Source organism: Massilia sp. CMS3.1 (genome assembly GCF_051262535.1).
Taxonomy (GTDB): domain Bacteria; phylum Pseudomonadota; class Gammaproteobacteria; order Burkholderiales; family Burkholderiaceae_D; genus Telluria.
In genome coordinates, this window is record NZ_JBIMES010000001.1 from 746,043 (window position 1) to 800,058 (window position 54,016).

General features: G+C 64.1%; 57 protein-coding genes, 1 tRNA gene and 2 pseudogenes (2 of these 60 only partly in view). 19 read left to right on the forward strand and 41 right to left on the reverse strand.

Annotated features, from left to right (window positions below; all coding sequences use genetic code 11):
* The 6 genes from ACHAC9_RS03295 to ACHAC9_RS03320 form a co-directional block, all read right to left on the reverse strand.
* Positions 1-1,099, reverse strand: the 5' portion of a protein-coding gene (locus ACHAC9_RS03295; RefSeq protein WP_435757096.1) for a PilW family protein. It extends 59 nt beyond the left edge of the window; only the first 1,099 of its 1,158 coding nucleotides appear in the window; the start codon lies at positions 1,097-1,099; its stop codon lies off the left edge, out of view.
* A 9-nt stretch (positions 1,100-1,108) separates the two neighbouring features.
* Complete coding sequence (locus ACHAC9_RS03300; RefSeq protein ID WP_435757098.1) at positions 1,109-1,528, reverse strand: hypothetical protein; 420 nt, start codon at positions 1,526-1,528, stop codon at positions 1,109-1,111.
* Positions 1,525-2,151 (reverse strand): pilus assembly FimT family protein, encoded by a 627-nt coding sequence (locus ACHAC9_RS03305; protein WP_435757100.1) that lies wholly within the window; start codon positions 2,149-2,151, stop codon positions 1,525-1,527. Before ACHAC9_RS03305 ends, ACHAC9_RS03300 begins: the two co-directional genes overlap by 4 nt.
* A gap of 5 nt (positions 2,152-2,156) precedes the next feature.
* Positions 2,157-2,570, reverse strand: a complete 414-nt coding sequence (locus ACHAC9_RS03310) for a type IV pilin protein (protein WP_435757101.1) — start codon at positions 2,568-2,570, stop codon at positions 2,157-2,159.
* Positions 2,571-2,694: 124 nt separating this feature from the next.
* On the reverse strand, positions 2,695-4,020 hold the full coding sequence (locus ACHAC9_RS03315; protein ID WP_435757103.1) for an ATP-binding protein: 1,326 nt from the start codon (positions 4,018-4,020) through the stop codon (positions 2,695-2,697).
* Positions 4,017-4,688, reverse strand: a complete 672-nt coding sequence (locus ACHAC9_RS03320) for a response regulator transcription factor (protein ID WP_435757105.1) — start codon at positions 4,686-4,688, stop codon at positions 4,017-4,019. Before ACHAC9_RS03320 ends, ACHAC9_RS03315 begins: the two co-directional genes overlap by 4 nt.
* Positions 4,689-4,966: 278 nt before the next feature.
* Here ACHAC9_RS03320 and ACHAC9_RS03325 point away from each other — a divergent pair, with 278 nt between their 5' ends.
* A complete protein-coding gene (locus tag ACHAC9_RS03325; protein ID WP_435757107.1) occupies positions 4,967-5,776 on the forward strand; it encodes a Crp/Fnr family transcriptional regulator in 810 nt (269 codons plus the stop codon).
* Positions 5,777-5,835: 59 nt separating this feature from the next.
* Here ACHAC9_RS03325 and ACHAC9_RS03330 read toward each other — a convergent pair whose 3' ends face one another.
* The 11 genes from ACHAC9_RS03330 to ACHAC9_RS03380 all read right to left on the reverse strand — a co-directional run bounded on the left by ACHAC9_RS03330 (position 5,836) and on the right by ACHAC9_RS03380 (position 16,477).
* On the reverse strand, positions 5,836-7,305 hold the full coding sequence (locus tag ACHAC9_RS03330) for a CHASE3 domain-containing protein (RefSeq protein WP_435757109.1): 1,470 nt from the start codon (positions 7,303-7,305) through the stop codon (positions 5,836-5,838).
* Between the two features lie 251 nt (positions 7,306-7,556).
* Positions 7,557-8,189, reverse strand: coding sequence for a response regulator (locus ACHAC9_RS03335; protein WP_056334485.1), 633 nt, complete (start codon positions 8,187-8,189; stop codon positions 7,557-7,559).
* A 143-nt stretch (positions 8,190-8,332) separates the two neighbouring features.
* Positions 8,333-8,737 carry a MerR family transcriptional regulator gene (locus tag ACHAC9_RS03340; RefSeq protein ID WP_435757111.1) on the reverse strand — a complete coding sequence of 135 codons (405 nt, stop codon included), beginning with the start codon at positions 8,735-8,737 and terminating at the stop codon, positions 8,333-8,335.
* Between the two features lie 17 nt (positions 8,738-8,754).
* Entirely contained in the window at positions 8,755-9,108 is a 354-nt protein-coding gene (locus ACHAC9_RS03345) for an integration host factor subunit alpha (protein ID WP_435757113.1), read from the reverse strand.
* A gap of 114 nt (positions 9,109-9,222) precedes the next feature.
* Positions 9,223-11,649 carry a phenylalanine--tRNA ligase subunit beta gene (gene pheT / locus ACHAC9_RS03350; protein WP_435757115.1) on the reverse strand — a complete coding sequence of 809 codons (2,427 nt, stop codon included), beginning with the start codon at positions 11,647-11,649 and terminating at the stop codon, positions 9,223-9,225.
* Between the two features lie 30 nt (positions 11,650-11,679).
* Positions 11,680-12,696, reverse strand: coding sequence for a phenylalanine--tRNA ligase subunit alpha (gene pheS / locus ACHAC9_RS03355; RefSeq protein WP_435757117.1), 1,017 nt, complete (start codon positions 12,694-12,696; stop codon positions 11,680-11,682).
* A gap of 154 nt (positions 12,697-12,850) precedes the next feature.
* On the reverse strand, positions 12,851-13,210 hold the full coding sequence (gene rplT, locus ACHAC9_RS03360) for a 50S ribosomal protein L20 (RefSeq protein WP_435757119.1): 360 nt from the start codon (positions 13,208-13,210) through the stop codon (positions 12,851-12,853).
* A gap of 20 nt (positions 13,211-13,230) precedes the next feature.
* Positions 13,231-13,428 carry a 50S ribosomal protein L35 gene (rpmI, locus tag ACHAC9_RS03365; protein WP_435757121.1) on the reverse strand — a complete coding sequence of 66 codons (198 nt, stop codon included), beginning with the start codon at positions 13,426-13,428 and terminating at the stop codon, positions 13,231-13,233.
* 291 nt (positions 13,429-13,719) lie between these two features.
* Positions 13,720-14,268 (reverse strand): translation initiation factor IF-3, encoded by a 549-nt coding sequence (gene infC / locus ACHAC9_RS03370; protein WP_435757243.1) that lies wholly within the window; start codon positions 14,266-14,268, stop codon positions 13,720-13,722.
* A 12-nt stretch (positions 14,269-14,280) separates the two neighbouring features.
* Positions 14,281-16,191, reverse strand: a complete 1,911-nt coding sequence (gene thrS, locus ACHAC9_RS03375) for a threonine--tRNA ligase (RefSeq protein WP_435757245.1) — start codon at positions 16,189-16,191, stop codon at positions 14,281-14,283.
* Between the two features lie 209 nt (positions 16,192-16,400).
* Positions 16,401-16,477 (reverse strand) — tRNA-Val (locus ACHAC9_RS03380).
* Positions 16,478-16,624: 147 nt separating this feature from the next.
* Here ACHAC9_RS03380 and ACHAC9_RS03385 point away from each other — a divergent pair.
* On the forward strand, positions 16,625-17,605 hold the full coding sequence (locus ACHAC9_RS03385; RefSeq protein ID WP_435757123.1) for a cation diffusion facilitator family transporter: 981 nt from the start codon (positions 16,625-16,627) through the stop codon (positions 17,603-17,605).
* A gap of 32 nt (positions 17,606-17,637) precedes the next feature.
* Positions 17,638-18,585 carry an NAD(P)/FAD-dependent oxidoreductase gene (locus ACHAC9_RS03390; RefSeq protein ID WP_435757125.1) on the forward strand — a complete coding sequence of 316 codons (948 nt, stop codon included), beginning with the start codon at positions 17,638-17,640 and terminating at the stop codon, positions 18,583-18,585.
* A 60-nt stretch (positions 18,586-18,645) separates the two neighbouring features.
* Here the strand turns inward: ACHAC9_RS03390 and ACHAC9_RS03395 are convergent, their stop codons facing one another.
* Genes ACHAC9_RS03395 through ACHAC9_RS03420 form a run of 6 tightly spaced genes read right to left on the reverse strand, consistent with a single transcriptional unit; the run spans position 18,646 to position 24,539 of the window.
* Entirely contained in the window at positions 18,646-19,278 is a 633-nt protein-coding gene (locus tag ACHAC9_RS03395) for a hypothetical protein (protein ID WP_435757127.1), read from the reverse strand.
* Positions 19,275-20,204 (reverse strand): MlaD family protein, encoded by a 930-nt coding sequence (locus tag ACHAC9_RS03400; RefSeq protein ID WP_435757129.1) that lies wholly within the window; start codon positions 20,202-20,204, stop codon positions 19,275-19,277. The genes ACHAC9_RS03395 and ACHAC9_RS03400 overlap by 4 nt, the downstream gene beginning before the upstream one ends.
* Positions 20,205-20,213: 9 nt before the next feature.
* Positions 20,214-21,032, reverse strand: coding sequence for an MlaE family ABC transporter permease (locus tag ACHAC9_RS03405; RefSeq protein WP_435757131.1), 819 nt, complete (start codon positions 21,030-21,032; stop codon positions 20,214-20,216).
* A gap of 13 nt (positions 21,033-21,045) precedes the next feature.
* Positions 21,046-23,283 (reverse strand): RelA/SpoT family protein, encoded by a 2,238-nt coding sequence (locus ACHAC9_RS03410; protein ID WP_435757133.1) that lies wholly within the window; start codon positions 23,281-23,283, stop codon positions 21,046-21,048.
* 3 nt (positions 23,284-23,286) lie between these two features.
* A complete protein-coding gene (locus tag ACHAC9_RS03415) occupies positions 23,287-23,637 on the reverse strand; it encodes a RidA family protein (RefSeq protein ID WP_435757135.1) in 351 nt (116 codons plus the stop codon).
* 26 nt (positions 23,638-23,663) lie between these two features.
* Positions 23,664-24,539: an alpha/beta fold hydrolase gene (locus ACHAC9_RS03420; RefSeq protein ID WP_435757137.1), complete on the reverse strand. Its 876-nt coding sequence runs from the start codon at positions 24,537-24,539 to the stop codon at positions 23,664-23,666.
* Between the two features lie 124 nt (positions 24,540-24,663).
* Here ACHAC9_RS03420 and ACHAC9_RS03425 point away from each other — a divergent pair, with 124 nt between their 5' ends.
* A complete protein-coding gene (locus tag ACHAC9_RS03425) occupies positions 24,664-25,458 on the forward strand; it encodes a 3-hydroxybutyrate dehydrogenase (protein ID WP_435757139.1) in 795 nt (264 codons plus the stop codon).
* Between the two features lie 59 nt (positions 25,459-25,517).
* Positions 25,518-26,156, forward strand: a complete 639-nt coding sequence (locus tag ACHAC9_RS03430; RefSeq protein ID WP_435757141.1) for a CatA-like O-acetyltransferase — start codon at positions 25,518-25,520, stop codon at positions 26,154-26,156.
* Between the two features lie 18 nt (positions 26,157-26,174).
* Here the strand turns inward: ACHAC9_RS03430 and ACHAC9_RS03435 are convergent, their stop codons facing one another.
* From ACHAC9_RS03435 to ACHAC9_RS03445, 3 genes are all read right to left on the reverse strand, one after another.
* Entirely contained in the window at positions 26,175-27,251 is a 1,077-nt protein-coding gene (locus ACHAC9_RS03435; protein ID WP_435757143.1) for a DUF5694 domain-containing protein, read from the reverse strand.
* 131 nt (positions 27,252-27,382) lie between these two features.
* Positions 27,383-27,622 (reverse strand): helix-turn-helix transcriptional regulator, encoded by a 240-nt coding sequence (locus tag ACHAC9_RS03440; protein WP_435757145.1) that lies wholly within the window; start codon positions 27,620-27,622, stop codon positions 27,383-27,385.
* Entirely contained in the window at positions 27,615-28,202 is a 588-nt protein-coding gene (locus ACHAC9_RS03445; RefSeq protein WP_435757147.1) for a hypothetical protein, read from the reverse strand. Before ACHAC9_RS03445 ends, ACHAC9_RS03440 begins: the two co-directional genes overlap by 8 nt.
* A gap of 142 nt (positions 28,203-28,344) precedes the next feature.
* Here ACHAC9_RS03445 and ACHAC9_RS03450 point away from each other — a divergent pair, with 142 nt between their 5' ends.
* Positions 28,345-28,923, forward strand: a complete 579-nt coding sequence (locus ACHAC9_RS03450; protein ID WP_435757149.1) for a TetR/AcrR family transcriptional regulator — start codon at positions 28,345-28,347, stop codon at positions 28,921-28,923.
* A 93-nt stretch (positions 28,924-29,016) separates the two neighbouring features.
* Positions 29,017-30,420: an MFS transporter gene (locus tag ACHAC9_RS03455; protein WP_435757151.1), complete on the forward strand. Its 1,404-nt coding sequence runs from the start codon at positions 29,017-29,019 to the stop codon at positions 30,418-30,420.
* A gap of 173 nt (positions 30,421-30,593) precedes the next feature.
* Here the strand turns inward: ACHAC9_RS03455 and ACHAC9_RS03460 are convergent, their stop codons facing one another.
* On the reverse strand, positions 30,594-32,126 hold the full coding sequence (locus ACHAC9_RS03460; protein ID WP_435757153.1) for a tetratricopeptide repeat protein: 1,533 nt from the start codon (positions 32,124-32,126) through the stop codon (positions 30,594-30,596).
* A gap of 91 nt (positions 32,127-32,217) precedes the next feature.
* Between ACHAC9_RS03460 and ACHAC9_RS03465 the strand changes: the two genes are divergently transcribed.
* The 3 genes from ACHAC9_RS03465 (at position 32,218) to ACHAC9_RS03475 (ending at position 35,534) form a co-directional block, all read left to right on the forward strand.
* Complete coding sequence (locus tag ACHAC9_RS03465) at positions 32,218-33,507, forward strand: amidohydrolase family protein (RefSeq protein WP_435757155.1); 1,290 nt, start codon at positions 32,218-32,220, stop codon at positions 33,505-33,507.
* Positions 33,508-33,631: 124 nt separating this feature from the next.
* Positions 33,632-34,933: a dicarboxylate/amino acid:cation symporter gene (locus tag ACHAC9_RS03470; protein WP_435757157.1), complete on the forward strand. Its 1,302-nt coding sequence runs from the start codon at positions 33,632-33,634 to the stop codon at positions 34,931-34,933.
* A gap of 148 nt (positions 34,934-35,081) precedes the next feature.
* Positions 35,082-35,534, forward strand: a complete 453-nt coding sequence (locus ACHAC9_RS03475) for a YciI family protein (RefSeq protein ID WP_435757159.1) — start codon at positions 35,082-35,084, stop codon at positions 35,532-35,534.
* 82 nt (positions 35,535-35,616) lie between these two features.
* Here ACHAC9_RS03475 and ACHAC9_RS03480 read toward each other — a convergent pair whose 3' ends face one another.
* Positions 35,617-35,784, reverse strand: coding sequence for a hypothetical protein (locus ACHAC9_RS03480; protein WP_435757161.1), 168 nt, complete (start codon positions 35,782-35,784; stop codon positions 35,617-35,619).
* Positions 35,785-35,914: 130 nt separating this feature from the next.
* On the opposite strand from ACHAC9_RS03480, the gene ACHAC9_RS03485 reads away from it, so the two are divergent.
* The 3 genes from ACHAC9_RS03485 (at position 35,915) to trhA (ending at position 38,295) form a co-directional block, all read left to right on the forward strand.
* On the forward strand, positions 35,915-36,298 hold the full coding sequence (locus ACHAC9_RS03485; RefSeq protein ID WP_435757163.1) for a BlaI/MecI/CopY family transcriptional regulator: 384 nt from the start codon (positions 35,915-35,917) through the stop codon (positions 36,296-36,298).
* Positions 36,295-37,566, forward strand: coding sequence for a TonB family protein (locus ACHAC9_RS03490; protein WP_435757164.1), 1,272 nt, complete (start codon positions 36,295-36,297; stop codon positions 37,564-37,566). The genes ACHAC9_RS03485 and ACHAC9_RS03490 overlap by 4 nt, the downstream gene beginning before the upstream one ends.
* A gap of 111 nt (positions 37,567-37,677) precedes the next feature.
* Positions 37,678-38,295, forward strand: coding sequence for a PAQR family membrane homeostasis protein TrhA (gene trhA / locus ACHAC9_RS03495; RefSeq protein ID WP_435757166.1), 618 nt, complete (start codon positions 37,678-37,680; stop codon positions 38,293-38,295).
* Positions 38,296-38,351: 56 nt separating this feature from the next.
* Here the strand turns inward: trhA and ACHAC9_RS03500 are convergent, their stop codons facing one another.
* Both ACHAC9_RS03500 and ACHAC9_RS03505 read right to left on the reverse strand, forming a co-directional pair.
* Positions 38,352-39,002, reverse strand: a complete 651-nt coding sequence (locus tag ACHAC9_RS03500; protein WP_435757168.1) for a 3-oxoacid CoA-transferase subunit B — start codon at positions 39,000-39,002, stop codon at positions 38,352-38,354.
* 28 nt (positions 39,003-39,030) lie between these two features.
* Positions 39,031-39,729: a CoA transferase subunit A gene (locus ACHAC9_RS03505; RefSeq protein WP_435757170.1), complete on the reverse strand. Its 699-nt coding sequence runs from the start codon at positions 39,727-39,729 to the stop codon at positions 39,031-39,033.
* A 144-nt stretch (positions 39,730-39,873) separates the two neighbouring features.
* Between ACHAC9_RS03505 and ACHAC9_RS03510 the strand changes: the two genes are divergently transcribed.
* Positions 39,874-40,473 carry a LuxR C-terminal-related transcriptional regulator gene (locus tag ACHAC9_RS03510; protein ID WP_435757172.1) on the forward strand — a complete coding sequence of 200 codons (600 nt, stop codon included), beginning with the start codon at positions 39,874-39,876 and terminating at the stop codon, positions 40,471-40,473.
* A 4-nt stretch (positions 40,474-40,477) separates the two neighbouring features.
* Here ACHAC9_RS03510 and ACHAC9_RS03515 read toward each other — a convergent pair whose 3' ends face one another.
* Both ACHAC9_RS03515 and ACHAC9_RS03520 read right to left on the reverse strand, forming a co-directional pair.
* On the reverse strand, positions 40,478-40,897 hold the full coding sequence (locus tag ACHAC9_RS03515) for an acyl-CoA thioesterase (protein ID WP_435757174.1): 420 nt from the start codon (positions 40,895-40,897) through the stop codon (positions 40,478-40,480).
* 75 nt (positions 40,898-40,972) lie between these two features.
* On the reverse strand, positions 40,973-41,749 hold the full coding sequence (locus ACHAC9_RS03520) for an SDR family oxidoreductase (RefSeq protein WP_435757175.1): 777 nt from the start codon (positions 41,747-41,749) through the stop codon (positions 40,973-40,975).
* A gap of 186 nt (positions 41,750-41,935) precedes the next feature.
* Here ACHAC9_RS03520 and ACHAC9_RS03525 point away from each other — a divergent pair, with 186 nt between their 5' ends.
* Together ACHAC9_RS03525 and ACHAC9_RS03530 are read left to right on the forward strand one after the other, a co-directional pair.
* Positions 41,936-43,612 carry an electron transfer flavoprotein-ubiquinone oxidoreductase gene (locus tag ACHAC9_RS03525; RefSeq protein ID WP_435757177.1) on the forward strand — a complete coding sequence of 559 codons (1,677 nt, stop codon included), beginning with the start codon at positions 41,936-41,938 and terminating at the stop codon, positions 43,610-43,612.
* Positions 43,613-43,696: 84 nt separating this feature from the next.
* On the forward strand, positions 43,697-44,905 hold the full coding sequence (locus tag ACHAC9_RS03530; protein ID WP_435757178.1) for a porin: 1,209 nt from the start codon (positions 43,697-43,699) through the stop codon (positions 44,903-44,905).
* A 14-nt stretch (positions 44,906-44,919) separates the two neighbouring features.
* Here the strand turns inward: ACHAC9_RS03530 and ACHAC9_RS03535 are convergent.
* The 8 genes and pseudogenes from ACHAC9_RS03535 to ACHAC9_RS03570 all read right to left on the reverse strand — a co-directional run.
* Positions 44,920-45,498, reverse strand: a pseudogene (locus tag ACHAC9_RS03535) (enolase C-terminal domain-like protein); the annotation flags it as partial.
* A 114-nt stretch (positions 45,499-45,612) separates the two neighbouring features.
* A pseudogene (locus tag ACHAC9_RS03540) lies at positions 45,613-46,120 on the reverse strand (amino acid ABC transporter permease).
* Between the two features lie 4 nt (positions 46,121-46,124).
* Positions 46,125-46,934: a cystine ABC transporter substrate-binding protein gene (locus ACHAC9_RS03545; RefSeq protein ID WP_435757180.1), complete on the reverse strand. Its 810-nt coding sequence runs from the start codon at positions 46,932-46,934 to the stop codon at positions 46,125-46,127.
* Positions 46,935-47,010: 76 nt separating this feature from the next.
* The gene (locus ACHAC9_RS03550) at positions 47,011-47,418 is read right to left on the reverse strand and encodes a hypothetical protein (RefSeq protein WP_435757182.1); all 408 of its coding nucleotides are present in this window, start codon (positions 47,416-47,418) and stop codon (positions 47,011-47,013) included.
* A 127-nt stretch (positions 47,419-47,545) separates the two neighbouring features.
* Complete coding sequence (locus ACHAC9_RS03555) at positions 47,546-47,764, reverse strand: metallophosphoesterase family protein (protein WP_435757184.1); 219 nt, start codon at positions 47,762-47,764, stop codon at positions 47,546-47,548.
* A gap of 72 nt (positions 47,765-47,836) precedes the next feature.
* Complete coding sequence (locus ACHAC9_RS03560) at positions 47,837-48,127, reverse strand: DUF378 domain-containing protein (protein ID WP_435757186.1); 291 nt, start codon at positions 48,125-48,127, stop codon at positions 47,837-47,839.
* 100 nt (positions 48,128-48,227) lie between these two features.
* Positions 48,228-48,869: a YcbK family protein gene (locus tag ACHAC9_RS03565; protein WP_435757188.1), complete on the reverse strand. Its 642-nt coding sequence runs from the start codon at positions 48,867-48,869 to the stop codon at positions 48,228-48,230.
* Positions 48,870-48,953: 84 nt separating this feature from the next.
* Positions 48,954-49,478: a GNAT family N-acetyltransferase gene (locus tag ACHAC9_RS03570; RefSeq protein ID WP_435757190.1), complete on the reverse strand. Its 525-nt coding sequence runs from the start codon at positions 49,476-49,478 to the stop codon at positions 48,954-48,956.
* Positions 49,479-49,702: 224 nt separating this feature from the next.
* On the opposite strand from ACHAC9_RS03570, the gene ACHAC9_RS03575 reads away from it, so the two are divergent.
* The 3 genes from ACHAC9_RS03575 to ACHAC9_RS03585 all read left to right on the forward strand — a co-directional run bounded on the left by ACHAC9_RS03575 (position 49,703) and on the right by ACHAC9_RS03585 (position 52,341).
* Positions 49,703-50,719 (forward strand): sulfate ABC transporter substrate-binding protein, encoded by a 1,017-nt coding sequence (locus tag ACHAC9_RS03575; RefSeq protein ID WP_435757192.1) that lies wholly within the window; start codon positions 49,703-49,705, stop codon positions 50,717-50,719.
* 220 nt (positions 50,720-50,939) lie between these two features.
* Positions 50,940-51,938 carry a serine hydrolase gene (locus ACHAC9_RS03580; RefSeq protein WP_435757193.1) on the forward strand — a complete coding sequence of 333 codons (999 nt, stop codon included), beginning with the start codon at positions 50,940-50,942 and terminating at the stop codon, positions 51,936-51,938.
* A 139-nt stretch (positions 51,939-52,077) separates the two neighbouring features.
* Positions 52,078-52,341 (forward strand): hypothetical protein, encoded by a 264-nt coding sequence (locus ACHAC9_RS03585; RefSeq protein WP_435757195.1) that lies wholly within the window; start codon positions 52,078-52,080, stop codon positions 52,339-52,341.
* A 58-nt stretch (positions 52,342-52,399) separates the two neighbouring features.
* Here ACHAC9_RS03585 and recD read toward each other — a convergent pair whose 3' ends face one another.
* A protein-coding gene (recD, locus tag ACHAC9_RS03590) for an exodeoxyribonuclease V subunit alpha (RefSeq protein ID WP_435757197.1) crosses the window boundary here: on the reverse strand, positions 52,400-54,016 show its 3' portion. The gene runs 333 nt beyond the window's last position; the window shows 1,617 of its 1,950 coding nt (coding positions 334-1,950); its start codon lies beyond the right edge, outside the window; it ends in the stop codon at positions 52,400-52,402.

Consider the following 54,016-nt stretch of genomic DNA (forward strand, 5'->3'; position numbering starts at 1 on the left):
AGCAGCGCCAGTCGACGCCGTCCCCAGGCACGGCCACGTCGACCTTGATCGGCTCGGGCTTGACCTCGAATGGCTCGGCGCTGGCGAAGACGGTCGGCGCGATGGCCGTTGCGCTGCAGGCGCCGCCTGCGCCCGGCCGCTCGCGCGTCTTGCTGCGCGCGACGACGGCAATGCGCAGCGCCGCCATGTGCTCGTAGTCGCCGGCACCACCCAGCACGGTGTCGCCGTCGGCGTCGATCATCGTCGCCGACCACTGGCCGACGCGCAGGCCGTCCTTCGGTGTGAAGGCGGCCCCGCTGCGCGTGTCGAAGCCATACTGCGCCTTGATCGAGACGATATTGTCGGCCACCGTTGCGGGCGCCCCGCTCGATCCGGCCATGTCGGTCGAGCGCAGTTGCAGGAAACCGTTCGCGACCGACCAGGTGTGCAGCGACAGCGACGCCGCCGGCCCGAGGTTGAAGACGCGCGTCGTGGCGCCGCTGAAATTGCCGCCGAGAGAACCGCTGGCGTAACGAAAGCCCCTGCCGCCGGCTATGGCCAGCTTCGGCGTGCCATCCGGAGCGCCTGTTACCTGCGTCAGCGCGCACTGGCCGCCCTTGTTTTCCGGCGCCACGACGACGACGTCGCCCGTGGCGAAACCGAAGGGTTCGCGGTCGAGGTCGAGGTTGGTGCCGCCGATGTAGTTGGTCACCATGCGCACCGTGCCGGTGCCGCTCATCGAACTGCCCGAGTACAGGCTGATGCGGTCCGACCCGGTGCCGCCGGACTCGATGATGGCCGCCGCCAGCGGCCTGACCGTGGCCGCGCCGCGCGGAGCGCCGGCGAGCACGAAGCCGTCGGCGTCGGTGAACCGGGTATCGCACCCGAGCAGGATCGGGTCGTTCAGGCCGAAGCCGGCCTGCTGGGCATCGCCGCTGATCGAGAACATTGCCAGCATCCCGTTCTGCATCGAGTCCGAGCTGCCCAGGGCCGATGACTTGGCCTGCTCCGAGCCGGTGATCAGGCGCGTGGCGAACACCAGCGCCAAGAGGCCGATAGCGACGCTGACCAGCAGTTCGACGACGGAAAAGCCGCGGGCGCGCACAAGGGTCGATGGCATCGCGTCCCCCTAGATCCAGGCGCGCACGGCGTGCCGGTTGGCCGGGGCGTCGGCTTTCCTCTGCCAGCCGATCGTGATCGCCACTTCGCTCGGTGCCTTGGCGCCGGTGCCGGCGGTCACCGTCACGGTGACGGTCGCGCCGGGAATGCTTTTCCGGGTCGCGGTGTACCACGCCAGCAGCCGCTCGCCGGGCTGGCCACCGGCGGCCAGCGCGTAGTCGTCCAGGTGGCCGGTGTCGGTGGTCATCACGCCAATCAGGCGCTCGGCGGCAATGGTCGCCTCGGAGCGCATGCCGGCATCCGACAGGGCCGAGTAGGCGCGCGCCTGCAGGCCGATGGTGCCGAGCAGGCCGATCGCCAGCAGCAAGGCGGCGATCAAGGCTTCGAGCAGGGCGACACCCTGCTGGCGACGGAGAGGCAATGGGGTCATGGCGGGCACCTCTGTGGGTCGGTTGCGGCAACACCGGGTTTGCAGCGGGTGGCGATGCCGGCCAGCGTCAGCACGACCGCGGTCGCGGGGGCCTGGCCGGTCATCTTCGTGGTGGGTGTCAGGTCGACGCGTTCGAGGCGCGGTGCGATGGCGGGATTGACCCAGCCGAGCGGCGTGAAATACACCGCGCGCGCGTCCGCGGGACCTGGAACCAGCGCCAGTTCGGCGCCTGGAGGCAGCGCGTCGGCGCGGCGCAGCACCGATTTGAAGCCCACGGTGCCTGCCGGGTCTGCGCTCGCGGCCTCCGTGGGCGTCGACCAGTTGCCGCTCTCCTCGTCGCAAGGCGTCTCCTGGCGCGGGAAGCAGATGTCGACCTGCCAGTCGAACTGGCCGTTGCCCGCATTCGCGAGCAGTACCAGGCGGCTGGCGCCGTTGTGGGTGAGCGCCTGGTTGCGCGCCAGGGAGAAGCCTTCGGCATAGAACTGGCCGGCGGCCGCCACCTTGCCGGCGTAGATCCAGGCATTCATGCGCGGCATGCCGATCGACAGCACGACGCCCAGGATCGCGAGCGCGACCAGGGCTTCAAGCAGGGTGAAGCCGCGAACGGCTGCTGGGCGCATCATGTGCCCTACTGGCTGCACTTGCCGCTCTTGTCGCGCACCCAGCATGCGGCGCTCGTGGTCCATCCGCCCGGCACGCCGGTGGTGGCGCGCTGGCCATTCTGGTCGATCGTGAAGACGAAGCCGAGGGTGGCGTTCTTGCCGGTGGCCGTGATCAGGTAGGCGGTCTCGGTCGCGCTGGCGACGGCAAACGTGAAGTTGTCGGAATTGGCCGGCAAGCCAGTGAAGCCGGCGTAGGAATTCGTGTTCGACCAGTGCTGCTCGGCCGCCGGCTGCACGCCCGCCAGGCCGGAATAGGCATCCGTGAGGCGCGAGCGCAGCACGTAGTTTCCGTAATTCGGAATGGCGATCGCGGACAGGATGCCGATGATGGCGACCGTGATCATGAGCTCGATGAGCGTGAAGCCAGCCTGTGGTTTCATGTGGTTTCCCGAAGGTTGGACGCGCCGCTGGGGAGCGTCACGCCGGAAAGAAAAGTTTCCTTGGGAGAATAATAGCGCAGCAAGCTTGCATTTCCCTGAGGAAATGCTGACGGGAGGCTGACAGTTACGGAATTGCTGCCGAGGGAAATGCGACCGTAAACACGGCGCCGCCGTCCTGGGCATCCGACAGCGTCAATTCGGCGCCGTGCAGGTTGGCGATGTCGCGCACGATCGCCAAGCCGAGGCCGCTACCGGTGGTGCCCTCATCGAGCCGCACGAAGCGTTCGAACACCTGTTTGCGCAGGTGCGCGGGGATACCGGGCCCGTTATCCTCGACCCGCAGCATGTTGCCTCGAGCGCCCTGCGGCCTGCAGCTGACGGTAACGCGCCCGCCCGGCGGCGTATAGCGCAGCGCATTGTCGACCAGGTTGTCGACCAGGTCGCGCAAGAGAAAAGCGTCACCCTGCACGATTGCCTTCTCCAGCTCGAAGCCGAGGTCGATGTCGCGCCTGGCTGCCTGCTCGACGAGCCCCTGGATGCTTTGCGCTACCAGATCCCGCAGATCAAGCGGCGCCAGGCGTGCGCGGGCAAACCGGTTCGGTTCGGCGCGCTCGAGCGACAGCAACTGGTTGGTCTGGCGGATCATGCGCTCGTTCGCCCCCAGCATGAGTTCGACCGAACGGCGCGTGTCGGGATCGTGCGGGTGGCGCGCGGCCAGCCATTCGAGCTGGAGGCGCAGGCCGGCCAGGGGCGTGCGCAGCTGGTGCGCCACGTTCGCCCGGAACTCGTCTTGCGCGCGCGCGCCCAGGTCGATCCGTCCCAGCAAGGCATTGAAGGCGTCGACCACGGGAACCAGTTCGCGCGGCATGCCGCTATCGTCGAGCGGGGCCAGGTCGGCACTCCCCCGAGCATCGAGCCGCGCGCGCAGGCGGGCCAGGGGCGCCAGGCCGTTTCCGACCGAAAACCAGACCAGGCCGACCAGCGCCAGGCTGAACAGCACTTCGAGCAGGACCAGGGAGCGCACGATGGCCGCGCGCACCTCTTGCCGCGCGCGGGTGGTGCGCGCCAGGCTGACGCGCTGTCCGTTCGAGCCGGCGACCTCGGCCACGGCAACGCGCACCGGCTCGCCGTACAGGCGCGCGTCGAGCATGGTGTTGCGTGGTGTCGCCGGCAGCCGTGGCGAACCGGCAAGCAGTCGCCCCCTCGCATCGTGCAAGGCGGCCCAGCTGGCCTCTCCCGCGCCGTTGTCAGCCTGAACCGATGCGAGCGCGGGCACTCCTCCGGCATGCACGCGGGCGGCGAGCGCAGCGGCGTCGAGGCGCAAACTTTCGTCGAACGCGAGCTGGGCGGGGGTCCAGGCCAGCAAGTAGGTGAGCGCTGCGGCGCCCAGGTTGACGACCAGAATCGGGCCGACCAGCCACTTCAGCAGCCGGACCCGGATGCTGGTCATGCCGCAGCGGCCGCTTCCAGCAGGTAGCCGAAACCGCGGATGGTGCGCAAGGCCAGGCCGGCGCCATCGAGTTTGATGCGCAGGCGCGAGACATAGACTTCGACGGCGTTCAGGGTCAGGTCCTCGCCCCAGGGTGCGATGGTGTCGATGATCTGCTGTTTCGACACCACCCTGCCCGCCTGCTGCAACAGGTATTCGAGCACCGCCCATTCGCGTGCCGACAATTCCAGGGGCCGCTCGGCTATGCGCGCGCGCCGCGCCCCCGAATCGAAGACCAGGTTGCCAAGGGTGAGGATGCCCGTCTTCGGGGCGTTGCGGCGGGCCAGGGCGCGAATGCGCGCGACCAGTTCGGGCGTGGCGAACGGTTTCACCAGGTAGTCGTCGGCACCCAGCTCGAGGCCGCGCACGCGGTCTTCGATGGCATCGCGCGCGGTCAATAACAGGACCGGGGTACTGTCGCCGCGCGCACGCAGGCGGCGCACCACGTCGAAGCCGTCGATGCCGGGCAAGCCGATATCGAGGACCGCCACTTGTGGAGGATTGCGCTGCAATTGGGCGTCGGCCTGGAGGCCGTCGACCGCCAGTTCGACCTGCATGCCGTGGCCCTGCAGGGTGCGGGTCAGGCCATCGGCCAGGACGGCGTCGTCTTCGACGAGTAGGACATGCATGCGCGGACAGTAGGATAAATGGTGGCGAACCTGACCATTATGGAGCAAATGTTTGCGCTACTTAAAGAAAAGACCTGATCTACATCATCTTTCCCAGTAGGACTGGACTGACACGACACCATGCATACTGCCTACACGGGGGCAACCCCGAGTCTTATGTTCGCCAACAGACGGAAGCCGTATCGTACACACATCGCGATTGAGTTCTTGTCAACACAGTGTCAACAAGGTCTCTGGTAGTCGCACTTCATGCAGTACGTTAGATTAGAGGACAGAAAATGAACAACGCTCAACTCGGTGGTGTCACGCAAAAAGCACAATCGGCCAACCAGCTTCTTTCGGCCAAAGAGGATATTAAAGCGGCGTCCCGTCCAGTTGTCAGTTTCAGCGGCACCCAGCAGAACGAACTGCTGGCAGCCCTTCCCCGTCATGATCTGGAGACCCTGTTCGAGCACCTGGAACTGGTTCCTATGCCATTCGGTAAGGAACTGTTCGAGTATGGCAGCAAATTGGAATACGTGTATTTCCCTACAACCTCAATCGTCTCGCTGCTGTATGTCATGGAAGACGGCGCCACCACCGAGATCGCCGTGATCGGCCACGAAGGTGTGGTTGGTGTGTCGCTCTTCATGGGCGAGCGCGCCATGTGCAGCGCCGTGGTCCAGAGCGCCGGCTACGGTTACCGCCTGAAAACCCAATACCTGCGTGACGCCTTCAACCGCGGCGGCGCCCTGCCCCAGCTGTTGATGCGCTACACCAACGCCCTGTTCGCCCAGATGGCCCAGAACGCCGTCGGCGGTCGCCACAGCTCGATCGAACAGAAGCTGTGCCGCTGGCTGCTGGACCGCCTGGACCGTTCACCAGGCAACGAGCTGAAAGTGACCCAGGAACTGATTTCGATCATGCTGGGTGTGCGCCGCGAAAGTATCACGGCAGCGGCCGGCAAGCTGCAGGATGAAGGCCTGATTCAGTACCGCCGCGGCAACATCACGGTGCTCGACCGCGCCGGCCTGGAAGAGTATGCCGGCGAATGCTACAAGGTCGCCAAGACCGAATACGACCGTCTGCTGGAAGACGTCGCCCGCTAATCAAGTATCCCCTCGCAAAAAGGGCGCCAAGACGGCGCCCTTTTGTTTTATGGACAGGTTCAAGCTGCAAATCTTCCCAGGTCATCATTCCCGATGGGCGGCGAGACCTGCGATGGGGCCGCCGGCACCAAGGCGACGGCGCCCGCTCCATTGCCCAGTATCGGAATCCGGGCCAGCACGCAGGTCCCTACCCCATTGATCCCACGGTCGACATCAAGTTTCCCGCCTAGCAGCAAGGCGCGCTCACGCATCCCCAATAAACCGTGCGACTTCGACCGCGTCAGCGCGTCGGGCGCGATACCGACGCCGTCGTCGCTGACCTCGAGCGCGAGGCTGTCGCCTTCGCGCGCCAGGTGGACGATCACGCTGCGCGCCTGGGCATACTTGGCGATGTTGTTGAGCGACTCCTGCACGATGCGGAACAAGGCAATCGCATGCATCGGCCCGGCACTGTCGACGTCGCCGTCGATCAACACGTCGCAGTTAAGTCCGGTGATCCGCGCATAATCCTCGCAATAACTCTGGAGTGCGGCGGCCAGGCCGAGATTATCGAGCAGGCTCGGGCGCAAGTCTTCGACAATGCGGCGCTTCAATTGCACCGTGTCGACCAGGGTTGCGCGCGCGCGCGCCAGCATGGCTGCCAGATCGGGCCGGCCCGTGCGCAGTTGTTCGCCGACGGTGGCCAGGTCCATGCCGATCGCCGTCAGGTTGGCGCCCATTTCATCGTGCAGCTCGCGCGCCAGGCGCGACCTTTCTTCTTCCGACACATGGATCAGGTGGCGCGACAGGTCCGACAACTGCTCGGTACGGCGCGAGACGGTCGACTCGAGTTGCTCGTTCGCCAGTTGCAAGGCCTCTTCGGCACGGGAACGCGCGGCAAAACTGCGCTGCACCAGCTGGTAGAACAACAGGAGCACGATGATCGCGGCGGTGTTGATGCCCAGGCCCAGGATCACCGCGTGACGGTATTCGTCGTAAAAGGCGGCGCTGCGCGCGTCCAGCAATTCGTTCTGTTCGCTCAGCATGACCACGACCTGAAAACGGATCTCGTCGGTGTCGCCGTCGGTTGCCGCACCGGTAATGATCAGGATTTCCTTCAGTCCGCCGTCGCGGTAGATCGTCAGGGCTTCGTCCATCATGCGCAACTGGTGCTCGACCAGCATACGCAGCTGGGCCAGGTTCTTTTGCTGCGATGGATTGTCGGCCAGCAGCAAGCTGAGTTTGCGTAATTGGGTGTCGATCCTGGCTGGGGCGCCCTGCACGGTACCGAGATAGCTGGGCGAATTCGAAAGGAAATAACCCCTCAGATTGCTTTCCGCATCGGTGACGAGCAGGTTCAGGTGCTGCAGTTCATCGGTCACCTTCGCCGTTTGGTCTTGCAGCGAATTGGCGGCCTTCATGCCATCGAGGTTGCGCAACAGGCTGATGCCGTTCGCCAGCAAGATTCCCACGACAGCAAAGCACAGCAGGGTCTTGTAGAGCGGCAGCGAGCGGGCGCGTTTCGGGAGGGGATCGGTGGAGAAATACATCTGCTGGGTTCCTTTTACGCAACTTTCCGGACCGGGCTGATTATAGTCCCTGTGAGGCTTGAGTGCAGCCCGGCAATCTTGTTGTGGAGAAGGGATAAGACAGATGTGCGGCTGCGGCCGGGACCGTGGACCGTCACATGATGACGGTATGGCACGGGCGGACGTTGCGCGATGACGCACGTGCGGCCAGGGCCGCGGCGCCGGCCATTGTTGGCCGACAAGGGCGAGCGCCGGAAGCGCTCGCAAACCTGTCAGTCGAGCAGGTTGTTTTTCATGGCGTAGTAGGTCAGGTCGCTATTCGACTGCAGGCCCATCTTTTCCATGATGCGGGTACGGTAGGTGGACACGGTCTTGATTGACAGCGACAACGCATTTCCGATATCGGACACCGTGGCGCCCTTGGCCAGGCGCAGGAATACCTGGAATTCGCGGTCCGACAGCTCGGTGTGCAGGGCCGTGTTCGGATCGCGATCGAAGCTTTGCGCGAGCAATTCGCCGACGGTCGAGCTCACATAGCGGCGGCCCTGGAACACGGTGCGCACGGCCGTCTTCAGCTCGTCGGCATCGCATTCCTTGTTCAGGTAACCGTTGGCCCCCATCTTGAACAGGTTCAGCGCGTACTGCTGCGCCGGATAGCCGGAGAGAATCAGCACCGGCAGGTTCGGCTGGCCCTGGCGAATGGTACGCAAAATGTCGATACCACTCTGGTCGGGCATGGCGATGTCGAGCAGCAGCACGTCGCAAATCTCGCGACGTGCAATGTCCAGCGCCTCGCGGCCGGTGGCGCCTTCAGCGACGACTTCGAAATCGCCGGACGAGGAGAAAATCTGTTTGAAACCTGCTCGAACTATCTGGTGATCGTCACAAATGGCAACGCGTATCATTGTCTTCCCTTATATTTTCCTGGCACAGGAAAGTGCCGGGGAAAGCTCACCCGGCTGTCTTGCGTTGGTATCCAAGCCGCATGTAACATTTTAGCACTCATGCGCCCTTCTACAACAGGTGCACCTGCAGCGTTAACACTACATTAAGTCGGTGGGACGGCCTGCTTCACGAGGGCCAGGATGTCGAGCAGTTCCAGGCGCAGCTTGGCCGTATCGACGACGGGCGCTTCTTCGACCTGCACTTCCTCGATGCCGCCGGCCAGGTTGCTGCCTCGGCTGTCGAGCTTGTTGCGTGCACCGCTGATCGTGAAGCCCTGTTCGTAGAGCAGTTCGCGGATGCGCCGGATCAGCAGCACTTCATGGTGCTGGTAATAGCGGCGGTTACCTCGGCGTTTGACTGGCTTTAGCTGAGTAAATTCCTGCTCCCAGTAACGCAGCACATGCGGCTTGACGCCGCATAATTCGCTGACTTCGCCGATCGTGAAGTAGCGCTTCGCCGGGATCGGCGGCAGCGCGGTCAGTTCAGTCTTGTTGAGGCGATCGTTCATGGCTCACTTATTGGCACTTAGGCAGCGCGCGCCAGGGATGCCGGACTGGTTTCTTCAACCATGCCCTTCAGTTTCTGGCTGGCGTGGAACGTCACGACGCGGCGCGCCGTGATTGGGATCTCTTCCCCGGTTTTCGGATTGCGGCCCGGCCGCTGCGGCTTGTCGCGCAACTGGAAGTTGCCGAAGCCTGACAGCTTGACCGCCTCGCCGCGCTCGAGCGCGTTACGGATTTCGTCGAAGAAGGTCTCGACCATGTCCTTGGCTTCGCGCTTGTTCAGGCCGACCTGCTCGAAGAGCAGCTCGGCCAGCTCGGCCTTGGTCAGGGTCGGCAGGTCCTTTTCCGCTTCTTGTCGTACCCGCGCTACCTGCATCGCGCGATGCAGGTCGGCCGCCAGTGCTTCCTGGAATACGGCCGAATCAACGTCGTTATTATTAATTTTGAAACCCTGCCTTCGATGTGGACATGTTTTGGACGAGTTTGAAACTTAGCCGCGCAATTTTGCGCTGTGTTTTTCTCTTGCGGCCTCAGCCAGAGAAGCCATGACGGCCTCTACAACATCGTCCTGCAAGGTCGATTGAGTATCTTGCAAGCTAAAGCGGAAAGCAAGCGATTTTTCGTCCGCTTCCAGACCCTTGCCGCGGTATTCATCAAATAAAACAATGGCTTGCACGATCTTGCCATTCGGGTGAGCAGCGGCGGCAAGCGTGAAAGCATCGATCACGGCCTGGGCCTGGACGCTTTGTTTCACCACCAGCGCGAGGTCGCGCGTAGCGCCCGGGAACTTCGAAATCTCGGTGTACACCGGGACCACACGGGACGAGAGCGCATCCGCATCGACCTCGAACAGGACCGGTGCCTGGGCCAGGTCGTATTTCTGCAACCAGCGCGGATGCAGTTCGCCGATGAAACCGACAAGGCGGCCATCGAGCTCGACATTGGCGCAGCGGCCCGGATGCAGCGCCGGGTGCTCAGCCTTGACGAAGCGTACCACACGCGGGGAAAACAGCGCTTCCAGGTCGGCTTTCACGTCGAAGTAGTCGACCGCACGGGTTGGCACGCCCCACTGCTCGTCAAGCGCCGGACCGTAGGCCATCGCGGCCACGCGTTTCGGCTGCTCGAAGCCCGCCACCGACAATGGGCCGTCAGCAATCGCTTCGTTGCGCTTGAAGATCGCGCCGATTTCAAACACGCGCACACGCCCGGCTTTTCGGTTCAGGTTGTAGCGCACATTGGCCAGCAGGCCGCCGATCAGCGTCGAGCGCATGGTGCTCATCTGGCTGGCGATCGGGTTCTGCAGCTTGATCGGCGCTTCGTTTGCGGCGAAATCCAGCTCCCAGACGCTTTCCACGAAGCTCATGTTGACCACTTCCTGGTAGCCGAGGTCGGCGACGCGGTGGCGGATGGCAAACAGCGAGCGCGTATTCTCCGGCTCGATGAGCATTGCACTCGGCGCCACTGGCGGGTTGGCAGGAATGTTCTCGAAGCCATAGACGCGCGCGATTTCCTCGATCAGGTCTTCCTCGATCTCGATGTCGAACCGGTACGAAGGCGCGGTGACGGCAAAACGGCCCGCCTCATGCGTGAACGGCAGGTGCAGGCGCGTGAAGATGTCGGCAACCATCTCGTCGGTGATGGCCACGCCAATCACTTTTTGCGCGCGCGCCGTGCGCAGCACGACCGGAGTGCGCTGCGGCAGGTTCGCAACCTGGTCGTCGACCGGGCCGACTTTTGTCGACTCGGTGCCGCAGATCTGGACGATCAGCGCCGTGATGCGCTCGATGTGTTCGACGGTCGTCGCGTAATCGACGCCACGCTCGAAACGGTGCGCCGCATCGGTCGAGAAATTGAATTTGCGGGCACGGCCCTGGATCGCGTTCGGCCACCAGAAGGCCGCTTCCAGGTAGATGTCGGTCGTGTCGAGCGTGACCGCGGTCGAATCGCCGCCCATGATGCCGGCCAGGGACTCGATTTCTTTCTCGTCGGCGATGACGCCGACCCACTCGTCGACCTCGACCGTATTGCCGTTCAGGAGTGTAAGGGTTTCGCCTTTCCTGCCCCAGCGCACGTCCAGGCTGCCGTGGATCTTGTTCATGTCGAACACGTGCGATGGACGGCCGACTTCCAGCATGACGTAATTCGAGATATCGACCAGGCTCGATACCGAGCGCTGGCCCGAGCGTTCCAGGCGCTGCTTCATCCACTCCGGGGTGGCGGCACGCGCGTTCAGGCCGCGGATCACGCGGCCGGTGAAACGACCGCACAGGTCCGGGGCGGAAATTTTTGCCGGAAGGATTTCGTCAGAGCTCACTGGCACCGGGACGGTGGTCGGCAGGTGCAGCGGCGTACCGGTCAGGGCCGACACTTCGCGCGCCACGCCCAGCACCGACAGGCAGTCCGCCTTGTTCGGGGTCAGCTTGATGGTGAACTTCAGGTCGTCCAGGGCGAGGTAGTCGCGGATGCTGGTGCCGACGGGCGCATCCGCCGGCAGCTCCATCAAGCCGCTGCTCTCTTCCGAGATTTTCAATTCTTTCGCTGAGCACATCATGCCCTGCGACTCGACGCCGCGCAGCATGCCGACCTTGATCTCGAAGGGTTTGCCGTCCGCGCCCGGCGGCAGCACGGCGCCGGCCTTGGCGCAGATCGCTTTCATGCCCACGCGCACGTTCGGGGCGCCGCAGACGATGTTGAGCAAGGTGCCCGTGCCAACGTTCACCTGGCACACGTTCAGGCGGTCCGCGTTTGGATGCCTGGCCACTTCGACCACCTCGGCCACCACCACGTTCGAGAAAGGCGGCGCGACCGCCTCGACCTCTTCGACTTCGAGGCCGGACATCGTCAGCAGGTGGGACAGCGCATCCGAAGACAGTGTCGGATCGACCATGGAACGGAGCCAGTTTTCAGAGAATTGCATAATCTTGCCTTCAGCTGCAGGTGATTGTTATTAGTTGAACTGCTTCAGGAATCGAAGATCGCCTTCGTAGAACAGGCGCAAGTCGTTGATCCCGTAACGCAGCATCGTCAGGCGCTCGAGGCCGGAGCCGAACGCGAAACCGATGAACTTTTCCGGATCGAGCCCGAAGTTGCGCACCACCGTCGGATGCACCTGGCCGGCGCCGGAGACTTCCAGCCAGCGGCCCTTCAAGGGGCCGGAACCGAAAGCGATGTCGATCTCGGCCGACGGTTCCGTGAACGGGAAGTAGGATGGACGGAAACGCACCTGCAAGTCGTCAGTCTCGAAAAAGGCCTTCACGAAATTCAGGTACACACCCTTCAGGTCCGCGAAGGAAATATCTTCGCCGATCCACAGGCCTTCGACCTGGTGGAACATCGGCGAGTGAGTGGCGTCGCTGTCGACGCGGTAAGTGCGGCCCGGCGCGATCACCTTGATCGGCGGCGTGTGGGTGCGCGCGTAGCGCACCTGCATCGGGCTGGTGTGGGTGCGCAGCAGCAGCGGCTTGCCGGTGCTGTCATTGCCCTCGATATAGAAGGTGTCCTGCATCGAACGCGCCGGATGGTTTTCCGGACTGTTCAAGGCGGTAAAATTGGTCCAGTCGGTTTCGATTTCCGGGCCGTCGGCGACGTCGAAGCCGATCGAGCGGAAGATCTGCTCGACGCGTTCCCAGGTACGCATCACCGGGTGGATGCCGCCCATGGCGCGGCCACGGCCCGGCATGGTGACGTCGATCGCCTCGAGGTTCAGGCGCTCTTCGAGTAAGGCGTTCGCCAGCGCGTCGCGGCGACCGGTCAGTGCCCCTTCGATTTTTTCTTTTGCGGCATTGATCAGGGCGCCCTGCGCCTTGCGCTGGTCAGGGTCGAGCTTGCCGAGACCCTTCATCAGTTCGGTCACCTGGCCGGTCTTGCCGAGGTATCTTGCTTTTGCGTTTTCCAGCGCGGCTGCATCGGGCGCAGCGCCAAAGTCAGCCTGGGCCGAGACGACGAGTTCTTCCAGCGAGTTCATGCGGTTTTTCCTGTTTTGATGGTGGCGGGAGCCACAGGGACCATAGTCGGTTTAACAAGGCCCCACAATCAAAAACGGGGCACAGGTCTTTTAATAACCTCTGCCCCGCTCTTTTTGCGCCGCATCGCTGCAGCGCTATTTACCAGCAGACTGCTTAGGCAGCCAGCTTGGACTGAACGGCAGCGACAATCGCGGCGAAAGCCGGCTTGTCATGCACTGCCATATCGGCCAGGACCTTACGGTCCAGTTCAATCGCGGCTTTTTTCAGGCCGTTCATGAACACGCTGTAGGTCATGCCGTGCGAACGCGATGCTGCGTTGATACGGGTGATCCACAGTGCGCGGAAGACGCGCTTCTTGTTGCGGCGGTCACGGTATGCGTACTGGCCAGCGCGCATGACTGCTTGCTTGGCAACACGGTATACTTTTGAGCGACGGCCACGGTAGCCTTTTGCGAGCTCAAGAACTTTCTTATGACGGGCCCGTGCGGTAACCCCACGTTTTACTCTAGGCATATTAGCTCCTTAGTGTGAGATTAAGCAGTTGGCATCATGCGGTAGACGCTCGTCACGTCTGCTGCATTGATGTTACGGGTGCCGCGCAGCTGACGCTTGTTCTTGGTGGTCTTCTTGGTCAGGATGTGACGCTTGAACGCCATACCCGATTTCACAGTACCGCCCGGACGCACGCGAAAACGTTTTTTCGCGGAGCTTTTGGTTTTCATTTTTGGCATAGTCATCTGTCCTTTTCACGGACAGCCTCATATCTAACAGGATTGCAGGTGGCAACATGGTGTCGCGCTTAGATGCCTGCTTTCACTTGTTTTGCAGCAGACGCTAATTCCGCTACAACCTGCTTCGAAAAACAGGAACCGCAGATTCTAACAGGTTTGTGTGAATTAGGATAGCAACGGACTAGCTTGCATCCAGAGGAACGATTCCTAAAAACGACACAGGGCCGAGCCCGATATCGCAGCACACGCTGCAACATCGGACCCGGCCCGTCTTACTACGAAATCGGAGAATTATTTCTTCTTTTTCGGAGCAATGATCATGATCATCTGGCGACCTTCCATCTTCGGGAACTGCTCGACCTGGCCATACGGCTCCAGGTCACCCTTCAGACGTTCGAGCATACGAAAGCCGATATCCTGGTGCGCCATTTCGCGACCGCGGAAGCGCAGCGTGATCTTGGTCTTGTCGCCTTCGTCGAGGAACTTGATGAGGTTACGCAGCTTGATGCTGTAGTCGCCTTCATCCGTACCTGGACGGAATTTGACTTCCTTGACCTGGATGATCTTCTGCTTCAGCTTGGCCTCGTGGGCCTTCTTCTGTTCCGAGTACTTGAATTTGCCGTAATCCATGAGGCGGCAGACCGGTGGAACCGCGGTCGGCGCGATTTCCACGAGATCGACATTCTTTTCCTCGGCCAGACGGAACGCGTCAGCCAGGCTCACAATGCCCAGCGGCTCGTTGTCCACCCCGGAGAGACGCATTTCCGGGTGATTGATTTCGCCATTGATACGATGCGACGACTTGTCAGTAGCTATGTTGTTTCCTTTTAATGTCTGAATAAACCGGCCGGCTTACTTGGCTTTACTTGCAACTTCGCCAAGCACACGCTCGATCAGGGCATCGATGGACATGGTGCCCAGGTCGACATTGCCCCGTGCGCGCACGGCCACGGTGTTTGCTTCACGTTCCTTGTCGCCAACAACTAGAATATATGGCAACTTTTGGACGGAATGTTCACGTATTTTAAAGGTAATTTTCTCATTCCGCAAATCAGCGTGAACGCGCAGGCCCGCCTTCTTGAGGCGATCCTGCACTTCCTTCACGTAATCGGCCTGGGCGTCCGAGATATTCAGCACCGCCACTTGCACCGGCGCCAGCCACAGCGGCAGCGCGCCGGCGTAGTTCTCGATCAGGATGCCGATGAAGCGCTCCATCGAGCCGACGATCGCGCGGTGCAGCATGACCGGCACCTTGCGCGTGTTGTCTTGCGCAACATACTCAGCGCCGAGACGGCCCGGCATCGAGAAGTCGACTTGCATCGTGCCGACCTGCCATGGGCGGCCCAGGCTGTCCTTCAGGTGGTATTCGATCTTCGGGCCGTAGAAGGCGCCCTCGCCCGGCAATTCCGTCCACTCCACGCCACAGGCGCGCAGGGCCGAACGCAGCGCCTCTTCGGCCTCGTCCCAGACTTCGTCGGTGCCGATGCGGCTGTCAGGACGCAGGGCCAGCTTGACGTCGATATTCGTGAAACCGAAGTCGTCGTAGACTTCCATCGCCTGGGCGTGGAAGGCCGTCACTTCCGCCTCGATCTGCTCTTCGGTACAGAACACGTGGCCGTCGTCCTGGGTGAAGCCGCGCACGCGCATGATGCCGTGCAGCGCGCCAGAGGACTCGTTGCGGTGGCACTGGCCGAACTCGCCATAGCGCAGCGGCAGGTCGCGGTAGCTCTTCATGCCCGAGTTGTAGATTTGCACGTGGCCCGGGCAGTTCATCGGCTTCAAGGCATACGAGCGGTTCTCCGACTCGGTCGTAAACATGTTCTCGCGATAATTGTCCCAGTGACCGGTCTTCTGCCACAGGGTGACGTCGAGAATCTGCGGCGCTTTTACTTCATCGTAACCGTTGACCTGGTATTTGTGACGCATGTATTGCTCGACCTGCTGCCAGATCGTCCAGCCCTTCGGATGCCAGAAGATCAGGCCCGGTGCTTCTTCCTGGAAGTGGAAAAAATCCAATGCCTTGCCCAATTTACGGTGGTCGCGCTTTTCCGCTTCTTCCAGCATGTGCAGGTATTGCTCCTGGTCTTCCTTCTTCGCCCAGGCGGTGCCGTACACGCGCTGCAGCATCTCGTTGTTCGAGTCGCCGCGCCAGTAGGCGCCGGCCAGCTTCATCAGCTTGAACACTTTCAGCTTGCCGGACGATGGCACGTGCGGGCCGCGGCACAGGTCGGTAAAGCTGCCTTCCGAATACAGCGAGACATCCTCGCCGGCCGGAATCGAGGCGATGATCTCGGCCTTGTAGTCTTCGCCGATCGACTTGAAATAAGCCACGGCTTCGTCGCGCGGCAACACCTTGCGGGTGACCGGCTCATCCTTCTTGGCCAGTTCCCCCATCTTCTTTTCGATCTTCGCCAGGTCGTCCGGGGTAAACGGGCGCTTGTAGGAGAAGTCGTAATAGAAACCGTTTTCGATGACCGGGCCGATCGTGACCTGCGCATCCGGGAACAGTTCCTTCACTGCGTGCGCCAGCAAGTGGGCGGTCGAGTGGCGGATCACGTCCAGGCCTTCCGGGTCGCGGTCGGTGATGACCGCAAAATCCGCGTCCTGCTCGATCAGGAAGGAAGTATCGACCACCTTGCCGTCCACCTTGCCGGCGAGGGCCGCCTTGCCAAGGCTCGGGGCGATACTCGTCGCTACCTGGGCGACCGTCACGGGGCCGTCGAACTGACGGCTGGAGCCATCGGGAAGTCGCACGTTAAGCATAGTGATCTCCATGTGGCGCGCCGCGCCGAGAAAGTTGAAAATGTAGAAAGCTGAATGTAATGGACGAAAAAAAACGCGCACCAGGCGCGTTTGTTTCAGTGTGTTGAGCAAAAGAACACAATACCGCGTCTAGCGATTCCCCCACAACCAGGTTGTAGTTCGCGGTGTCATAACCGATGACGCCTTTCTCGCTCTTACTCAAAGTATTCTGGTGGGCGGTGCAGAATTCGAATCTGCGACCCCTTGGATGTCGACCAAGTATTCTAACCAGCTGAACTAACCGCCCAATGAGGTGCATTATAGGGGCTGCGCCGGCGTCGTGCAAGGCTTGTGCGGAATTAGTCACGAGGCGGCGGAGTTGCGCCCGGACTGGGCGCTTCCCTGCGCCTGCTATCCATTACACTGCCGGCTGTTCCAATTGACCGAATGTCCCATGTCCTCCGATCACGCCGCACCGACCTCCGATCACCTGCACGCCCACCTCGACGGCGACGCCAGCCACGGCCATTTCATCGAGGCACGCAGCCAGAAGGCGCTCGCCATCGCGCTCGTGATGACGCTGCTGTTCGCCGTGATCGAAGTCGTGACCGGCTTCATGTCCAATTCCCTGGCGCTCATTTCGGACGCCGGCCACATGGTGACCGACGCCGCCGCCCTGGGCCTGGCCCTGCTGGCGCAGCTGATCGCCAAGCGTCCGCCATCCTCGCGCCATTCCTTCGGGTTTGTCCGCGCCGAGGCATTGGCCGCGTTTGTGAACTGCCTGGCGATGCTGCTTCTCGTCGCCTGGATCGTGGTCGAAGCGGTGCAGCGCCTGGCGCATCCGGAACCGGTGCAAGGGGGCGTGGTGCTGGTGGTGGCCGCGATCGGCGCCTGCATCAACATCCTGGTCGCCTGGGTGCTCTCGCGCGACACGCAGAGCATCAACACGCGTGCGGCGCTGGTGAACGTGATGGGCGACCTGCTCGGCTCGGTCGCCGCGATCGCCGCCGGCGGCATCATTTATTTCACGGACTGGGTACGCATCGACCCGATCCTGTCGATCTTCGTCTCGCTGCTGATCCTGAAATCGACCGGGGGCATCCTGCGCGAGTCCTATCACTTCCTGATGGAGGCCGTGCCGCACGGGATCGATTACCTGCAAGTGGGCGCCGACCTGGCCGAGGTCGACGGCGTGCTGTCGGTGCACGACCTGCACGTCTGGGACATGTCGCCCGGCCACCCTGCCCTGATCGGCCATCTCGAGATCGTCGATCTGGCCGAATGGCCGGCTGTCCTGCGCCGCGTGAAAGAGATGCTGCTCGAGCGGCACGGCATCGACCACGTCACGCTGCAGCCGGAAGCGGAGGGCGGCCTGCCGCTGGACGCCGGTCATTGTAAGCCTGCGCTTACCCCAAGCGGGCACACGCGCCGATAGAGCCCGGCGTGGTCCTCGGCCATAATCGGGTCATGAGCGAACTTACCGAACGTGTATTCGATTCCCTGGTCATCGGCGGCGGACCGGGCGGGCTGACCGCGGCCATTTACCTGCGCCGCTTCACCCGCAACATTGTCGTCATCGACAAGGGCAACAGCCGCGCCGGCCTGATCCCGGTGTCGCACAACTATCCGGGCTTCCCGGAGGGCGTACCCGGCACCCAGCTGCTGAACAACCTGAGCTGCCAGCTGAACAACTACGGCGGCGAGGTGCTGCGCGGCGAGGTCACCGATCTGCGCCTGGAGGACGGTCATTTCGTGGGCGACTATCTCGACGACGCAGGCGACACCCACGCCATTCGCGCCCTGACCGTGCTCCTGGCCACCGGCGTGGCCGACGTCGGCCTGCCGATCGAGAACTGGCGCGAAGCCGTGGCTTGTGGCGCGGTGCGATTGTGCCCGGTCTGCGACGGCTTCGACGTGATGGACCGGCGCATCGCGGTGGCCACCAGCGAAATCAACCCAGTCGGGCATGCCCTCTTCATGCGTTCCTTCAGCGCCGACGTCACGCTGTTCGACCGCAGCGAAGAACCGATCCTGAGCGATGACGAGCGACGCCAGATCACGGCAGCCGGGGTGCACTACATCGAGTCGCCGCTGCTGGGCGTGACGATGAGCGAGGACATGAAGCCGGTATTGAATACGGCCGATGGCGAGAGCCGCGAGTTCGACGTGTTCTATCCGATACTGGGCGAGTCCGCCAGGTCAGGCCTGGCCTCGTCGCTGGGCGTGGAGACCGCGGAATGCGACAAGATCGTGGTCGACGATCATCAGCGCACCAGCGTGCCGGGGCTGTACGCGATCGGGGACGTGGTGCGCGGCTTGAACCAGATTGCGGTGGCGGCGGGACAGGCGGCGATCGCGGCGACGACGATTCATAATGCCTTGCCGTGGACCTTGAGGAGCAAGGTGAAGTCGTAAGCACGATTCGGTGCTGTGTTCTTCGCGACTGACCATATGCCTGCTGGCGCAGAACCAAAGCTAGTTCTGCCCCGACGCCAACGCAATCCGCCGCTTGATCCGCTCCACGGCTACCATATCACCACCGGCTTCCGCCCTCTTCTGCGCAACCCCCAACCACATCAACAACGGTCTTCTCCATCCCTGGCTCGATGCCATCTCCGTCGCCACCTGCATGTCGCCCGGCGACATCCTCCCCGCCTTGAACAAGGCCCCCGCCGCCACCAGCTTCGCCAGCGGATCGGTCATGCCGGCGATCGAGCCCGTGCCCACCACCGGGCGATGCTGCTCCGGCAAGGCCGCAACATCGAGCCCTTCCCAGCGCCCGGCCAGATAGGCGGCATACGCCCGCTGCTGCGGCAACGCATCCGAGGACAGCGCCGCAAACCCCGGACAGTCGTCGAACTCCAGGCTCGCCGCCAGCACCGCGCAGCGCACCAGCTCGACCTGGGCGACGAGATCGGCGCGCCCGGTGCTGGCCGTCTCGCGCCGCGCCCGCGCGAAGTTCGCGTTGGCGGCGCCCGTGCTGCCGCGCAGGTAGTCATCGGCAAACGCGTCGAGCGCATCCTTCGCATCCGGTTGCCAGCTTGGCGGCGCCGGCTTGCTGGCGCAGCCGGCCAGCAGCAGCGCGATGAACACAGCGGACATCTTCATGGCAGCTTGATCTCCTCGTTCTTGCCGGCGAACGGCCATTTGCGGTTGACCTGGTCGACCAGGCGGTTCACCTTGCGCAGGCTGGCCTCAACCTCGCCGCGCAACGCGCCCAGGTCTTCGGTGGCCACGCGCGCATTCGCACCGACGGCCTGCGCTTCGACCAGCACGGCGTCGACCCGCTTCAAGGTCGCACGCGCATCCTGCAGTACGCCCTGCAGCTCGACCACCGCTGCTTGCGCATCGTCGACCACGCCCTTCTTGCCGTACAGGCGCTGATCGGTTTTCACCAGCAGCACGTCCAGCCGCTGCAGGGTGCCGACGAATTTTTTCGCCTCCTCGTCGCCGAGCGCGCCGCTGAGCAGGCCGTATTTGCCGGACAGGCGCCCGGTCAGCGTCTGCAGGTTATCCAGGCTGCCGGACACACTGGAGCCTTCGGCCGTCATGCCCTCGAGGTTGTTGAGCAGCGAGCGCGCCGTGGCCACCAGCCCCGGGATCTCGGCGGTCACGTCGCCGCGCAGGATCGGACGCACGGCGCCGTCGGGCAGCGGCGCGTCGTCGAGCACACCGGTAAAGGCGCGCAGGCGCGTCTCGCCCACCACGCTGCGCTCGAGCGTGAAGACACTCGAGGCCTTGAGCCACTTGGCGTCGGACTTCGAAACGTCGACCAGCACCTGCACCTTGCCGTCCTTCGCCAGGTCGACCAGGCGCACGCGCCCGATCGGGAAGCCGGCGAAGGTCATGTCCATGCCGGGGATGACGCCTTCCGAATTCTCCGTCGTCAGGATCAGTTTCTGGGTCGGCTCGAACACGCCGCGCGCATACATCACGTACAGCACGAAGGCGATGATCAGGGCGGTGACAAGTCCCAGCAGGATCATCGCCTTGGTTTCGACATGGGCGGGCTCGTCGGATGTGGTGTCGGTCATGGGCAGGTTTCAAATATATTTGAGGGCAAGCGAAGCGCCTTCGATCAGGAGCAGCACGAACAGCAGGCGCAGCGCGCCGGGCTGAACGCTCGACGCGAGCTGGCGTGGGTAGCGCTGCAATTCAAGAATCGCGGCGGTCGGGATCACGGCCACCGCCAGGCCGAACAGCACGGTCTTGAGTACGAAACCGATCGTGACAAGGGGGTCGAACACGCGTCCCACGGTGCGCGTGTAGTCCAGCGCGCCCCAGGGCGAGAGCCCGTACACGTTCAGGTAGGCCAGCAGCAGCACGATGCTGGAACTGACCATCGCCAGGCTCAGTACCGAGAAGGCATTCGCGAACAGCTGCGGCACCAGGTCGCGCCGCATGCGGCGCAGTGCTTCGGCATTCACCTCGGCCGTCGGCAGGCCGGCGCGCGCCAGGCCCAGTGCCGTGGCGTCGAAGGCCATGCCGGAACGCAGCGCGGCGAACAGCGCCGCCGACAAGGGAATGAGTTCGAGCACCAGCACCCGTACCACCATCTCGAGCGCATAGCGCGACAGGCCGTAGCTCATGGCGGTGACCAGCACGATGCGGATGATGACGAGGCTGATCAGGGCCGAGAGTACCGTGAACCAGGGCAGCACCTGCCAGGTGCTAGCGTGGATGTAGCGCGCGGTGGAGAGGCGGTTGGCGCGGCGGTTTGCGCCACGATAGGTCGAGGGCGAGAACGCGGTGACCAGCGCCACCGCGCCGAGGTGGAACATGTACCACCAGCTGCGCAGGTAGTGGACGAGCGCGAGGCCCCATAGGCTGGGACGGGTAGCGAGATGGAGGGAGCGGCGCATGGGCATATGACCCCTACGACCGTCTGGCCTCTTGCACGCCCGCGACTTCGCTGATCGACAACAGCGCCTTTTGCAGCTGCGCGGTCGACCCGATCTCCGCCGTAAACACCATGCGTGCCTGCCCCCTCGTCGTCTGCGTGTTGACCCCCGTCACATTGATCTTCTCGCGCAGGAAAGCGTCCGACACATCGCGCAGCAGGCCCTGGCGGTCGATCGCGAGGATGAAGATGTCGACCGGGTACACGGTCTCGATGACACCCTTGCCCCAATCGGTCTGGATCACGCGCTCGGGCGCCTTGCTGCGCATCTCGGCGAAATTCTTGCACGACAACCGGTGGATCGAGACGCCCTTCCCGCGCGTCACAAAGCCCACGATCGGGTCCGGCGGCGCAGGTTTGCAGCACTTGGCCAGCATCGTCATCAAGCCTTCGGTGCCGACTACCAGCACGCCCGATTTCGCGCCCTGATCCACGCTCGACGCCCGGCTCTTGTTGACGACGGCCGCGTCGTCCGGCGGCGGCGCTTCGACTGCTTCATGCAGCGCCGCTTCGACATGGCGCAGGCTGAACTTCTCCTTGCCGACCGCGATGAACAGGTCGTCGACCTTGGCAAAGCCGAGTTTATGCGCCAGCGCTTCGAGGTTGACCGCGGTCTTGCCCTCGCGCTGCAGCGATTTTTCGACCAGCACCCGCCCCTGTGCCAGCGTCTCGGCCAGCTCCAGCGCGTGGAACCAGGCGCGGATCTTCGAACGGGTGCGGCTGCTGACGGTATACCCGGGGCTGAGCCAGTCGCGCGACGGTCCCTGGCTGCCGGCCGGGCCCTTGGCGGTGATGATCTCGCAGGTCTGGCCGTTACTCAGGGGGGTATTGAGCGGCACCATCGCGCCGTCGATCTTGGCGCCGCGGCAGCGGTGGCCGACTTCGCTGTGCAGGTGGTAGGCGAAGTCGATCGGGGTCGCGCCCACCGGCAGCTCCAGCACGCGCGCCTGCGGCGTCAGGACAAAAATGCGGTCGTCGAGCGTGGTGGCCTTGAGCTTTTCGATCCATTCCTTCTGGTCTTCTTCGGCGGCCACGACGTCGGTCACGTCGGTCTTCCAGGCCAGCAGCTGGCGCAGCCAGGCGATCTTTTCGTCGTACTTCTGGCTCTTGAAATTCGAGCCGCCCTCTTCCTTGTAGCGCCAGTGCGCGGCCACGCCGTACTCGGCGAAGTTGTGCATCTCCTGGGTGCGCACCTGCACCTCCAGCGGACGAGCGTCCTCGGCGGTGACGACCGTGTGCAGCGACTGGTAGCCGTTCGGTTTCGGACGGGCGATGTAGTCGTCGAATTCGGCCGGGATCGGGGTCCAGATGTTATGCACCAGGCTCAGGACCGTATAGCAGGTCTTGGCGTCGGCGACAATCACGCGGAAGGCCCGCACGTCGTACAGCGACGTGAAATCGAGCTCCTTGCCGCGCATCTTGTTATAGATGCTGTAGATGTGTTTCGGCCGTCCGCTCACCTCGGCCTTGATGCCGGCCGCGTGCAGCTCGCGCTCCAGGCGCGCGATCGACGAGGCGACAAAGCCCTCGCGCGCCATGCGCTTTTCTTCCAGCATCTTGGCGATGCGCCGGTAGGTTTCCGGCTCGAGGAAGCGGAAGGCCAAGTCTTCCAGCTCCCACTTCAGCTGCCAGATGCCGAGGCGGTTCGCCAGCGGTGCATACAGGTCCATCACTTCGCGCCCATAGTCGCGCGTCAGTTCGTCGAAGCGCTTTTGCTCGGCGAACCAGCGCAGCGTCGTCAGGCAGGACGACAGCCGGATCAGCACCACCCGCATGTCGGTCGCCATCGCGAGCAGCATCTTGCGCAGCGTTTCGACTTGCGCCACGGCCTGCTGGGCCGCGTTCTTGCCGCGCCAGACCTCCTGGTGCCCGACCGTCAGGTCGCGCAGGCGCATCAGCTGCTGCACGCCGCGCACCAGGCTTGCGACCTCGGCGCCGAAGAGCTGCTCGAGCGTTTCCACCAGCTTTGGTTCGACGATCGCCAGTTCGAACAGGAGGCCGGTGATGCGCGTCTCGACATCGCTGCGCAGATACGCCAGCGTGCCGGCCACGCCGAGCGAAAACTCGAAGGCGTTCTGGCCGGACGAGCAGGCCCGTTCGCCATAGGCCGCAGCCGCATAGTCGAGCGCGTCCTGCACGCGCACGCATTCCTCGGGATTCAGTCCCGAAATAAGCTGGGTAGTGGCGTCGCCGAGTGCGGCGGTGGACACCATGGTTTAACGCAGTGCGGCGGTGACGACGATCTCCACCAGGCAGGCCGGATTGGCAAGCTTCGCTTCGACCGTCGCGCGCGGCGGTGTATGGCCGGCTGCGACCCATTCGTCATAGACCGCGTTCATGCCGGCGAAATGCGCCATGTCGGCGATGTAGATCTGGCACATGAGGATGCAGGTCTTGTCGCTGCCCGCTTCGTTGAGCAGGCGGTCGACGTGTGCCAGCACTTCGCGTGTCTGGCCTTCGATGTCCTGGGTGGTGTCTTCGGCGATCTGGCCGGCCAGGTAGACGGTCTCGTTGTGGATGGCGGTTTCGGACAGGCGCTTGCCTACGTGAAGTCGTTTGATTTGCATATGCTCTTTCGTTGCGTACTCAGGCCTCAGGCCGTTAAAAATGTTCGTGCGATTGCAATCTGCTCGGGCTGGACGAAGGTCGGCGCATGGCCGACACCCGCGATCTCGACCAGCCGCGGCTTCGGTCCGCGCGTCGTCATCAACTGCGCGGTCTCGTGCGACAGCAGGTCGGAATCTGCGCCGCGTACCAGCAGCGTCGGGCACGCAATCGCATCCCAGGCGCGCCACAGCGCCGCCTCGTCCTGCTTCGCGCGTTCGACCCCCATCGTCTTGAACGGCTGGGCCAACGCCAGGTCGTAGTGGCGCACCCATTGCCCGTCCGGCTCCTGGCGCAGCACGTCGGCCGCCAGCTTGTCCCATTGCTCATCCGAGTGCGGGCCGAACGAGGCGGACACCTCGCGCACGAAACGCGCCCCGCTTGCGTAATCGGGAAAGCGCAGGTCCTGGCCGATATAGTCGGCAATGCGCGCCAGCGCGGCGCCATCGAGCGTCGGGCCGATGTCGTTGAGCACCATGCGCGTGATCGGCGACTGCGGCAGGGAGGCCAGCACCATGCCGATCAGGCCGCCCATCGAGGTGCCGAACCAGTGCACCTTGTCCTCGCCGTTCGCGGTGACGCGCGCGATCAGCGTCACCATGTCGGCCACATACTGCGGCAGCGCGTACAGCTGCGGATCTGCGAGGCGCCCCGAGCGCCCGCGCCCGGCGACGTCGGGGCAGACCACCCGGTAGTGATCGCACAGGTCGCGCGCCAGGGCGTCGAAGTCATCGGCCACGCGGGTCACGCCATGCACGCAGACCAGCACGCGCGGGTTGTCCGGATCGCCCCATTCCTTGTAGGCGATCCGGTGCAGGCCGGCGGGCGAGCTGCACTGCACGCTTTTCAATCTCGCTTCGCTCATTCACGGCTCCGATGACAATATTGTTACGTCGATAAACGCCAGCCCCACATTTTAACTGGCGGAGCGATTAGAATTCTACCAATTCCGTAGAAACACCCTGAACACCACCCTTACAGAGGAAACAATGAAATCGACCATGCTAAGCGGTAAAACGGCACTCGTCACCGGCTCGACCTCGGGCATCGGCTTGGGGATCGCCCGTGCCCTGGCCGAGCAGGGCGCGAATCTGGTCTTCAACGGCTTCGGCGACGCCCAGCAGATCGAGAAGCTCCATACCGACATCGGTTCCGAATTCGGGGTGCAGACGGCCTACCACAACGCCGACATGTCCAGGCCCGAGCAGATCGAGGCGATGATGGCCTTCGCGCAGGAGAAATTCGGCGGCATCGACATCCTGGTGAACAACGCCGGCATCCAGCACGTGGCCGCCATCGAGGACTTCCCGGTCGAGAAATGGGATGCGATCATCGCGATCAACCTGAGCTCCGCCTTCCACACCACGCGACTGGCCCTGCCCGGCATGAAGCAAAAAAACTGGGGCCGCATCATCAACCTGGCGTCGGTGCACGGCCTGGTGGGTTCTGCGCAAAAGAGCGCGTATGTCGCGGCCAAGCATGGCCTGGTCGGCTTCACCAAAGTCACCGCGCTGGAAACGGCGCAGACGGGCGTGACCTGCAACGCGATCTGCCCGGGCTGGGTCCTGACCCCGCTGGTGCAAAAACAGGTCGACGACCGCGCCGCGCGCGAGAACCTGTCGAACGACGAGGCACGCAAAGCCCTGCTGGCCGAAAAGCAGCCGTCGGGCGAATTCGTGACGCCGGACGAACTGGGCGCGCTGGCCGTGTTCTTCTGCAGCCCGGCCGGTGGCCAGGTGCGCGGCGTGGCGTGGAACATGGACGGCGGCTGGGCCGCTCAATAAGGCTCTTTCATCAACGCGGCGCCTGACTATCGGCGCCGTGCGTTTCACATCCCCCTTGCATGCACAACTTTGAAAAACGGCGCGACCGCTTCGACCTCTTCGACCGCATGGACAGCCCCGCGGTCAACCTCTGCTTCACGCTCGAGCTGCCCGACTACCGCCCCTGGTGCAAACAGGAAGGACTGCCGCCCTTCCACGTGTTGCTGTGCGCCGTCCTGCGCTCGATTTTAAAAATCGAGAACTTCCGCTACCGCGTGTTCGAGGGCGAGGTCATCGAGGTCGCACGCCTGATGCCCTCGTTCACCGTCGTCAACCAGAATAATGACTTGAATTTCGCCCTGTTCGACTGGTCCGACGACCTGCGCGACTTTGTCGCCCGCAGCATCGACGCGCGAAAGGAAGCCTGTGCCATGACCGCCCTGAACAATGCCTACGCGGCCCTGTCGCCACGCCAGTGCAAGGACCAGGTCTTCATCACCTGCATCCCCTGGCTCGACTTCACCTCGATCCAGCATCCGACAGCCAGCCTCGGCTCGCCCGACATTCCATCGCTGGCCTGGGGCAGATTCAGGGACGGGCCGAACGGTCGCCTGCTGTTGCCTTTTTCGGTGCAGGCGCACCACGGATTTGTCGACGGCTTTCATATTCACCAGCTGGCGCAGCAGATCGCGGCGGAGCTGGCGGCGTTCATGCACTGAGCTGCAGGTTCAAGTGCTTCACTTGAGCACCTGGTCCACATCCACGATGTCCACACCCTGCAACTGCCCCAGCCAGCTGTCGAACCACGGTTTGTGCGTCGCCCCGACAAAGGCCAGCACCCGTGCCCCGGGCCGTTCGCGGAAGGTCTCGCGTACGTTGGCGACCATGCGCAAGTTGCGGATCTCCCAACCGGCGACCCAGATCTGCGGATAGCCTTCTTTCGACTTTGCCCGCATCGACGCATGCACGTTGCCCTCGGCACGCGCGCGCAGCCGCCCGGGCGCGTTGATCACGCGGTAGAGCGGCAGCAGGTCGGGCGCCAGCGCCAGGACATCGTCCTGTTTCTCATGCGCGCGCATCTCGGCCCCGCCCGCGGCCCAAGCCGCCTCGATCGAGCGCACAAAGGCCTTGATGTCGGGGACATCGATGCGGTCGCCCGTGTGGTTGTCGACGGCATGCACGCGCGCCAGACCCAGGCGCGCGGCCAGGCGGGCGGCGATCTGGTAGCTCTCGTCCTTGCGCTTGCCGAGTTGCTGGAGCTGTTCGAGCAGCGCGGCGTCGAGGCCGTCGCCGGCGCGGCGCTCGCCCGCCGGCAGTTGCAGCCATTGCACATACGCCGAGGCGCGGTCGTAAGACGCCAGGAACAAGGCAGCCAGGCGCCGCCTTTGTCCCGGCGTTGCCTGCGCGGGCCAGGTCTTGAGCAGCTTGTCGACCTGCGCCATCGCTGCGGGTGCGTCGAGCCCGGTGGCTGCCTGCGCGGCGGCTGTCGAGGCGCAGTAGTCGGCGCCGTACCTGGCCGGATGGCGCGCGGCCAGGTCGCATTCTTCGCCGTTCTCGGTCTCGATGGTGATGATCTCGGGTTTGAAGGCGGCCAGCCGGTCAAGCAGGCCATCCAGCGCGGCAGGATTGAAGCCGGCCGGCAGCGTCCTGAGGTGGATGGTGCCGAGCACCAGCACCTGCGCGCGCGGCCCGGCCATGTCGCGATCGAGTACCGTCAGGTCGGTCTGCGCCTGCGCCGCGAACGGCCATGACCATGCAAGCAGCGACAGCAGCGTCGCCGCGTAACGCCGGCCGTTTTCCCGCATTGTTCCCATCAGATGATCCCCAGCGCACTAATTGTCGAGTGAGCAATGTAGGGAAAACGGAAGACGAACACAAGCATGCAGCGGACAGGACGCGCTTTCAACGGTCCGGGATGCGGAAAACCGGGGGTGAGCGGAACAGTTCAGCTGGTGCCTGGTGTAGTGCGCGCTGTGCGCCAGAAGAAGACCTCATCGACTGCCACGCCGAACACGTCGGCCAGTTTCATCGCCAGTTCCAGCGAAGGCGCGTAGCGCAGGCTCTCGAGCGCAATCACGGTCTGGCGCGTGATGCCGACCGCGCGCGCCAGCGTTTCCTGCGACATCTCGCCGTGCTCGAAACGCAAACGCCGCAGGTGGTTGTCGATCGGGGAATCCTTACGCATGGCGCATGCTGGCATACGCCCAGGTACAGTGAAGGCCATACAGCACGTGGGCAAGCATCCAGCTGCAAATGAACAGATGGGCCAGCATCGCCATCGACGGCGCGGGCCTGGTGGCGTCTGCGCCGAGGCTGATCCAGGCGACCAGCGCTGCCTGCAGCGCCAGCAAGGCATAGCTGGAAAACCCGAGCGCGCGGGCCGCGATCATCCCGTCGCGTTCGTCGCGCGTCGCGTCGGGCGCCCGTGCGATCCAGCCGATCAGCACCGATGCCGCCACCAGGGTCCACAGTTCGCCTGCCATCATGCGCGCCGCACGCGTATGGATGTCGAGGTCCGGCCCGAGTTGCACCAGCTTGGCGCCAAGGTAAGCGAGACACACCAGCGTGCCGGCAACAGACAGCAGGGCACAGCGCTCTGCTGTTTCCGGCGCCGACAAGACGCGCTGCCAATGCCCACGCAGCCAGTAAGCGGCAAGCACGAGCACAGCGCCGCCGAGAAAACCTGCACTAAAAGGCAACCAGGATTGCGCCAGCAGAACGCCCAGCAAAGCGCATGCGGCGAGGGAAAGAGCGAGGGCAGGCATACGGCCTCCAGGTAAGGTACACATTACATAATGTAAGGTATACCTTACATCCAAGTGCGGTCCGGCGCAAGCTCTTAGAAAGAACTTGACGCGAAAATATGACGGTCATAATATTAAGGTCATCATATTTGCAAGTTTCATCATGAACGCCGACACCAAACAAAGCCGCCGCGATCAATCGCACGCACGCATCCTCGATGCCGCCGCGCGCGCCGTTCGCCGCCAGGGCTATGCCGGCGTCGGCGTGGCGGACGTCATGAAGGAAGCGGGCATGACCCATGGCGGCTTCTATGCCCACTTCCAGTCGCGCGACGCCCTGCTCGTCGCGGCCATCGAGCACGCGGCACTTGATAGCGTCAGGATCCTGTCGCGCCGCATGGAGGCCTTGCAGGAAGCCGGCGCCAGTCCGGTACGCGCGCTGATCGAGGCCTACCTGGGGGACGAACACGTCGCCAGTTGCGAGCGTGGCTGCCCGGTCGCCGCGCTCGGTTCCGAAATGCCGCGCCAGTCGGATGAACTGTTGGCGGTGTCGCGCAAACGGGTCAGCGGCCTGGTCGAGCGGGTGCGCTCGAGCCTGCCGCCGGACGCGCCGCGCGAACGCGCCTTTGCCCTGGCTGCCGGCATGGTCGGCGCCCTGCAACTGGCGCGCGCACTCGGCGACGAAGGCCGCGCAATGCTGCCGGCCACCCGTGCCGCGCTGATCGACCAGTACGACGCCTGAATCGCCGGCCGCGCACAAGCGCGGCCTTTTTTTGACACCACAATATGACGGTGATCATATACAAAAACGCAGCGCAACCTGAATGGAACCGCCATGACCACTCCCGCTACCGTCTCCACCTCCGCCGCGCCGCAGGCCGCGGCCTCGCCCTGGCCCACGTTCTGGATCGCCTGCATCGCCGTCTTCCTGGTCTCGATCGACAGCACCGTCCTGTTCGCGGCCTTCGGCGCCCTGCAGGCGGGCTTTCCGGCAGCCACGCCCGCCGACCTGTCCTGGGTGCTGAACGCCTACACCGTCGTCTACGCGACGATGCTCATTCCCGCCGGCGGACTGGCCGACGCCCACGGCCGCAAACGCGTGTTCCTGTTTGGCGTGGCGCTGTTCCTGGCGGCGTCGGCGGCCTGCGGCATGGCCGACAGCGTGGCCTGGCTGATCGCCGCGCGCGTGGTGCAGGCACTCGGCGCGGCGCTGCTCACGCCCGCCTCGCTGTCGATCATCCTGGACGCCTTCCCGAAAGAGAAGCGCACGGTGGCGGTGAGCCTGTGGGGCGCGGTCGGGGGACTCGCCGCCGCCATTGGGCCGAGCCTGGGCAGCAGCATCGTCGAGCACCTGGGCTGGCCCTGGGCCTTCTACATCAACCTGCCGCTGGGGGCAGTGTCGCTCTGGTTCGGCGCGCTGCGCCTGCGCGAAGCACAAACGACGGGCAAGGCGGCCCGCATCGACCTGGTCGGCATGCTGCTGCTCATTGTCGCCGTCGGTGCACTGGCCATGGCGATTACCCAGCTCGATTCGCCGCAGTGGAGCCGCTTCGAACTCGGTGCGCTGGCGGCAACCAGCGTGCTTGCTTTCGGCGCCTTTGTCGCCTGGGCGCGTACTGCCGCGGCACCGCTGGTGGACCTGGCCCTGTTCGCCAACCGCAGCTATAGCGCGGTCAACCTGGCGACGCTTGCCTTCGGCACCGCGTTCGCGATGATGTTCTTCGCCTTCTTCGTCTACATGACCCGGATCTGGCATTTCAGCTTGCCGCTGGCGGGCCTGGCGGTGACGCCGGGTCCCCTGATGGTGGTGCCGACCGCGATCGTCGCCGGGCGCATCGCCGCGCGCCTCGGGCACCGGCCGATCCTCGTCATCGGCTCGCTCGTGTATGCGGCCAGCGGATTGTGGCTGCTCCTGGTGCCGGGGACCGAACCGGCGTATGCGGCGCAGTGGCTGCCCGGCCTGTTCCTCTCCGGGATTGGCGTGGGCATGGTGCTGCCCTCGCTGTCCGGCGCGGCGGTTGCGGGCTTGCCGGCGGCCCAGTATGGGGTCGGCAGCGCGGTGAACCAGGCGACGCGCCAGCTCGGCGCCGTGCTGGGGGTGGCGCTTGCGGTGCTGCTGGTCGGGCACGCGAGCGTGACGCGCGCCGATTTCGTGCCGCTGTATGGCATGCACGTGGCGCTGGGGCTGCTGACCGCAGCGCTGTGCCTGGCCGTGAAGACGCGTCCCGTGGCGAAGTAGTCAGCTACAGTCCGGGCACAAGCATGCGCCCCGGGACCGATGTTGTCATTGTTCCGGTCTTGCCGGGGCGGTCGCGCGGCTGATGCGGTAGACGACCCCGTCGCTGAGCGACAGGCCGTCAGGATTGGATGACAAAGCGTTTCAGGGGTTCGGTTCGAATGCAGCCAGGCGTCTCAGGCCGCGCGCAGCAGCAACAGGTGGCCGTCGACGCCGATACCGTTCTCGCTGCGCACGACCGCCGGTTCGGCCTCGACCAGCGCGAAGCCGTGTTCGAGGGCCAGGCGCTGCAGGTAGGCCAGCGAGTGCGCATAGCGGTTCGAGGGCAGCAGCCCGTAGTCGAAGCCCGCGCACCCCGCGCCCGCCTCGCCCGCTTCGGTCGAGAAGCAGAACCAGCCGCCAGGGTGCAAGGCGGCCCGCACCTGCGCGAACAAGGCGTCCAGGTCGCCGAAATAGACCAGCACGTCCGCGGCCACGGCCAGGTCGAAGGTCCGGGCTTGTCCGGCGAGCCAGGATCCGATGTCAGCGCACACGAGTTCGTCGTACTGCTTGATGGCTCGCGCCTGCGCCAGCATCTTTTCCGACAGGTCGACCCCGGCCAGGCTGCACGACAACGGGCGCAGGAAAGGCGCGCACAGGCCGGTGCCGCAGCCCAGGTCCACGGTTGCCAGACCGGTGCGCTCGACGTGGCGCTGGAGGGCCGCGTGGATCAGCGACGGCGTGCCGTAGCCCAGCACGCCCGTCAGGTGGCGGTCGAAGTGGCCGGCGTACTGGTCGAACAGGGCTTTGACGTAGGCCGCGGGCGCCCGCTCGGGAGGCGTACCGATGCCCAGCGCGGCCAGCGCGAAGTCGATCTGGCTGGCGTCCAGGCCAGCTTCCACGGCCAAGCTGCGCGCAGCTTCGTAGGCCGCGATGGCGTCCTCGCGCCGGCCGAGGGCCAGCAGCGCGTCGCCACGTTGCCGGTGGCTTTGCGGGTGGGCTGGGCGCAGCGCGAGCGCAGTGTCGAAACAGGTCAATGCGTCGTGTGGACGCCCGAGTTTCAGCAGGGTCAGGCCGCGCCCCGTGTGCGCTTCGGGCGCGTGTCCATCCAGAGCGATCGCCTCGTCATAGGCGTGCAAGGCCGCCTCGAACTCGCGCAACTGGAACAGGGCGTTCGCGCGTACGCAGGCCGCTTCCGGATACGGCAGCTTTTCAGCAAGCGCCCGCTTGCTGCTGGCCAGCGCCCCTTCAGCTTCGCCAAGATCGAGCAGCGCAATCGCCCTGTTGCACCAGGCTTCCGGGTAGTTCGGACGCAGCGCCAGCGCGCGTTCGTAGCTGTCGAGCGCGTCAACAGGGCGGCCGAGTGTGCGCAGCGCGTTGCCGCGATTGCTCCAGGCGAGGGCGTAATCGCGGTTCAGGCGCAGCGCCGTGTCGTAGCTGGCGAGCGCCTCCTGGCTCTGACCAAGGTCCTGCAGCGCGGCGCCCAGGTTGCAGTGGGCCGTTGCCTGCGCCGGGCTGATCCCGATTGCCTGCGAGATGAGCGTTACCGCTTCCTGGGCCTCGCCCTGCTGGCGCGCGACCACGCCGAGCAGGTGCAACGCGTCGAACTGGCGCGGTTCGATGGCCAGCACGTCGCGGTAGCGCGCCTGCGCATCAATGAGCTTGCCTGCCTGGTGCAGCGCGACCGCTTCCTTCAACAGCGCTCTGACGCGCGCATCTGCCTGACCCATATGCCCTCGTTCGGTAAATATGGCCGCCAGCATACCGCAGGCCCCACCGGCTCCGCTATGATGGCAGCTTCACAACTTGACGAAGAACGCCATGCGGACCTGGACCAGGAAGATCGCGCTGACCACACTCACCTTGTTGGCAAGCGCCTGCGCGCAGGCCTTCGAATCGCGCAGCCTGCTGCTTTCCGCCGACCGCGTCTGGACCGGCGAGGGCAAGCCGCATGCCGGCTGGGCCGTGCTGGTGGTCGATGGGCGCGTCAAGGAAGTCGGCTCGGGCGCGTCCATCAAGGCGCCGCCGGATGCCGAGCGCATTGCATTACCCGGCCAGACCCTGATCCCGGGCCTGATCGACCTGCATTCGCATGTGCTGCTGCATCCGTATAACGAGACCACCTGGGACGACCAGGTGATCAAGGAGCAGGTCGAGTACCGCACCCTCCTGGCCGGCAAGCACGCGGCCGACACGCTGCAGGCGGGCTTCACGACCCTGCGCGACCTCGGCACGGAAGGCGCGAACTATGCCGACGTCGGCATCAAGCGCGCCATCGAACAGGGTGTCGTGCCGGGTCCGCGCCTCTTGATCGCGACGAAAGCGATCGTCGCCAGCTTCAGCTACGGCCCGGCAGAACGCAGCTACCGGCCCGACATGGAGATTGCGTACGGCGCCCAGCCGGCATCGGGCATCGACGAAGTCACGAAAGCGGTGCGCGAACAGAGCGCGCGCGGCGCCGACTGGATCAAGATCTATGCCGACTACCGCACCGGTATCGACGGCAGCAGCCGCCCGACCTTCACGCTGGACGAGATGAAGGCGATGGTGGCGGCAAGCCACGTCACCGGACGCAAGGTTGCGGTGCACGCGAGCACCGACGCGGCGATCCGCATGGCGGTGCTGGCCGGCGCCGATACGATCGAGCATGGCTATGGCGCCACCGAGGCCACCTTGCGCCTGATGAAGGAGCACGGTACCGCCTACGTGCCGACCCTCACCGCGCCGGAGGCGATCGGCGAATACTTCCAGAAGCACGTGCGCGGCGGCGCGCCCACCCCAGGCATGCAGGAGGCGGCGCGCGCCTTCCAGCTCGCGCGCAAGGTCGGTGTCGTGATCGGCAACGGCAGCGATGTGGGCGTCTTCACCCACGGGACCAATGTGCGCGAGCTGGAATGGATGGTGCGGCTGGGGATGACGCCCACCGAAGCCCTGCGCGCGGCGACCGTGGTGGCGGCCGCCATCCTCGGCAAGGGCAAGGAGCTGGGGCAGCTGGCGCCGGGGGCGCTGGCCGATGTGGTGGCGGTCGAGGGTGATCCGACGGCCGACATCGCGGCGCTGCGCAAGGTTGGTTTTGTGATGAAGGGTGGGAAAGTGTATCGCCGGCCATGAACCTTCGTCCCGACATCAGGCCCCGGAATGACGGTCATTCACCGCGTTGGGGATATCCACAATAGCGGCTGAAGTGAGAATTCGTGATCATGGCGACACCATCAACCTCTCGTGAAGAGTTGTCATGAAAAAGCCGTTCTATAAAATCCTGTACGTGCAGGTGCTGTTCGCCATCGTGATGGGCGTCCTGCTCGGTGTGTTGTATCCCGAGCTCGGCACCAAGATGAAGCCCCTGGGAGACGGCTTCATCAAGTTGATCAAGATGATCATCGCCCCCGTCATCTTTTGTACCGTCGTCGCCGGTATCGCCGGCATGCAGGACATGAAGAAGGTCGGCCGCGTCGGCGGCAAGGCGCTGCTCTACTTCGAAGTCGTGTCGACCTTCGCCCTCGTCATCGGCCTGGTCGTGGCCAACGTCGCGAAACCGGGCGCCGGCTTCAACATCGACCCCGCCACCCTCGATTCGAGCGCGATCGCCCAGTACACCGACAAGGCGAAGTCGCAGTCGACGGTCGACTTCCTGATGAACATCATCCCGAACACCTTCATCGATGCCTTCGCCAAGGGCGACATCCTGCAGGTCCTGCTGATCGCGATCCTGTTCGGCGTGGCGCTGTCGATGCTCGGCGAGCGTGGCCGCGCCACGACGCGCATCATCGAAGACTTCTCGCACGTGATCTTTGGCGTCGTGAACATCGTGATGAAGCTCGCTCCCATCGGCGCCTTCGGTGCCATGGCCTTCACGATCGGCAAATACGGCCTCGATTCGCTGGTGCCGCTGGCAAAGCTCATGGGCTCGTTCTACCTGACCTGCGCCCTGTTCGTCGTCGTCGTGCTCGGCACCATCGCCCGCATGACCGGCTTCTCGATCTTCAAGTTCATCGGCTACATCAAGGAAGAACTGCTGATCGTGCTCGGCACCAGCTCGTCGGAAAGCGCCCTGCCGGCCCTGATGCGCAAACTGGAACACCTCGGCTGCTCGAAGTCCGTCGTCGGCCTGGTGGTCCCGACCGGCTACTCGTTTAATCTTGACGGCACCAACATCTACATGACGATGGCCGCCCTGTTCGTGGCCCAGGCGACCAACACCGAACTGACGCTGATGCAGGAACTGACCATCCTCGCGGTGGCGATGCTGACCTCGAAAGGCGCCTCGGGCATCACGGGCGCCGGCTTCATCACCCTGGCGGCGACGCTGGCCGTGGTGCCGACCATTCCGGTGGCCGGCATGGCCCTGATCCTCGGCATCGACCGCTTCATGAGCGAATGCCGCGCCCTGACCAATTTCATCGGCAACGGCGTGGCCTCGGTGGTGGTGTCGAAGTGGGAGAATGAGCTGGACAAGGATCGCATGAACGCGGTGCTGTCGGGGACGTATGTGGACGTCGACCCGAAGGCGATGCAGCCGGTGCGCGAAGCGGCGTGATTGCATAGTGCGTCCTTATGGAAGACCGCGCTTCGGCGCGGTTTTTTTATGGCCGAAGGGAATGGCGTGCCCGGCCGCCAAGCATATCCGTTGCCGCTCGCATAAGCCCGTGCTAGGCTCCCGGCGACAACCAAAACGGAGACCCACGATGCGCCTGCACGCCCTTGCCCTCGCCACCCTGCTCGCCCTGCCCTTCGCCGCCTTCGCCGCCCCGGCCGAACCGGTCTACGACGCCGAACTCGCAAAATCGCTGGGCGCCGACGAGCGCGGCATGCGTGCCTACGTGCTGGTGATCCTGAAGACCGGCCCGAACAAGATGGCCGATGGAGAAGCGCGCACCAACATGTTCAAGGGCCACTTCGCCAACATCGGCAAACTCGCCGGCGAAAAGAAGCTGGTGCTGGCCGGCCCGCTCGACGGCAAGGAAGGCCGGCGCGGCATCTTCGTCTTCAATACGCCCGATATCGAGGCGGCGAAGTCCTGGGTTGCCACTGACCCAGTCATCGTCAACGGCGAAATGGTGGCCGAGTACCACAAGTTCTATGGCTCGGCGGCGCTGATGATGGTGAACGAGGTGCATGGCAAGATCGAGAAAAAATAGGCCCTGCAGCCTGGGGCTTCACTCCAGCCGGAACACCACGTCCACCGGCTGCACCAGTTTCAACGCGTCGACCGACAGAACATTACGCGCCTCGACGTTCGACGCCTTGACGCGTGCGTAGCTGAAGTCCGCCCGCAGCAGCCGGCTCGCCGCGCTCGCGCTGCACGTCGCGCGTTTCCAGGTCCTCGAGCGCAATTCCCTGCTCGGCCAGCAAAGCATGAAGTCTCCTGTCGATGTTCTTGAACGCCATGCATAAGCTCCAATAGACAAAATTGTCTATTTATTTCTGCCGGTCGTGCCACGGGTGAAAAATCATCTAGACATTCTTTTCTAGACAAGATAATCTAGGTCCATCTACCCTGCATTTCGAAAGCACCGACATGGCCACGCCACCAGAACTCCCGAAGCCCACCGCGGCCGAACTCGACCTGCTGCAGACCCTGTGGCCGCTCGGCGCGGCCACAGCGCGCCAGGTGCACGAGGCCATGCAGAAAACCCGTCCCGACGTTACCTACGCCACCGTGCTGCGCCTGATGCAGATCATGCACACCAAGGGTTTGTTGACGCGCGACGAGAGCGAACGCTCGCACGTCTACGCGCCGGCCCAGGCCCAGGCGTCGCTGCAGACGAACTTGCTGAAGGACCTGGTGCAGAAGGCCTTCGCCGGCTCGGCCAAGGCGCTGGTGCTGGCGGCCCTGAAAAGCGGCATCTCCAAGAAAGAACGCGCCGAGATCGAACAGCTGCTGAAGGAGGACGAGCAATGACCGGCCACGACCTGATCGGCCATGTCGGCGCCACGCTGCTCGATTCCGTCTGGCAGGCAGCGCTCGTTGGCCTCGAGACCTCGGTTGCCTTGGTCGGGTTGCGCAAGGCGCGTCCGCAAACGCGCTACACCACCGCCTGCGTTGGTCTGCTGCTGTGCCTGCTCTGGCCGGTGGTCCAATTAGTCGCGCGCCTGTACGGCGGCACGGCAAGCGCGAGCGGCACGCCCGTGCTGGTGCAGATGCTGGCGGGCGCGGGCGGCGCCGGGAGCGACGGCTGGCAAGCCTTCCTCCAAGCCCACCTGGCCTGGGTGGTCGTGGGTTGGGCGGCCTGCGCCGGCGCACTCGGTTTGCGCATGGCACTGGGCCTGGTCTGGGTCGGACACCAGGCGCGTACGCACCGCACCGACGCTCACTGGAATGAGCGCCTGACAACGATGGCAGCGCAGTTCAGGATTACGCGTGAAGTGCGCCTACGCGTGGTCGATGTGCTGGCCAGTCCCGTCACCGCCGGCTGGTGGCGTCCGGTCGTGCTGGTGCCGGCTTCCCTGGTGGCAGGCATGCCGCCGCAGTTGCTCGAAGCCCTGCTGGCCCACGAACTGGCCCATGTGCGCCGCCATGACTACCTGGTCAACCTGGCGCAGAGCGTGATTGAAACCATCTTGTTTTACCACCCCGTGGTCTGGTGGCTCTCGCACCGCATTCGTGTCGAGCGCGAACTGATCGCGGACGATATCGCGGCTAGGCAACTAGGCGAACCGCGGCGCCTGGCCCTTGCGCTTTCCGAGCTGGAACGTCTCCAGTTCTCAACTTACCACCTGGCCCAGGCGGCCAACGGAGGAGATCTTATGTCACGCATCAAACGATTGGTTCGTCCCGACACGCAAACATCGAACTGGAAAGCCGCGCTTCCGGTCCTGGCCATGGCGGTCGCCGTCCTTGCCGGCTGCGCCGGGACGACACCCGGCAGTAGCGCGCTCGAGCATGACGCCGTCACCACCAAGCCAATTGCCAAATTTAATTCCTGCGCCAAGCCTGAGTACCCGCAAGCGTCGCTGGCGCGCCGCGCAGAGGGTACGGTAACGCTGCGCTTCCTGATCGATACCGACGGCAGCGTCGCCGAAGCCGCCGTTGCAAAGTCGAGCGGCGACGCCCTGCTCGACGAAGCGGCGCGGGTCGCCATCGCCAAATGCCGCTTCACGCCGGGGACTGCGGGCGGCAAGCCGGTGCGTTCCTGGGTGCCGGTCCAGTATGTCTGGTCGATGAGCTGACGGAGCCCCAGCCGCACGCGCTCCCTCCTGCAACAGTGCGTGAAAACGCGTCCGCGCTAGAATAAAGACCAGCGACAGCCAGATGTCGCCGACTGTTCATCGGAGGACGCGATGCAATACGGCGAAAAGCTCAACACCGTCACACATCTGGGCGGGGCGCTGCTTGCCTTCGGCGCCAGCATCCCGCTGCTGGCGCGCGCGTTCGAGGCGAACGGGCAGCTTGGCCTCGTCAGCACGGCCGTGTACGCCCTCTCGCTGGTCCTGATGTATGCCTGCTCGAGCGCCTACCACGGCACCAGCGGCGCACGCAAGACCTTGCTCCAGCGTCTGGACCACCTCAGCATTTACCTCCTGATCGCAGGCAGCTATACGCCTTTCTGCATGCTGATGTTGACGGGCAGCGGCGGCTGGATCCTGCTCGGCGTCGTGTGGGGACTGGCGATTCTCGGTATCGTCCAGGAAACCCGGCCGCGCAAGGGCGCGCGCGTGCTGTCGATGCTGGTCTATCTGGCGATGGGCTGGTCGGCGGCGAGCATGCTGGGGCCGCTGCAGGACGGCTTGGGGACGGCCGGCTTCGCCTGGCTGCTGGGGGGAGGCATCGCCTACACAGCGGGAATCGCGTTCTACTTGCTCGATGCCAGGCTGCGCCATGCGCATGGCATCTGGCATCTGTTCGTGCTGGCGGGCAGCGCAGCGCACTACATCACGATCTATTTCTACGTGTTATAAAAAAACGGGGAGCGACCTGCGCCGCTCCCCGTTTTCTTCCCGCATACACTAAAAGCTCAGACGCTTGATACGTCCAGCTCGGCAGCCGTTGCTTCCACAAGCTGTTCCTTCGTCACGCCCGGCGCCAGTTCGACCAGCTTCAAGCCGTTGTCCGTGATGTCGATCACACCGAGATCGGTAATGATGCGGTCCACCACGCCGACACCGGTCAGCGGCAGGTCGCATTTCTTGAGGATCTTGTGGCTGGTCGCGCCATCCTTGGCGGTGGCGACATGTTCCATCACCACGACCACGCGCTTGACGCCGGCGACCAGGTCCATCGCACCGCCCATGCCCTTCACCATCTTGCCCGGGATCATCCAGTTGGCCAGGTCGCCGCGCTCGGACACCTGCATCGCGCCCAGGATGGCGAGGTTGATCTTGCCGCCGCGGATCATGCCGAAGGAATCAGCCGAGCTGAAGTAGGCGGCGCCCGGGAGCGCCGTCACGGTCTGCTTGCCGGCGTTGATCAGGTCGGCGTCGACCGCGTCGTCGGTCGGGAACGGGCCGATGCCGAGCAAACCGTTTTCCGATTGCAGGAAGACTTCGATGTCTTGCGGCACATAGTTGGCGACCAGGGTCGGCAGCCCGATGCCCAGGTTCACATAGAAGCCGTCCTGCAGCTCTTTCGCCGCGCGCGCGGCCATTTCATCACGAGTCCATGCCATGTTCTGTCTCCGAAGGGGTTGAATTCGTTTAGCCTGCGCGTACGGTCCGCTGTTCAATCCGCTTTTCCGGCGACGGATTGTGGACGATGCGGTGCACGAAGATGCTGGCGGTATGCACCTGGTCCGGATCGATCTCGCCGATCTCGACCAGCTCTTCGACTTCGACGATGCAGACCTTGCCGGCAGTGGCGACGTTCGGATTGAAATTGCGGGCGGTCTTGCGGAACACCAGGTTGCCGGCCTTGTCGGCCTTCCAGGCTTTGACGAGCGAGACGTCCGGCAGCAGGGCCATTTCCATCACATAGTGTTCGCCGTCGAATTCACGCGTTTCCTTGCCGTCGGCAACGATGGTGCCGTAGCCGGTCTTGGTGAAGAAGGCCGGGATGCCGGCGCCGCCGCAGCGCAGTTTTTCGGCCAGCGTGCCCTGGGGCGTGAATTCGAGTTCGAGTTCGCCTGCCAGGAACTGGCGTGCGAATTCCTTGTTCTCGCCGACGTAGGACGCGATCATCTTCTTGATCTGGCGTGTTTCCAGCAACTGGCCCAGGCCAAAGCCGTCGACGCCGGCGTTGTTGGAGATGGCGGTCAAGCCCTTGACGCCCGAGTCGCGCAGCGCTTCGATCAGCGCTTCCGGAATGCCGCACAGGCCGAAGCCGCCGACGGCGATCGTCTGGCCGTCTTGCACGACACCGGCCAGCGCCGATGCCGCGTCAGGATACACTTTGTTCATACCCGTCCCTTTTATGAAATGAGCCTAACAGCCCGATTTGGAATCTCCGTACGATGTCCGTCCAGGATTCCTTTATGTACCGCAGAGTAGAATCCCAGCATAAAATAGGCCGGTTCAAAGCACAATACCGTAGAACTACCGGCCATGGCCCCGCCCCAGCAACAGCAACAAGACCCGACCCACGTGAATCCATCATACGCCATCGATTACGAGATGATTTTCCAGCATGCGCCGGTCGGCATGTGCATCTCCAGCAACCGCGTGATCCAGTCGTCGAACCTCGCGCTGGCCGCGATGTTCGGCTACGACCGGGGCATGCTGGACGGCCAGTCCTTCGCCGTGCTGTACCCGACGATGGACGAATTCCTGCGCACGGGCGACCGCATCGTGCCGATCATGAACGCCAAAGGGCGCTATTCGGACGAACGCATCATGCGCCGCGGCGATGGCGAGCTGTTCTGGTGCCATGTGACCGGCCGCTCACTCAATGCCGCCGAGCCACTCGGGGCGGGCGTCTGGACCTTCGAGGACGTGAGCGAAAAGCGCCCGGTGACGGCCGAGCTGACCCCGCGCGAACGCGAAATAGCGGCGCTGCTGGTGGAAGGCAAGACCAGCAAGGTGATCGCGCGCGAGACGGATCTGAGTCCGCGCACGGTCGAGATGCACCGGGCCAAGTTGATGCGCAAGTTTTCGGCGTCGACGTCGTCGGAACTGGTGCACAAGCTGGTGGGCGTGGCGCGCTAGGGCGTTACTCCGTCGCCAACAACCCGCGCACCTCTTCCGGCAAGGGCACCGACTTCTCCGCCCCAAAATCGACCCAGACGACCTTCGCCATGCCCTCGGCATGCAAGGCCCCGGCCTGCCCGTCGGCGCCTACCAGCCGGATCACGTGGGTCAGTTCGAAGCTCGAGCGCCCCGGGGGCCCGACATACGAGGCTACCTCGATCTGGGCCGGATATTTCAGCTGCTTGAGGAAGGTGCACTGCGCACTGATCAGCACCGGCCCGGTGCCGGTCGGATCTGGCAAGGCGCCGATCTGCTCGAGCCAGGCGATGCGCGCCGTTTCGATGTAGCGGAAATAGACAGTGTTGTTGACGTGGCCCATCGCGTCCATGTCGCCCCAGCGCACGTCCATGCGCATCGTGTGTACCAATTTTTTGTGGCTCATGCTTGTATTCGATCCGGTTAAATAAAAATGGCGCCGCAAGAGGCGCCACCTTCGCCATTCTACGACCTCGCTCGACTACTGCGCCGTCATCCCGTCATCGGCCGTGATGATCGCGCCATTGATGAAATGCGCTTCCTCGGCCGCGAGCAGCAACAACAAGCCGTCCAGGTCTTCCGGCTTGCCGGGACGCTTGCGCGGCAGCAGGTCGATCAGTTTCTTGCCCTGTTCGGTCCCGAAATAATCCTCGTTCATTTCGGTGGCGATGTAGCCGGGACAGATGGCATTGACGTTGATGCCGTACTTGCCCCATTCGACCGCCATCGCCTTCGTCATCTGCACCACGCCCGCCTTGCTCATGCAGTAGACGCCGATTTGCGGCAGCACTCGCAGGCCGGCCACCGAGGCGATGTTGACGATCCGGTGCTGCTTGCGCGGGTCGCCCTTGGCGCGCTGGATCATGCGCTTGGCGGCCTGCTGCGCCACGAAAAACGCGCCGCGCAAATTGGTGTCCATGATGTAGTTGTAATCGTCCTCGGTCACATCCACCAGGCGCTGCGTGCTCTGCACGCCCGAGTTGTTGATCAGGATGTCGATCGGGCCGGCCTCGGTCTCAGCATGGGCAATCGCCGACTTGATGCTGGCCAGGTCGGTCACGTCGAGATTGACCACGTGCGCCGCGCCGCCGTCGGCCTCGATCTCGGCCCGCAACTCCTTCAGGCGTTCGGTGCGGCGCGAGGCCAGCACCACCTGGGCACCGGCACCGGCAAGGGCCTTGGCGAAACGCGCCCCCAGCCCGCTCGAGGCGCCGGTGACCATCGCAATCTTTCCTTCAAAATTCACTTCGATGCCCACATTGGCTCCTGTCCTGTCGTGCTCCGGCACGGATGATGTCGAAGGCATAATGATGTCACAGATTGCAGGGATTCGATCCCCACATCTGATTATCGAGCTAAATGGGCCTAAAATAGCGCGCAAAGTTGCAATCGGCCGGAAAAACCCGCACACTCGTGCTTAAATTTTTTTAACCATACCAAGACCATGACAGAGCCTATCAACATCCTCGAACAATACGGCCCGCGCGAAGCGATGGAGTACGACGTTGTCGTCGTCGGCGGTGGCCCGGCTGGCCTGGCAGCAAGCATCCGCCTGAAGCAGCTGGCTGCCGAAAAAGGCCAGGAAGTGTCGGTCTGCGTGCTCGAGAAAGGCGGTGAGCTCGGCGCCCACATCCTGTCGGGCGCTGTCATGGATCCGATCGCCCTGAACGAACTCTTCCCCAACTGGAAAGAACTCGGCGCTCCCTTGAACACGGAAGTGACCGAGGACCGCGTCCTGTTCCTGACCGAGACGAAGGCGCGCGCCACGCCCTCGTTCATGATTCCGAAGATGCTGACGAATCACGGCAACTACATCATCTCGCTGGCGAACGTGGTGCGCTGGCTCGGCCAGCAGGCCGAAGCGCTCGGCGTCGAAGTCTTCCCGGGCTTCCCGGCCGCCGAAATCCTGTACAACGCCGATGGTTCGGTCAAGGGTGTCGCCACCGGCAACATGGGTGTGGACCGCGAAGGCAATCCGACCGACGCGTTCCAGCTCGGTATGGAACTGCACGCGAAATACACCTTCTTCGCCGAAGGCTCGCGCGGCCACCTCGGCAAGCAGCTGATGGCAAAATATGACCTGAACAAGGGCAAGGACCCGCAGACCTACGGCATCGGCATCAAGGAACTGTGGGAAATCGACCCGGCCCTGCACAAGCCGGGCCTGGTGATCCACACCGCCGGCTGGCCGCTCGATAACAGCACCTATGGCGGCTCCTTCCTGTACCACCTGGAGAACAACCAGGTCGCGGTCGGCTTCGTGGTCGGCCTGGCCTACGCGAACCCCTACCTGTCGCCCTACGAGGAATTCCAGCGCTATAAAACGCACCCGGAAATCCGCAAGTTCTTCGAAGGCGGCAAGCGTATTTCGTACGGCGCGCGCGCCATTACGGCGGGAGGTTTGCAATCCTTGCCGAAAACCGTGTTCCCGGGCGGCGCGCTGATCGGCTGCGACGCCGGCTTCCTGAACACCAGCCGCATCAAGGGCAGCCACGGCGCGATCAAGACCGGCATGCTGGCCGCCGAAGCGGCCTTCGAAGCCGTGGGCGCGGGACGCCAGCACGACGAGCTGAGCGCCTACCCGGCTGCTTTTGAGAAGTCGTGGCTGTATACCGAACTGCACGCGGCGCGCAACTTCAAGCCATGGATGAGCAAAGGCCTGTATCTCGGTACCGTCATGACCGGCATCGACCAGATGATCTTCAAGGGCAAGGCGCCGTGGACCCTGCGTCACAAGCACGCCGACCACGAAATGCTGCAGCCGGCCGCGAACTTCAAGCCGATCGTGTATCCGAAGCCGGACGGCAAGCTTACTTTCGATCGTTTGTCGTCCGTGTTCATTTCGAACACCAACCACGCCGAAGACCAGCCGGTACACCTGACCCTGAAGAATGCCGGCATTCCGGTGGACGTGAATCTCGCCACGTACGCGGGTCCCGAGCAGCGCTACTGCCCGGCAGGCGTGTATGAGTACGTGAAGACCGATGCCGGCCAGGACCGCCTGCAAATCAATGCGCAGAACTGCGTGCATTGCAAGACTTGCGATATCAAGGACCCGACGCAGAACATCGTGTGGGTGACGCCGGAAGGTGGCGGCGGGCCGAACTACCCGAATATGTAATGGATGTGATGGGCGCCGCCGGCGCCCTTTTTTATTGATTTCCAATATGGGATAATGCCGTATTGCAATCACCAAAGTTCACCGATGTCACGTTCCACCCTGCTCCGCCCCGTTCTCCTCTGCACCCTCCTCGCCACGCTGTCCGCCGCCTCCGCCCAGACGCAACAACCGTCCTACCTGATGACCCGCATGGCCCAGCTCCCCGAGTACAGCGCCGGCGGCGACAGCGTGCGCATCTACGGCACGGTCGACCTGGGCATGATGCACACGAAGACCGACAAGGCGGTCGGCCGCTGGCAGCAGCAAAGCGGCGGCGCCTATACCTCGAAGCTGGGCTTGTATGCCGTCGAGGACCTGGGCGGTGGCCTGAAGGCCGAAGCGAAGCTGGAAGCGGGCATCAACGCCGATACCGGCGCCCAACAGGCAAGCGCCCTGTTCAACCGCGAATCCTGGGTCGGCCTGCGTTCGACCACCTGGGGCACGCTGCGTTTCGGTAACCAGATTAACGCGATGCTGCCGCTGTTCATCGACGCCTTCGCCCTGGTGCAGACCAATTCGGCCTACACCTGGGTCGGTGGCGGCGCCATGCAGGGCCCGCGCGGCGTCGGGGCGAATACCGACCTCGGTCCCGGCGCCGGCACGATTCCCGTGCGCGTGCCGAAGTCGGTCACCTATGCCACGCCGCGCCTGGTGGGTTTTTCCGCGCAGGCGATCTATGCCACCAACCCGTACGGCACGAGCGAACCAAAGCTCGGCACACGCGGCGGCGTGGTCTCGTTCACGAACGGCCGTGTGTACCTGGCGGCGAGCCTGACCCAGTCATGGAGCAGCCCGGTCGCCATCAACGCCGGCGCGCCTCTGCAATCGGTGCGCACCGACATTCCGGCATTCGGCGCGCTCTACGACAACGGCAAATTCGTGCTCTCGGCCTCGTATGCACGCATTGCGCCGCAGCTGGCAGGCAGCGGCGAAGCGCAGGTGACGACGCTGGGCGCGATCCTGTTGCAGGACCGCCTTTCGTGGCGCGCGTCGGTGGTGCACCGCGATACCGAAGGCGCGCGCAGTGCCGCGGGCAGCGCGGTCGAATCGTCGGCACTGGGCCTGATGCTGGGCGCCGACTACGATCTGTCACGCCGCACCGCCCTGTATGCGCGGGCCGGCTCGGTGCGCAACTTCGGCGCCTCGACCATCATCCTCAATAGCGTGGCCCTTCCGTTCCAGGCCGGCTCCACGCTCCCGCAGACGGGGATCGAGACGCGCACCGTCTCGCTCGGCCTGCTGCACCACTTTTAATAATCCCGCGCCTTTTATCGCACCAGGCAGGGCCGCTTGGCGTCGAACTTCCAGCCCGGCACCAGGAACTGCATCGCCGCCGCGTCGTCGCGCGCGCCAAAGCCCATGTTGCGGTAAGCCTGGTGCGCCTTCTCGAGTTCGACCATGTCGATCTCGATACCGAGACCGCGCTTTGCCGACACGCGGATCATGCCGCCCTCGATTTTCAAGGGCTCTTTCGTAAGACGCTGGCCATCCTGCCAGATCCAGTGGGTGTCGATCGCAGCCACCTTGCCTGGCGCCGCGGCGCCGACGTGGGTGAACATCGCCAGCGGGATGTCGACCGACTGCAGCTGGATCGAGTGCGCCATCTGGCGCCAGTCGGTGGCGACCATGTTGGTCGCGGTCGGCAGTCCCGTGGCGCGGCGGAATTCGGCCATCACTTCGCGACCCGAGAAGCCGTCTTCCGCCCCGCACGGGTCTTCAGCATAGGCCAGGATGCCGTGCTGGTCGCGGCAGACGCGGATCGCATCCTTGAGCAGCCAGCCGCCGTTCGGGTGCAGCGTGCAGCGCGCCTGCGGAAAACGCTCGTGCAGGGCGACGATCGCCTCCATGTTCAGGCGCTCGGCGGCGCGGCTGAAGTGGGTTCCTCGGCCACCGCCACGAAGCAGCGAAGCTGGCTGATTTCGAACATCGATGCGTCCTTTGTATCCGTGGTGCAGACCGGGCTAGTGCACAGGCTGCACGGTCTCATGCGCCCGGTTCAGGCGCCGCTCGGCCAGGCGCTGCAGCTGCTCGAAGACGAGGCTGAGCATCCAGTAAATGGCGGCCGCCGCCAGGTACAGCGGCAGCGGCTGGAAGGTGGTCGCGATGACTTCTTTCGTGGCCAGCATCAGCTCGGTCATGGTGATTACCGAGACCAGCGAGGTGTCCTTGATCAAGCTGATCAAGGGAAAGCGCCAGCACCCCGGCCGTGACCGGCGTGAACTCGATGCCGATGCTCGGCAAGCCGTAATAAATGACGAAGATCTGCACCAGCAAGGGTGTGCCGCGCATGACGCTCACATACAGCGTGGCCGGCCAGCGCAGCAGTCGCAAGGGGTTGACGCGCATCAGCGCGACCGGCACCCCGAGCGCCAGCCCTCCGACCATCGATGCCAGCGCGAAGACCAGCGTGTAGCCGGCGCCGGCAAGCATGACCGGCGCGGCCCCGACCAGCAAGTCGAACAAGGCCATCGATTCAGGGAGCCGGACGCGAAGCGTCGCTGCCGAACCACCTGGTTGACATTGCCTTCAAGCTGCCTTCAGCCTGCAGCTCGCCCAGGGCCTTGTCGACGGCCGCCTTGAACTTCGGACTGCCCTTGCGGAACGGGATGCCCATGCGTTCGACCGCGCCGACGCGCGCACCGGCCTTGATCGGCAACTGCGATTGCTTCAGCAGGTAGGACACCATCAGGCTGTCGTTCAAGGCCGCGTCGATGCGGCCGAACGCGAGGTCCTGCAGGTTCTCGGGCGTGGCCGGGTAGCTCTTCACCTCGATCCCGGGCACGGCCTTGGCCTGCTGCTCGAACACGCTGCCCTGCCCGACGCCCAGCGTCTTGCCCTTCAGGTCGTCGAGCTTCTTGTAGGTCGCGCCCTCGTTGCGGCGCACGATGAGCTGGGGCGAGGAATAGGTATAGGGCTGGGAAAAGTCGAAGGCCTGCTGGCGTTTTGGCGTGATGCCGACCTGGCTGACGATGACATCGTACTTGCCGGCGGCCAGGCCCGCCAGGATTGCCGACCACTCGGTGGTCACGAATTCGGGCGTGAGGCCGAGTTTGGCGGCAAGCGCTTTCGCGACATCGACGTCGTAGCCGATCAGCTGCCCGGTCTTCGCCTCTTTGAAGTTGAACGGCGGGTAGGTCCCTTCCATCGCGATGCGCAGGGTGCCGCGCGCCCTGGCCGTATCGAGCAGGTCGGCCGCGGCGGCGGGCAAGGCGCAGCCGAGGGTCAGCAGGATGGCGCCGAATGTGGCGGCACGGCGGCGCGCAGAAAGTGGAAGCGGTCGCATCTGAGTTGCTCTCCGTTAAAAAAGCCGATGTTGCTTTTATAACCGAAAAGTGCGCCGCCGGGCGAGGGAACTGCGTTCAGCCGATATGCATGCGGCCGCGCGAACCGAAACGGTGGCCGACCACCATGGTCGTGCTGGCGACCAGGTTCGACAAGCCGATGACCAGCTGGATCAGCTTGTCGGCCGGCAGCAGCCAGTAGGCGCCGCGCGGCATCTCGGCGCCGGTGGCGGCCACGATCAGCGGCGCGATCCAGGCCGCGTCATCGTCGACGTCGAGCACGATGGCGTCTTCCAGGGTCTGCATGTAGATATTACCGCCAACGGCGAGCGTAAAGCAGATGCCGTAGCCGGTTTCCTGCGGCTTGATCAGGTCCTGCATCGCCTGGTCGTGCTCCGCGATCCAGAGTTCGACGTCTTGCGGCGTTTCGAGGTGGATCCAGGGACGGGGACGGAAGCGTGGCGGTGTATCGAGGGGAGCGGTCATCAGGGTAAAAGATCAACGGCAAAGGGAGACATCCTACGGCATTTCGGGGTGCGCGTACATGGCGTGCGCGCCGCTCCGGGGTCAACCAGGGTGACGATACGCGGACGCAGGCTTTCGCCCTCGATGATCAGTTCGGCCGCGGTGATGGGCAAGGTAAAACGGCGCAGGCCGGCCGGTGCGAGTGGCCCGACACGACGACGCGTATGCCGGCGGCGGCTGGCGCGATCTCGATGTCCTTCAAGTCGTGGATCGCGTACAGCACGACCGGTCCGACCTGCAGCTTGGCGCTGACGGGAATGGCGCGCGCCCAAGCCTCGCGGTCATTATTCCCGCGCACGACTGTCAAGGGGGCGATTTCTTCCAGGCGCGCGAGGATGGCCGCGTTGCCGATGTCGCCGCCGTGTTGCTCAACACATTCTTACTGATGGCGCTTCGCCCCGGCCATTTTCGCCGTTGTATAGATCGAGTACAGCGCGGCCAGGCCCACCAGCACGTAGATCAGGCGCGACACCGGGCTGCCGGGTCCGAAAATGGTGGCGACCATGTCGACTTCGAACAAGCCGACCAGCGCCCAGTTCAGGCCGCCGATGATCAAGAGGGCCATCGCCAGGTAGTCGAATGCCGACATGGCCGAACGGCCCTCGCGCATGATGCTGCGGCGCTCGGGGCCGGTGCGGCGATCCATCGTCGGTGCGTTCATCGTTGCCATAAGGTTCTCCTTCGCGTTCCCCATCGAAAGAAACGGCAATGTGCTCATTGCCGGCGCAGATCTCACGATAGCAAAAACTTACGCAGTTGGGGCGCCCGCATCAACCTTTCCAGGTCCGGTTCAGGCCGGTATCGGCGTGGATCCAGCCGCCGCGTGGGCCGGAGCGATAGTAATAGCCGACACCGCCTTGGCGGAAGCTGCGGATCAGGCCGCCGAGGACTTCCTCGCTCAGGCTGGAAATGCGGATATCGGCCGCCTTGCCCGACATGTGCAGCGACTTGCGCGCGGCCGGGATGCCCTGTTCGAGCAGGCGCGCGTTCGAGGCCGGGGTGCGGTAGCCGGACAGGATCTCGAGCGGCTGCTCAAGGCCGTAGCGGGCGATGAAGGCCTGGGTGCCCCACAGCATCTCGAACAGCTTGGGGTCGATCGGCGCGGTTTCACGGCCGTTGACGTCGCGCAGCAGGTGGCACAGTTCCTGGTAGGCGGAGTCGATGACTTCGCCATCTTTCCAGTACAACAGCTTGGCGCGCTCGCCGCTGGCCGGGCGCGTCACGGACAGCGTGCGCGGCTTGACCCAGAAATCGAGGTCGAGCAACTGGGCGTCGAACAGGTCGGGAGGGGGCGTCAGGTCGGCGGGTGCGGCTTGCGGCGCGGCCTGGGCCTGGCCAATGATGGTCGGGCCAAGTGCGCCGAGGGCGGACAGGCGCATGCCGTGCTGAAGAAAATCTCTGCGGGAAGCCATAAAGTACTCATCTTTGCGAAGGCCGTACTATAGCCTAAGGTGTTCGCGCACAAAAGATGTGTCTGAGTGGTTTGTTAGACGCTCTTAATCGCTGCAGTTACAGAAGCGCTTGCGTTTGGCGTCGAAGTCCTGCGGATCGGCGTCGAGCTGCTTCCACATCAGGCTGCATTCGAGTCCGAAGCAGGACTTCTCGAGACCGGCGTTCGCGTAGCCGTGGCGCTCGTAGAAGGTGGCGCAGCTTGCGGGACTGTGCAGCGCAAGCTTGCGGATGTTCCATTCGCGCGCCTGTGCCTCGACCGCCGCCAACAGGGCGCGGCCGACGCCGACGCGCAAAGCGCCGGGCTCGACATAACACAGGGCCAGCTTGCCGGCCTGGGTCAGCAAGGCCAGGCCCAGCAACTGCCCGCCCTGCTCGGCAACGATGGCGTGATTGGTCGGAGAGGCGAACCAGGCGGCGACATTGTCCGGCGTCTTGTTGGCCAGCCAGGTGTCGAGAACCTCCGGACGGCCACGGTGGTCGGGCTCGCACACCTGCTCGATCGAGCGGCGCAGCAGATTGCAGGCGGAAACGGCGTCGGCCGGTGCAGCTTTGCGAATATCGATACCCATGAACCTCTTACCCAGTGATTCGTCATACTGTTTCTGTTGCCCGGCAGCACGCTTTTGACGCTCCCGGCGAATGTCCGGACTATACACCGAAAGCCGCCGAGCTTGCCGGAGGCCATGCATACCTCGCGCTGCTTCTAAGCATATGACGAAAGTATTCTTCCGTTTTCCCGTGAATAAAGAGAACATGCACGATGTTTCCATTGTATTGAAAAAGCGAGAAAAATATGCCAAGCACTCCTTTCCTGCCCCTGCGTCGCTGGGTCCTCGCGCTCGCCGTCGGCGCCGCGCTGCCTTTGTCAGCAAGCGCCGCCGAGCCCGAGCTGCTCAACGTGTCCTATGACGTGGCGCGCGAATTGTACAAGGACATCAATCCGGCCTTCATCGAAAGCTGGAAAAAGAGCGCGGGCGAGACCGTGACGATCAAGCAGTCGCACGGCGGCTCGAGCAAGCAGGCACGCGCCGTAGCCGACGGCCTCGAAGCGTCGGTCGTGACGATGAACCAGGCCAACGACATCGACATGCTGTCCGACCGCGGCCTGGTCGTCAAAGACTGGGCGAAAAAATTCCCGAACAATGCGGCGCCCTATTACTCGACCATGGTGTTCCTGGTCCGTAAAGGCAACCCGAAAGCAATCAAGAACTGGGACGACCTGGCCAAGCCGGGCGTGCAAGTCATCATCCCGAACCCGAAGACCGCCGGTAACGGCCGCTACACCTATCTGGCGGCCTGGGGCTCGGTGCTGAAAAAGAAGGGTGGCACCGAAGCCCAGGCGCGCGAGCTGGTGGGCCGCATCTTCAAGAACGTGCCGATCCTGGACGCCGGCGGGCGCGCCGCGACCACCACCTTCACCCAGCGCCAGATTGGCGACGCCCTGGTCACGTTCGAAAATGAAGTGAGCATGGTGCGCGCCGAATTCGGCGACAACTTCGAAGTTGTCTACCCGAGCGTGTCGATCCTGGCTGAGTCGCCGGTGGCCGTGGTCGATAAAGTGGTCGACCGCCGCGGCGTGCGCAAGCAGGCAACGGCTTACCTGAACTTCCTGTACACGCCGGCCGGCCAGGAAATCGGCGCCAAACATTACCTGCGCGTGCGTAATGAAGCCGTCATGAAAAAGCACGCGGCGAACTACAAGCCGATCTCGCTGTTCTCGGTGGATGAACTGTTTGGCGGCTGGCGCAATGCCCAGAAAGTGCACTTCGACGATGGCGGCGAATTCGACAAGATCTACCAGTCGAAATAAGCGTTCTTTCTTGGCAATATGTGCAGCACTATAAAGGCCCTGCGACAACGCAGGGCCTTTTTTGTGACGAAAAATCACAGTTGAGTTCGCTTTTTGCTCGTGCGCCATAGACATGAAGAAATGTGGGTGCTATCTTCCATGACTTCGGTGTGCCCTAAAGCAATATTATGCGGCGCCATCCCCGGCGCCTTGCCTCAACCCGACACCTATACCGACACCCATGATGAAAAAACTGTTCGCCGCCGTCCTGTTGTCGATCTCGTCTGCTGCCGCAATCGCGGTGCCCTTCGGTTCGCAATCGGTACTGGTGGTTGAAGATGACACCGGCAAGATTTTGCTGGAAAAGAATGCCAGCGCCGTCCTCCCGATCGCTTCGCTCACCAAGCTGATGACCGCCATGGTCATCCTCGATGCGAAGCAGGACATGAACGAGCTGATCGAAATCGACCGCAGCGACGTCGACACCCTCAAGCACAGCACCTCGCGCGTGCCGGTCGGCGCCAGCATCCCGCGCCGCGACGTGCTGCAACTGGCGCTGATGTCCTCGGACAACCGCGCCGCCGCCGCGCTGGGCCGCACCTATCCGGGCGGTTTCCTCGCCTTCAAGGCAGCGGTGCGCCGCAAGATCGCCTCGCTCGGCATGCACAACACGATGATCGAAGAGCCGACCGGCCTGTCGCCGAACAACCGTTCGAATGGCTCGGACCTGGTCAAAATGGCGCGCGCCGCCGCAGCCTACCCGGAGATCAGCGAGCAGACCACGGACGCCAAGAACATCATCAACATCAACGGCCGCGGCGTCGAGTACCGCAACACGAACCGCCTGGTCGGCGCCAATGGCTGGGACATCGGCCTGTCGAAAACCGGCTACACCCAGGAAGCCGGCCGCTGCCTGATCATGAGCATCACGACGGCAGGCAAGAAGGCGACCATGGTGCTGCTCAACGCCGGCGCCTCGTCGGTACGCATCCTCGACGCCCTGAACGTGCGCCGCTACGTCGCCGGCGAAGCAGCCCCGGTGGCGCGCATGGCCCGCTCGGCCAGGATCATGAAGGCCGGAAGCAGCGCGCCGCGCATCAAGGCCAGCGGCTCCGGCCTGCGCATCAAGGCCGCGAGCGGGCGTGTCGTGAAGGTCAAGGCGAAAGCCGGTGTGCGCAGCAAGGCCCGGGTGGTCGCCACCAAGAAGAAAGTCGTCGTAGTGCGCAAGCGCCGCAATTGATGCAACGGGCCCTGGCGCCCGTTCATGACGAAAAGGGATTCCCGCGATGCGGCAATCCCTTTTTTGTTGTTGCTCGCCGGCGCTGCGGCACACGCATCGCGGGTAGAATGCGGTTCGAATCAACCTGTGAAAGCAATCAATGAAAAAAGCCGACCTTGCCAAGAGCGATGCCAAGAAAATCATGAACCAGATGGGCGCCCGCACCGCATCGTTCGGCGCCGGCGACGCCGCCCCGGTCGATCGCCGCGAGCAACGCGAACGCGAACGCGCGCTCGGGCTGGTGCCGTTTGCGGTCAAGCTGAATGGCGAGCTGGTGGCGCAGTTGCAGGCGCTGGCCAAAGAGCGTGGCGTCGAGATGAACCAGCTGGTCGATGAGGTGCTGCGCAAAGGGCTGGCCGGCTAAGGCCGGTACCGTGCTTTTCGTAGGGTGGGCACAACTGCCTTTCGTGGCCCGGCCCACCCTAGCGCTCAATCAGATTGCGCAAGCCACTCGCGCGGTGCGTTCTTCTGGCCACCGCTTCGGCCAGCACCGACCCATTCGGCGTCACCAGCGTAAATTCGAGACTGGCGCGCGTGATGCCGGTGTAGACCAGCTCGCGCGTGAGGATGCCGTGGCGGTCTTCAGGCAGCACCAGCACCGTGTGGCGGAATTCCGAACCCTGCGATTTATGCACCGTCATCGCGTACGCCGTCTCGACGCTGCGCAGGCGCGTGGCCAGCACGCTGCGTACTTCGTCGCCCTCTAGAAAGTAGACACGCAATGAGCCGGCACGGGCCGGGTCGCCCAGCGTCAGGCCGATGTCGCCGTTGAAAACGCGGGTGCCGTAGTCGTTGCGGGTCACCATCACCGGGCGCCCGACATACCATTCACTCGACCGGCGCAGCAGGCCGGCCGTCTGCAGGCTCGCCTCGATCGCCGTGTTCAGGCCCGCCAGACCCCACTCCCCCTCGCGCACCGCGCACAGGATGCGAAAAGCCTCGAAGCGTTGCAGCACGGCGCGTACCCAGTCTTCATGCGCGCCATCCGGTCCGGTGCGCAGCAGTTCCAGGTAGGGCTGGTAGCCGGCCAGGGCCAGGCTGACGACCTGGTGCTGGTGCGCACCCTCGATCCAGCGCAGCGCGCCCTCGCCCCCGCCGCGCAGCACGGCTTCGGCCGATTCGGCGTCGCCCGCATTCACGGCCAGCGCCAGCTGCCCGATCGGGCCGCCGAAGCGGCGGCTGTGGCGCAGCATGACGGTTTGCTGGGCGAGAGGCCCCGCAGTGCCGAGGTATTCGGGCGGCAGTTCTTCGCCGCTGGCCTCGAACACGTAGTCGGCCGTTTCCTGGCTGTAGCCGCCGGCCTGGGCGTCGTGGCACAGGTCGCCCAGCACGGCGCCCGCCTCGACCGAGGCCAATTGATCCTTGTCGCCCAGCAGGATCAGGGTCGCGCCGGGCGGCAGCGCGTCCAGCAGGCTGGCCATCATCTCCAGGTGCACCATCGACGCCTCATCGACGATCAGCACGTCGACATCGAGCGGATTGCCGGCGTGGTGGGCAAAGGAACGGGTGTCCGGACGCGCGCCGAGCAGGCTGTGCAGGGTGCGCGCGGCGCCCATGCGGGCGGTCAGTTCGCGCAGCGGCAGCGCTTCGCCGACGCGCTCGGCGAGATCCGTCAAGGCCTTGTCGATCGACTGCTTCAGGCGCGCCGCAGCCTTGCCGGTCGGCGCGGCCAGCGCGATGCGCTGCTGGGCCGCGCCTGGTGCGACGGCGAACAGCAGGGCCAGCAGGCGCGCCACCGTATAGGTCTTGCCGGTGCCGGGGCCGCCTGTGATGATCGCGACCGACCCGCGCAGCGCGACGGCGCAGGCGAGCTTTTGCCAGTCGGGCTTTTGCTCGGTGCGCTGGGACGAGAACAGCAGGTCGAGCCAGGTACGCGCCTGATGTGCATCGACCGGGTGCGTGGCGGCGGCGCGCGCGCGGATGCTGTGGGCGACCAGGGTCTCGTCGCGCCAGTAGCGGCGCAGGTAGAGGCGCTCGCCGTCGAACACCAGTGGCGCACCGAAGTCGAACTCGCCCACCTGCCACACCTGCTCGCAGGC

Coding starts and splice junctions, on each gene's coding strand:
- ACHAC9_RS03485 (WP_435757163.1), top strand. CDS start 35,915: ATGGCCACGCCACCAGAACTCCCGAAGCCCACCGCGGCCGAACTCGAC.
- ACHAC9_RS03320 (WP_435757105.1), bottom strand. CDS start 4,688: ATGCATGTCCTACTCGTCGAAGACGACGCCGTCCTGGCCGATGGCCTG.
- ACHAC9_RS03570 (WP_435757190.1), bottom strand. CDS start 49,478: ATGGGTATCGATATTCGCAAAGCTGCACCGGCCGACGCCGTTTCCGCC.
- ACHAC9_RS03420 (WP_435757137.1), bottom strand. CDS start 24,539: ATGAGCGAAGCGAGATTGAAAAGCGTGCAGTGCAGCTCGCCCGCCGGC.
- pheT (WP_435757115.1), bottom strand. CDS start 11,649: ATGCAATTCTCTGAAAACTGGCTCCGTTCCATGGTCGATCCGACACTG.
- ACHAC9_RS03340 (WP_435757111.1), bottom strand. CDS start 8,737: ATGAACGATCGCCTCAACAAGACTGAACTGACCGCGCTGCCGCCGATC.
- ACHAC9_RS03440 (WP_435757145.1), bottom strand. CDS start 27,622: ATGCGTAAGGATTCCCCGATCGACAACCACCTGCGGCGTTTGCGTTTC.
- ACHAC9_RS03530 (WP_435757178.1), top strand. CDS start 43,697: ATGTCACGTTCCACCCTGCTCCGCCCCGTTCTCCTCTGCACCCTCCTC.
- ACHAC9_RS03490 (WP_435757164.1), top strand. CDS start 36,295: ATGACCGGCCACGACCTGATCGGCCATGTCGGCGCCACGCTGCTCGAT.
- ACHAC9_RS03560 (WP_435757186.1), bottom strand. CDS start 48,127: ATGGCAACGATGAACGCACCGACGATGGATCGCCGCACCGGCCCCGAG.
- ACHAC9_RS03480 (WP_435757161.1), bottom strand. CDS start 35,784: ATGGCGTTCAAGAACATCGACAGGAGACTTCATGCTTTGCTGGCCGAG.
- ACHAC9_RS03585 (WP_435757195.1), top strand. CDS start 52,078: ATGAAAAAAGCCGACCTTGCCAAGAGCGATGCCAAGAAAATCATGAAC.
- ACHAC9_RS03465 (WP_435757155.1), top strand. CDS start 32,218: ATGCGGACCTGGACCAGGAAGATCGCGCTGACCACACTCACCTTGTTG.
- ACHAC9_RS03575 (WP_435757192.1), top strand. CDS start 49,703: ATGCCAAGCACTCCTTTCCTGCCCCTGCGTCGCTGGGTCCTCGCGCTC.
- ACHAC9_RS03415 (WP_435757135.1), bottom strand. CDS start 23,637: ATGCAAATCAAACGACTTCACGTAGGCAAGCGCCTGTCCGAAACCGCC.
- trhA (WP_435757166.1), top strand. CDS start 37,678: ATGCAATACGGCGAAAAGCTCAACACCGTCACACATCTGGGCGGGGCG.
- ACHAC9_RS03510 (WP_435757172.1), top strand. CDS start 39,874: ATGGCCCCGCCCCAGCAACAGCAACAAGACCCGACCCACGTGAATCCA.
- ACHAC9_RS03410 (WP_435757133.1), bottom strand. CDS start 23,283: ATGGTGTCCACCGCCGCACTCGGCGACGCCACTACCCAGCTTATTTCG.
- ACHAC9_RS03390 (WP_435757125.1), top strand. CDS start 17,638: ATGAGCGAACTTACCGAACGTGTATTCGATTCCCTGGTCATCGGCGGC.
- ACHAC9_RS03310 (WP_435757101.1), bottom strand. CDS start 2,570: ATGAAACCACAGGCTGGCTTCACGCTCATCGAGCTCATGATCACGGTC.
- ACHAC9_RS03460 (WP_435757153.1), bottom strand. CDS start 32,126: ATGGGTCAGGCAGATGCGCGCGTCAGAGCGCTGTTGAAGGAAGCGGTC.
- ACHAC9_RS03475 (WP_435757159.1), top strand. CDS start 35,082: ATGCGCCTGCACGCCCTTGCCCTCGCCACCCTGCTCGCCCTGCCCTTC.
- ACHAC9_RS03525 (WP_435757177.1), top strand. CDS start 41,936: ATGACAGAGCCTATCAACATCCTCGAACAATACGGCCCGCGCGAAGCG.
- ACHAC9_RS03400 (WP_435757129.1), bottom strand. CDS start 20,204: ATGACCGACACCACATCCGACGAGCCCGCCCATGTCGAAACCAAGGCG.
- ACHAC9_RS03450 (WP_435757149.1), top strand. CDS start 28,345: ATGAACGCCGACACCAAACAAAGCCGCCGCGATCAATCGCACGCACGC.
- ACHAC9_RS03505 (WP_435757170.1), bottom strand. CDS start 39,729: ATGAACAAAGTGTATCCTGACGCGGCATCGGCGCTGGCCGGTGTCGTG.
- pheS (WP_435757117.1), bottom strand. CDS start 12,696: ATGAACTCGCTGGAAGAACTCGTCGTCTCGGCCCAGGCTGACTTTGGC.
- ACHAC9_RS03500 (WP_435757168.1), bottom strand. CDS start 39,002: ATGGCATGGACTCGTGATGAAATGGCCGCGCGCGCGGCGAAAGAGCTG.
- ACHAC9_RS03305 (WP_435757100.1), bottom strand. CDS start 2,151: ATGATGCGCCCAGCAGCCGTTCGCGGCTTCACCCTGCTTGAAGCCCTG.
- ACHAC9_RS03300 (WP_435757098.1), bottom strand. CDS start 1,528: ATGACCCCATTGCCTCTCCGTCGCCAGCAGGGTGTCGCCCTGCTCGAA.
- ACHAC9_RS03445 (WP_435757147.1), bottom strand. CDS start 28,202: ATGCCTGCCCTCGCTCTTTCCCTCGCCGCATGCGCTTTGCTGGGCGTT.
- ACHAC9_RS03435 (WP_435757143.1), bottom strand. CDS start 27,251: ATGGGAACAATGCGGGAAAACGGCCGGCGTTACGCGGCGACGCTGCTG.
- ACHAC9_RS03430 (WP_435757141.1), top strand. CDS start 25,518: ATGCACAACTTTGAAAAACGGCGCGACCGCTTCGACCTCTTCGACCGC.
- ACHAC9_RS03395 (WP_435757127.1), bottom strand. CDS start 19,278: ATGAAGATGTCCGCTGTGTTCATCGCGCTGCTGCTGGCCGGCTGCGCC.
- ACHAC9_RS03455 (WP_435757151.1), top strand. CDS start 29,017: ATGACCACTCCCGCTACCGTCTCCACCTCCGCCGCGCCGCAGGCCGCG.
- ACHAC9_RS03315 (WP_435757103.1), bottom strand. CDS start 4,020: ATGACCAGCATCCGGGTCCGGCTGCTGAAGTGGCTGGTCGGCCCGATT.
- ACHAC9_RS03335 (WP_056334485.1), bottom strand. CDS start 8,189: ATGATACGCGTTGCCATTTGTGACGATCACCAGATAGTTCGAGCAGGT.
- ACHAC9_RS03470 (WP_435757157.1), top strand. CDS start 33,632: ATGAAAAAGCCGTTCTATAAAATCCTGTACGTGCAGGTGCTGTTCGCC.
- ACHAC9_RS03550 (WP_435757182.1), bottom strand. CDS start 47,418: ATGACCGCTCCCCTCGATACACCGCCACGCTTCCGTCCCCGTCCCTGG.
- thrS (WP_435757245.1), bottom strand. CDS start 16,191: ATGCTTAACGTGCGACTTCCCGATGGCTCCAGCCGTCAGTTCGACGGC.
- ACHAC9_RS03330 (WP_435757109.1), bottom strand. CDS start 7,305: ATGTATTTCTCCACCGATCCCCTCCCGAAACGCGCCCGCTCGCTGCCG.
- ACHAC9_RS03345 (WP_435757113.1), bottom strand. CDS start 9,108: ATGCAGGTAGCGCGGGTACGACAAGAAGCGGAAAAGGACCTGCCGACC.
- ACHAC9_RS03515 (WP_435757174.1), bottom strand. CDS start 40,897: ATGAGCCACAAAAAATTGGTACACACGATGCGCATGGACGTGCGCTGG.
- rplT (WP_435757119.1), bottom strand. CDS start 13,210: ATGCCTAGAGTAAAACGTGGGGTTACCGCACGGGCCCGTCATAAGAAA.
- rpmI (WP_435757121.1), bottom strand. CDS start 13,428: ATGCCAAAAATGAAAACCAAAAGCTCCGCGAAAAAACGTTTTCGCGTG.
- ACHAC9_RS03425 (WP_435757139.1), top strand. CDS start 24,664: ATGAAATCGACCATGCTAAGCGGTAAAACGGCACTCGTCACCGGCTCG.
- ACHAC9_RS03385 (WP_435757123.1), top strand. CDS start 16,625: ATGTCCTCCGATCACGCCGCACCGACCTCCGATCACCTGCACGCCCAC.
- ACHAC9_RS03405 (WP_435757131.1), bottom strand. CDS start 21,032: ATGCGCCGCTCCCTCCATCTCGCTACCCGTCCCAGCCTATGGGGCCTC.
- ACHAC9_RS03565 (WP_435757188.1), bottom strand. CDS start 48,869: ATGGCTTCCCGCAGAGATTTTCTTCAGCACGGCATGCGCCTGTCCGCC.
- ACHAC9_RS03545 (WP_435757180.1), bottom strand. CDS start 46,934: ATGCGACCGCTTCCACTTTCTGCGCGCCGCCGTGCCGCCACATTCGGC.
- ACHAC9_RS03580 (WP_435757193.1), top strand. CDS start 50,940: ATGATGAAAAAACTGTTCGCCGCCGTCCTGTTGTCGATCTCGTCTGCT.
- ACHAC9_RS03325 (WP_435757107.1), top strand. CDS start 4,967: ATGAACAACGCTCAACTCGGTGGTGTCACGCAAAAAGCACAATCGGCC.